Raw genomic sequence first — 57,671 nt, forward strand, 5'->3', positions numbered from 1 at the left:
GTCTGAATCAGTATCGTTCCTAAAGAAATCCCGACAAAATGCGCTTTTTGAATTTTCAAATAATCCATTACTTCCAGCACATCAAGGCTTACTTCTTTAAATGAATATTTTTTCAGTAAAAATTTATCGGATTGCGATTTACCATGACCTCTTAAATCAACAAGTAATATATTAAAGTGTTGTTTAAATTCTCTAAGCTGTTTATACCAAATGGATGAACTGCCCCCTGCTCCATGGACAAAAATCACCCATTGATGATTTTTTTCGTGTGTGTACGTTTTGTAATGAAGCACAAAGTACTCCTCCTAGTGGTTAAAACATTCTGTGAATTTTCCAGCCTTCATTTTATCATACTATACCTTGTTTTGTACCCCTATAAGACGAAAAGAATGTGTACAAACTGGAAACATGACATATTTCTCTTTATACTGTAGTTATATAAACGAATAGAAAGTCAGGAGGTTTCATAAATGGCTAAAGAAAGTTCATTTGACATTGTTTCACAAGTCGATTTATCCGAAGTAGACAACGCGATTAATATTGCAACAAAAGAAATCACAACACGCTATGATTTTAAAGGAAGCAAAAGTGAAATCACACTTGATAAAGCAAGTGAAGAGCTAGTTTTGGTATCTGATGATGAGTATAAGCTTGAACAGCTAAAAGATGTATTGATTACGAAGTTGATTAAACGCGGTGTTCCAACTAAAAACTTGGATTACAGCAAAATTGAACAAGCTTCAGGCGGAACAGTTCGCCAGCGTGCAAAGCTTGTTACAGGAATTGATAAGGACAATGCGAAGAAAATCAACACATTGATCAAAAATTCCGGATTAAAAGTAAAGAGCCAGGTTCAGGATGATCAAGTCCGTGTAACCGGAAAGAATAGAGACGATCTTCAGCAGATTATTGCACTTGTAAGAGAAGCAAACCTGCCGATCGACGTTCAGTTTATTAACTACAGATAAAATACAGATAAAAAAAGCTTGAGGAATTTTCTCCTCAAGCTCTTTGTTTGAAATTTTCTTTTGCTGAAAGCCATTCATAAACATGATGATATTGATAGTACCTCGTACCTTTTAGTTCGATACTCGGTATATCTGGATATTTACGTAAAAGTTCCTCTACTTCATTAAGCTTTAGTCCCACATAATTGTGCAGATCTGTTTCTTTAATCAGCACCGGATAGTCAGCAAAGCTGTTTCCTGGATTTTTAAAATGCTTTAATCCTTCCCCAATAAAATAACCGAGTGCTGCCAGTCCTAACCCAACCCAAAGTAAGCTGATCTCCATCTATACTGATTCCTTTTTGTCACTAGAATCTATCAGTTTCATCTGTTCAAGCTCCAGCCTCATCTTTTGCGTTTCGATCACATAATTGTCGTGCTTTAATCTTTCAAGTTCAAGCTCATCTTTTAGCATTTTGTGTTTAAGTTTTGTTTGCGATTGAAAATGTCCTAATACGATTGCGATAATTGGAATTGAGAATATCATAATGACTGAAATTGTCCCCGTCATAGTGTGTTCCTCCTAGGAATTTTTACCTTATGTTCCAATAATACCAAATATAAACAGAACTCGTACAGACATAGAGATAAACTTTATTTAAGATACTGCCTTTTTCACGCCTTCTTTTATGATGAGTTGAGATAACTTTGCCAAATCTTTCGCTTCTTGCTTCTGCGGATAAATGGGAGGATGAACCTCAATATGAACGTTAGCCGGTTTAATCCAGAATCCCTGCTGCTCCATCATTTTATAGGAACCATTAATTGTTACAGGAATGATTGGTACACCAGACTTCGTCGCCAACTTAAAGCTGCCGGCTTTAAATTCAGCCATCTCATCTCCTTTACTTCTCGTCCCTTCAGGAAAAATAACAAGAGATGTTCCGTTCCGAAGGAATTGTGCCCCTTCACTAATAGCTTTTACCGACTGCCGCACATTTTTCCGGTCCATGAAAAGACAGTTCAGCTGCTCCATCCACGTTCCGATAAAAGGCACTTTTTTCACTTCTATCTTTGAAATAAAAGCCTTTGGTTTTTGAAGATAGCCCAGCAATAGGGGGATATCAAAATTGCCTTGATGATTGCTTACAAAAAGAACTGCTGTGTCCTTCGGGATGTTCTCTTCCCCGCTTACCGTTATTTTTGAGCCGCTCAGTTTCACAAGAGATCGGGACCACTCTTTTACCTTTACAACTACCAGTTCATCACGTTCTTGAATTCTGCCTGACCTCTGTAAATGCTTTACACGATAAAGAGCTGGTATCCATTTGATAAACACTGCCCAAAAATAAATAAACCAAATAATCGTTCTCAAAACCTTCCCCCGCTTTAACTAATTACTAATTCACGAGACTCACCACTAGGTGTATCATCCAAACTGCCTGCTGAAAAAATAAATGTCCAGGGCATACTTGTTTGAGCAGGAACCTCTAACGTGTATGAAGATTCGAACTCACCAATAGTCTGATCCTTTTCTTTATATACGACTTTTTTGCCTAAAAGTGACATCGGAATTCTAGAATAATTGTTTAATAAAACCGTTACCAAAAATTCTTGCTTATGATTAAATGCAGTTTTTAATATTACAGCCTGCTTCTCTTTTTTTTCCTCTGTATTTATTACAGAAAAGACACGCTCAATTTCAGATCGGTCTTTTGGTGCCAAAGTCTTGTCCCACGCTGATTCGAATACCAATTTTTGCAAGGTTTATCACCCTTTCGATTCATCTTACCATATTTATTATTTAATCTTTTTTAAAAGGAGGTTATTCCGACAATCTTCTTAGGTACATCTTCCTTTTACCTCAATAACCAAAATTAAAAAGGGATGTGAATTATTTTAAAAAAACAGCTTTCATTATTATTCATAAATGGAACTCGCAGCTTTCAGAAGATCTGATTTTGCCTTCTTGCTTTCGGTTTCCTCTTTTTTTAAGTATTCTATCTTGTGATATAGACCACTTTCTTTCCAAGCTAATATCGGTAAGTCTGCACTTCCTGAAAAATAGGCTTTTGTTCCATCTTCAAGCTTAACTTTTTCCCCAGTCTCAAGTTTTTCTGAATTTGGTAGAAAATTAGAGATGTGATAAGCAATATAAACGTTTTTTCCCTCTTGCTTAGGATAAAAAACAGAATCTAGAAGGATGTTTCTCTTTTCCCCCCAGTCAGATATTTGAAAGGTAGATAAAGCTACTTTAAAAGGAAAATTATCTGGCAGTTTAATTGTAAATGGAAGAGCTTTTTTAGCTTCTTCTTTTGAAACAGCATCATAATATCTCGGATAAGTACCTTTCGGGTGATCCTGCAGTTTTAAGTTTTTGTCATTTAATGTACCTGTACCTTGTGCGTTACTTGAACAGCCTACAAGAAAGATCATTAAAAGAAAATAAACAAAAAGGTTTTGCTTATTCAACTGCCCCACCCATTTCTTAATTTTTGATTTTTCCTCACTATTACTCTTTACAATTATTTCTACAGGACGACTCAAAGTTCCTTGTGAAATGCATTTATAATCCTGATATAAGTTACTTTCATGATTCGACAATATTTCCACGGGAATAATCATTATTCTACAAAAATTACTTTTAGATAAAAAAGCCTAAGAAACCGAAATGATTTCTTAGGCTTTAATTTTATTTAGTAATCTTAATTTTTGCCGTACTTCGATCAGCTGCTTCTTCTAGTACTTCAATTTTTAATCCGTATGAAGGAAGCTTCAAACCAGAATACGGGCTGGATGGGCTCCAGTAATTTGAGGTATCATCAAACAATGATACTGGTGCTTTTGCAGCCTGGTACATGTGATTTCCTTGACCATAATCCACATCTAGAGCAGCACCTTTCACCTTGCTAAATGGTGCATCATAGATTTGATAGCGTGTACTTGCCAAGTCACCAGTTGCTACGTTTCCACCCCAACGGTGAACGTTTTGGTGAGCATCAACTACACCGACAAAACCTTTACCAAGATGTGAGCCAACCCAGTTGTTGTCATAGGCATTGTTCACATACCAGATCACCATACCAGGGTCATAAGACATGATAGAATTGCCACGCTTTAAGTGAGCAAGACCATTGTCCACGCCATCATGGTTTCGCCATTCTACTAAATAGTAATGAGACTTTAACTCTTTACCTTCGTGCTTTTCAAAATGGTCTAAAGCAAACTTAGGTGTTCCTTCAGCTCCATCTTCAAATGCAGTTGCTCCATCTTTTGTTACTTTTACATTATCAACGAAGAATCCATCTTCATTGCTGCCCCAATCCGTCATGTAGCGGAATTGCAGCTGAATGTTTTGTCCAGCATATTGGCTTAAATCGATCGATTCGTGAATCCATCCATTTGAATGTCCTGTATAACCAGGAAGATTTTCTTTAATAGCAGGGTATCCGTCAGCTACTAAATCACTATTTGTGTTAGGTGTAGAAAGTGATTTCCAAGTTACGCCATTATCTGTAGAAACTTGAACCATCGCATAATCCCAGTTTGATTCAATCTTATACCAAGCGTCATAATCTAACGTTGCAGATGTTGCGCCCGTTAGATCAACGTTTGTTACCATCTTATGGTCGATCTCATCTCCTCTTCCGCCATAATAAGCGTAAGAACCAGATGCTGGAGTTGTAATTTGGTTTACTTGATCAGGCAAGTTGATACGGACAGCATCTTCGTTCGTACCTTTTGTAGATGCTTGGTCAAGCGTTACTGTTACTCCATTTTTGCCAAGAGAATTCACATCAACTGTCTTGCCTTGCAGCCATTTTCCACCAATCGTAGATTGATAGAATTCTTTTGCAAGCGGGCTGAATCCAGTCGGCTCTGTTCCAGGAATCTCCCCAGCCCAGCTTCCGCTAGACATGATTGACCAGTAAGAGACAGGTTCACCATAAGGAGTTGAGTACACAGTATCATACTCATCCGGATAGTTAAGATCGTGACCGAACTCATGCGCGAATACTCCAGTTGCTCCATCTTCTGGCTCAATGGTGTAATCATAAGCACCCATCGCTCCGCCCCAGTATGGAACTGTTGCAGTTGAACCAGGAATCGCGTAGACACCGCCGAGATTCCAACGGTGAGACCAGATTGCGTCAGCACCTAAGCTTCCGCCGCCTGCTTCTTCACCTACACCGGCATGAACAACCATTAAGTGGTCAACAAGTCCGTCTGGCTCGCGCTTGTTTCCATCACCATCAAGGTCGTAAATATCTTCTTTATCGTATTGTGTTAAATCAACACCATTTGCTGCAGCTGCTGCTAAAGCTTCCGCTACTAGATTACGAGGTCTAGAGTCATTGTCAGAAGCGTTGTTTCCACCGTAGTATGCAGCATCGTTCTTTGCTGTATACCACCCGTAGACATCTCCATCAATCGTATAAGATCCGCCTGATTGCTGCAGGTAGAACTGTTTCATAGAAACCATGTTCTTACCGTTTGGACCTGTATAGCCATTATCTCCGAAAATCATATCGCGATAGTGCTGCTGCGTATATTTCGGATAATGGAAATCCGTTTCGGAAGGTGTAATGCTTCCTTCTTTATAGTCATTATAGTCAATTAATAAAACTAAAATTTGGTCTTTGCGTACATCACCACTGTATGTTTCAGCTTGTGCGCTATCTAAGGATGACACAGTAGCAGTACTAGATTTCTTACCGCCTTTTCCAGGAGAAGTTGTTGTAGAACCGCTGTCAGCTGTAGACTTCATTTCTCCTTTTAAGAAGTTAGCTGTTTCTTCAACATCATGCTTCTCGTGAAGGTGAACAGAACTGCCTCCCGCACGTTTTTTCAAATATTTATTAAGCTCTGCTTCTTGTTGTTGTGGATTTAACCCTGCTTTAATGACGCCACGCTCTGTCAATGACTTGATTAAACGGTCCTGATTGACTATCCCTAGGTCAACCGGAGCCACGTCTTCATTGTGTTTTTTAGCAGCAACCGGATCTACTGATGCTGGGCTTGTCCAAAGAAAAGTCCCCGCGAGAACCGAAGCTGCCGCAAAACTAGTAAGAACTCGTTTCATTCTTTACATTCCCCCTAACAGAATATTCGCATTTTTACGACTTTTTAATTTTAACATAAAAATTTTCCAATAAATGTGAGGAATTTTAACTATTTTTGTCATTTTTAATAGGTCTATTTAACTATAAAAATGCTGTTCCTAGGACTATCTAATCCTAAATATCTATCATTAGATAAAAAAAAGAATAATTTTTACAGGAATATACGTCTACATATCGAATACTAATAATCTTGTTCTTTTATAGAAAAAAGGGGGCATTACCATGACCATTGATTCGAAAGTAAAAAAGAAAAAGAATTATTCGAATCGCAAAGCTTATCTTCTTCCTCTTGCAATTGTTCTGCTTTTGGTAGGATTGGTTGTCTGGAACAACATCCGTCAGGAGACTAAACTTCCAAATAAAGACTGGAGCCGCTCAGTCAGCATCTCAGCTGAGTCCATCAGCTCAGAACCGATTGTATATAAGGTAGACAATCAGTATCACATCTACACACGTCTTAAGGATGGTATAAAAGCTACTATTTTGGATGAAAAACTAAATGTTGTTTCCGAAAAGACAGAAAAGCTACCCATTGATGAAAGAGGCAACTTTTGGACAAATGGAAAGCAGATCGCATTTGTTTCAAACGGCGATCTAATCATTTTTGAAGGAGGCAAGCAAACGGTTTTAGATAAAGGTGTTGAATTTTTAGCAGATGCAAAAGACCGGTTTGCCTATACAAAAGGAAATGAAGTCTATGTATATGAACAGGCTAACGGCAAAAGTCAATTAATCTTTTCTGCCAAAGAAAAGGTAGTTGAACTCACAGGAAACCCTGAATCTGCTTCGTTTATTGCAGCTGTCGGGGAAAAAGTTCAAATGGAAGCATTCTTTTTAACTGAAAAAGGCGGTAAATATGAAGCGAACTCATTGCTTCAATACAGCAAAACGCCTACTGATAAAATTTATAACTTTAAATTTGCTGAAGCTGGTGACACGGTTCATATTCTCTATACATTTTATTCATCAAAGCAAGGTACGAAATCATTTAAAACGTTCTATAGTTCAGCTCCCGTTGATCAGTTAAAAGACTTATCTTTTAAAAGTGTAAATTTTAAAGATCCATCACTTGGATACGATATCGAAAACCCTACTTATCTGAACTTAGATATAGAAGACAATAAACCTTTTATTCTTTTTTCAGCAAGAGGCCCGATATCTACTAAAAAGGATGCAGGAAATATTTATAGAGCTTCATTAGAAGATAACGGCTGGGAAGCAACCCGTATCAGTACAACTCAAGATTTTTCAATCTATCCTGTAAAAGCAGATGATCAAACGGTTTTTTGGCTAAAAGCGGAGTCTGTCCAAGATTATCAAGTTCATGCAGCTAGTCAGGATCCTGTTATTATGAAAAGCAGCCAATCTATCGGAAGGCAGGATGTCTACAATGCAACGTTTGATGCTTTTGCGGCTTCGATCGTATCGTTTATTGCGATGACAAATGCTTTTGTGTGGATCGTTCCGCCAATCTTGTTCTTAGGTATTTTGTATGTTGTTAAAATAGATGCTATTGAAGAAGAAAGACCGTGGGTTAAATGGATATCCATTGCACTATTTGTTTTAACACAGCTTTATGTCATTCAATCGCTGTTCAATAATCGTTTCTATACAATTGCACCGGAATACTTAACCTTTAATGGAAGTTCACTTGTCCTTCCAATCATTGTTTCAATCGTTTCATTTTATATCATGCAAGCCGTTAAAAATAAGGATTGGGGCCTGTTTGCACAAGTGTCTTACTTCATCGGAGTCACAGTATTGTTCCAGTTGTTTGTTGTAGGTACTTATGTATACTAAACGTTAAAAAGCGGAGGATCCTTCCCCCGCTTTTTTTCTAGGCTCTTTTCTAAGATATTGTTGCTTCTGGGACGATTTTCGTGATAAGCTCCCAGCGGCATGTTGATTGGAGTGTAAGGTGCGAGACTCCTGCGGGATTAGCGTGCCAACCACCTGAGAATACTTCTCGCAAGGCATGCGACGAGGAAGCCCGCTTCGGTAGGATTTTCTTGCAGACGCAGGAGCACAAATTCTTCCTTGAATACGAGTCTTTACCCATCTTCCTCCAAAAAGCTCACCTTACCCCTCGCGGAAAGCGAGCATCCTGAAACGGAGATCAACTACTTTCAAAAAACAACAATGAATACGAAAACAGCTTTTTTTCTATTAATACGCTCCCAGACTCTCTGCACTTGGATACACGTATGGATCCTTAAGAGGTTCGATTTTCTTCAAAGATTCTACCTTAACAAGAGGCAGGCGAACGTTATTGTATTCTGTTTCATCGATAGTACCCGTTACGGTGAACCAAGTATCCGTCTTAAGCTTTGAAACTTGATCTCCTTCAACAATAGTCCCATAAACAACGGCATCTGCACTGCAGCAGTTCATAGAGAAACGGGCAATAACAGCCTGATCTTCCTCCATACCATCTTCTCTGTATACAAATCCGGTTGTCTCAATCTTTTTACCTTTAAACTGATCGAGATAGATATCTAGAACACTCATCGTATCTAAGTAGTGTTCCGAAGTGACTTTTACTTTATCTTGTTTTAATAGTTTTTTACCGAATTTCTCATAGTACTCTGTTACATCATACGTTTCTACCGGGTTTTCTTTTTTTACGTTCTCTTCCATCTCTTTTAAATAGCCTTCTGGATCTTCCAAGTAAGCATCAACATCAATTTCCTCTGTTGCAACTACTTTTCCATCCTCTGTCTTTTGAGCAGGCTTCGCATATAACCCGCTTCCGTAACGGATTCCTCGCTTTTCAGCCACTGAACTGTCCATTGCTTTTTCAGGCATCATAAATCCCGTCAGCAAGGGAATCACGAATAGCATATAGATTAAAAAGTGTTTAAGCGGCGTACCTTTTGGCGTATGATCCACGCCGCATCCGCATCCATCTTCATGATGATGCTGCTGAGACCTTCTGAAAAACTGCATAACCCCTAAGATACCAAAAATGGCGATCGCAAAATAAACAAAGATATGCATTTTAGGAGCCACATAATAGGTTAGTTTGCCTGATGTGACCAGTCCGATTAACAGCAGCATAAAGCCAATCAAAATAATGCCTCTTAAGTAGATATGAAAGTCATGGTCACTCTTTTTCATGTCAGCTTCTCTCCCTGTCTAAAAGTACTGAAACACCATTGTTGCCGCAAACACCATAAACGTGATTAACCCCATTAATACAAAGACGAATCGTGTCTTGAAATAAGCAAACATCATAAACATGTTTTTCACATCCAACATCGGTCCGTACACTAAGAAAGCGATGATCGAACCAACTGTAAACGTGCTTCCGAATGACGCAGCAATAAATGCATCCGCCTCTGAACAGATCGATAACAGGAAGGCAAGTCCCATCATCAGGCCAGTTGACATCCATTCATCGCTTCCAAGCGCGAGCAAATCTTTTCGATCCAAGAAGACCTGGAACATACTCGCTAAAAAAGCACCCAAGATAAGAAATTTTCCTGTATCAAAGAATTCGTCAGAGGCATGGTACACTGTCTGTTTCCAACGGCTTGCCGGCATTCCATGAGAATGATCGTGGGCACCGTGCTGTATTTCGGATTTTAATTGATTCTGATTACGAAACAGCCTGTAGATGATGATACCGATCACGACCGCAACTGCCAGAGCAAGTCCTACTCGGCCATACACGACTGTCATATTGGTTCGAAAAGCATAATACGTTGATAAAATAACGACCGGATTTACGATCGGAACCGTTAGCAGAAAGACGACACCTAAATGAAGCGGCATTCCCTTTTTAATTAATCGCCTCACCACAGGGATGATCGCACACTCACAAACCGGGAAAATCACTCCTAAAAACATGACAGCACCTATACCTGCGTAAGGGTTCTTAGGTATGAGCTTCCGAATATGTTCCTCTGTAATAAACGTTTGGATAAGAGCAGAAACGAAAACGCCCAATAAAATAAACGGCACTGCTTCTATTAAAATACTTAAAAACACCGTATTTACATGCATGATTGAATTTGGAAGGTTCTCAAATACTGAGTCGTTCTTGATCTCCTCCATAAATAGAAAAGAAATAATAAAAATCGCCAGCAATAAAAGACCAATCATCTCTTTTCTAACAGACTCTCTAGTTGTATTAAACTCAGCCATTTTTTCACCTCTTTTTGTTTCACTTTTTACAATCTATGAAAACGGCAAAATAGTATGCTAGAACATTAAATAGCCCGCAAGATTCTTTCAGTTGCTCTTCTCGCTCCTGCAATATTTCTTGCTACTGGACCTATCTCCAATTCTGCTAGAGGTCCCATAACAAATAATCCTTCTTCCCATTCCAGCGTTTCAGGTGCAACAATGGGATATCCGCATTTGGCACATCTTAAATTTTCGTTTTCAACTGTATTTTTCAGCCACTCCATACCTGGTGGAGAAGAATGAAACCCTGTAGCGAGTATAATAGACTTCGCTTCGTATGGTTCACCCGTTTTGAAGTGGAGTTTTTTTGCAACAGTATCATAGGATACCGCTTCATTTTTTATCAGCTTTATTTTACCGCTTTTTTCAGCAGATTTTAACCCTAAATAAAGTTCTTTTGTAATAGAACCTTTATGTCTCGCCTCAATAATGGTATTTCTCCTTATCGAGTAATCATTTATTTGATTAAACTTATCCATATACATTGGTCCTTGCCAGCCTGGATCTGAATCAAAGGTATGTACCTTTAAATCCTTTCTAAAAATAAGTGAAGTCTGGCCTGGGTATTTTTTAGATAATGAAAGGGCTAAATGTGCGGCAGAAATACCTCCGCCAATTATGGAGACTGGAAGAGTAATACGGTCTAATTCCGGCATACCTTTTTGAAAAATATGATAGATTGATGCTGCATCTTTACAGGATTGTTCTGCCCACTCTGGCCAAAATGGATGTTCACCTAAACCGATCGCAAGAACTACTTTTTCCGTGTTAAACGTTTTGCCTTCAGCTGTTTTAACCATCCAATATCCCTTATGCTTTTCAATTCCAGCTGCGTTTCCTTGATGCCAGCATTTTAAAATATTCAAATCATGAATCAAGGTATCACAATGGTCATTAAACATCTCAAGAGATGGCCTGTCATAATACCCGTAAAAGTGATTGACTTTGTGATAGTCCGACTGTTTAGAGTATTTCTCAAGCGAAAATGGATTAACATCCATATGATGAACAGAGGGTGAGCGTAAGAATGGCATGGATATGATATTCGTACATGCCTTCCAGTTACTTAGTGGCCGATCATTTTTATCTATAATTAGCAAATCACTGTTGTTAATTTTGTTCTTTTTTAATAGATGAACAGCAAGAGTACATCCTTGTATGCCTCCGCCTATGATAATAATCTTTTTCATAAAAAAACTCCTTAAATGAAAGTCTGTTATTATCTCATTAATTAAATCGTAATAATTACGTTTTGTAAAGTATAAAAATAAACCAGAGCTTTTAACCCTGGTTTGCTAAACGCTTATATAATGCTTGTGTTCCGCTATCTTCGTCTCCCATTTCAGCCAATTCCTCATATAACTTTTTAGCAAGGGCTAAGCCTGGTGTCATCAACCCCATCTCTTCAGCTGAATTCAGAGCGATCGTCATATCTTTAATAAAATGTTTTACATAAAATCCAGGAGCAAAATCACCTTTTAGCATCCTTGGTGCAAGATTGCTTAAACTCCAGCTCCCTGCTGCTCCAGATTCAATGCTTTTTAAGACTGTTTCAGGATTCAGCCCTGCTTTTTCAGCATATAAAATCGCTTCACAAACCCCGATCATTCCAGATGCGATTGCAATCTGGTTGCACATCTTTGTATGCTGGCCAGAGCCTGCTTTCCCTTGGTACACGATGTTTTTTCCCATTTTGGAGAATATCGGCTTCAGTTCATTAAAAGCTGATTCATCTCCCCCGACCATGATCGAAAGTTTAGCATCTCTTGCACCAATATCTCCACCTGAGACTGGTGCATCTAAAGCAAAAAGATTTTTTTCAGAGGATGCTTTTTCAACCTTTTGAGCAAGCTGCGGACTTGAAGTCGTCATATCGATTAAGTATGAACCTGCTTTAGCGTGAGCGATCAGACCGTCTGCTCCCAAGTATACTTCCTCAACATCTGTTGGATAGCCGACCATCGTAATGATTACATCACAATTTTGCGCGATATCCTTTGGTGTATCTGTCCATTGAGCGCCTTTTTCGATAAGGTCATTTGCTTTTTCTTTCGTTCTAGTATAAACAAAAACTGGATATCCTGCGTTCATTAAGTGCCCAGCCATGCTTTTACCCATTACACCTGTTCCAATAAAACCGATTGTCTTCAATTCTCCTCACTCCTTTTTTCTACATTATAACGAAATAAGGGGAAATGAAAAAATCATCGCTATTATGCGATGACTTCACCTTGTAAAATACGTTCAATCTTAATCTCTGCTTGATCATAATCCATGTCTAGATACGTTAACATCGTCATGATATCGTCTTTGGAATGCCTCTTTAATAAATAGAACAAGTTAGGCTTTCTCTTTTTTAAGAGTGTCATGATTTCAATTGTAGGCAGAGTTCTGCCCATAGGCTTTATACGTAAAAATGAGCGGATGTAATTTGTGAAAACCGGGATGGAATCAACAGTATCTGGGTGTGTGTCTAATAGCTTCTGAAATTTCATTAATGAATCAATCAGTTCTTTATTTCTTTCCACGAATCGTCCCTCGTCCTTTCACAATCATTTATCTTGTATCCTTAAAAGTTCGCCTTTTTATCTTTCCATTTTACTTATCGGCTTCTTTTGACAAAATTCTACAACTTTTTCAGAAAGGGGGTCTGACCCCCTACAATTTATTTCCCATCGTGGTTTCAGCGGTATGCCCTAGAGATTTTGCTCCAGTTAACCCCTAATTTTATTTCTTTTTTATTTCTTCAAAACAAAATCAACTTTTCAAAGGTTCGTTATTACTATTATTCCTCAGCATCTTTTGTCCTGATTTTACAAATGCAATTACTCTAGTAAACAGCCCTTTAGAAGCATTTTCCATTTATTTGGTAAGTCATCCTTACTGTTTATCTCTTTTTACATTTACTCATTTGTTTATAAATGGTAAATTTAGCTTGTCGACAAAGGGGTCCCGTAATATGGCAGGAGGAAGAATATGAAAAAACAAGTGGTTTCTACTGTTTTAGCATTCTGTCTCACAGCTTTTTCGGTACCAAATGCTTTTGCTCAGAATCATCATTCGTCTTATACAGATAAGATTCTGCAAATGCAGCCTGACTTAACAGAGGAAGAATTATTATCCAGTGTTCAGACCATCGCAATTAACACAGGAGATACGGAGGAAGCTCTCCTTAAACAGATCTATAAAGAACTGAAAAATGATCAAGAAAAAGCCAAAATGGAAAAACAACTTTCAGGTGAACTCGGTACAATGGGCAGCAGCGGAGGAACTGTATCAGTCGGAACCAGTACAAAAGGAAATTTTTATTACACAGCTTCTCAAACTGCCTACTTAAATCACGGACACGTTGGTATGTACTATACAAGCAGCACTATAGTCGAATCTGTACCAGATACGGGAGTACGGACCATTTCCACTACTTTAAGAAAAGTAGATCAGGGCGATGCTCAAGTAAAATCTGTTACAACGACCACTACGAACCGGGAGAATGCTGCAACCTGGGCATACAGCCGCGTCGGTATCGATGATTATTCTTATAACTTTGTCACCAACAGAACCACTTCCCACTATGGGGATAAAAACTGTTCAAAATTAATTTGGTCGGCCTATAAATTAAACGGCAATCTAGACTTGGACGTGGATGGCGGACTCGGTGTCTATCCACGAGATGTCCGTGATGCACCAGGTACAAGTTTGGTCCGAAATATATAAGAACGAGAAGGCAATAAGGACGTTTCATTACGAACTTATTGCCTTCTTTAGATGAAAAGGTGATCTGACTGATGAAAAAGATGATGTTTTTATTCATTCTTTTACTTCTAATAGGCACATTTGGATACAACCTCTTTTTCAATAAAAGTATTGATGCGTCTCACTCCATTGAAAAGGAAGCCATCCAAGACAAAGATTTTCTAAAAAACAAACAAGCAGTCATGTATTTTTCAACAACGGCCGATCAAGATTTAGACGGTAAGGGAATCAGCTTAGCTGTTTTTATTGATGACAAAGGCAAAGCAGAAGCTTATCGGATGAAGGGGCTTGAGTTAGGGAGTCTTTCTTTTTATGAAAATGAACTTATGCTCGTTGATAAAAACACGTTCAAACTTGTAGGTAAAGCTTATAAAGAATTTAAAATGAACAAGCCACAATATACAGGAGAACGAACTGGCTACTTGAAGAAAGAAGATTTTCATATCAGCATTTTTAATACTGGAGTTAACAAGGATGGAGGATATGATTCAAATATTTGGTTTGGCAATATTAGCGGTGTTCAGTCAGGCAATATTCCTTACTATATTCTGGCCTCCGGAATTCCGAATAACGAAGTATTAATTCTGACGCAAGACACAGAAAAAAACCAATATGCTCTAAGAAAAGTACTTTTTACAAAAAATAAGATGAACGTTCAGGACCTGATTACTCTTCATAACCCACAGAACTCAGAGTTCTCTGTTCGATCTCCTATTTTAAGTGATTCGGACTATTACTATTTTATACTTAGCGAATTCATTGATGATACAACCGAAAACACTGTGTTATTTCGTATTCATAGAAAAACATTGTTACAAGAAAAAATACGATTAGCTACTTATGCAAATAAACAGCATCCTACAGCAGCTATTCCGTATAACGTAAAAAACTCTGCTCACATTTATAATCATAAACTTTATTATATAAACGGATTAGGTGAAGTAGTCACATTTGACACTCAATCCAAAAAGACAAACCTCTTATTCACTTTAAAGGATGCTCCAAAAGATGGAGTACGCCATAACGAAGAGACTTTTTTTAAAGATGACTCTTTGTACGCCGTAAGGTATAGTGAAAAATCTCCTGAAAAACATATACTAGAAAAGTATTCCTTAAACAGCGGAAAAAAGATGGATTCATTTAAAATTAAAGGATTACATGGCATCTTAACGTCTGTAAAAGGCAAATCCATCTATTCTTATGATTTTAAATGGTTAAGATAGTCAAAAAAAGTGTAAGCCATTTGGTTAATTACCGACCTGGCTCACACTTTTCTTTATTTTTAAACGATAGATGATGATGGCTATACAGACTAGAATGGTATAGAAAACAAACACATTCCGGTACACGACCGGAAGCTCGAACATCTTCTGTGCTTCTATTAAAAGTCCTGCCACTGCAACGCCCAATGCTCCACCAAAGAATTGAACAAGCTGAAGCATACCCATTCCAGAGCCCACTTCGTCTTTATTTAAAATTCTGGAGTTCTCATTAGCAAGACTCGACGTTAAGCTTGAGAATCCGATGCTTGTAAACATGTAAAAAATGGCTGTCATATAATACGCCTTGGTTCCGAGAAGTGAAAATAGTATTGCTGATACCATCAACGAGATAAGACCCGCTCGCATGACAGGCAAGTTACCAAAGCGGTCGATCCAGCGCCCCACAAATATAGCAGCAAACGCGGAAAGCATGGCACCTGGAAAAATCACCAAGCCAATAACAGCCGGTTCTTTTCCAAACAAATTCGAGAGCATAACAGGCATGACAAACAAGAACGCAAAGTGTGTCATAAATGCAATAAGTCCAACGAGCAGAATAGCTACGTACCTGTTGTTTTTAAACAGATTCACACGGATAAAAGGTTCATCCTTTTTCTTAGAATACAAAACAAGGACCACGAAGAACAAAACACTCAATCCAAGCAGCCAGAAAGAAAATGAGGAAAGGTACAGCAACAAAGAGGTAACTCCTCCACCCGTTAACAGCGCACCAGCGAAATCAAACGAACCTTCTCTTCTCTTCTCCACCGGCAGATAAATTTTAAAAACCGGAAGCAGCAGTAACACGAGCCCCGTTATGATAAATAAGAAATTCCATCCTAAAAGCTGAGTAATGCCCCCTCCAATTACAGGTCCAAGACCAAAACCAAGTGATGCAGCGGATGAAATAAAAGACATCGCCCGTCCACGTCTTGAAATCGGAATATACCGAGCAGCAAGCACCATTCCAAGTCCAGGCACAGCTCCAGCCCCCATAGCCTGAACCATCCGGCTGGCCAGCACGAAAATAAAGCTATTCGCAAAATAACCGATGATTGATGCGATTCCTAATATAATCAGCCCTGTGATCAACAATCTGCCAATCGGTATAAAATCAGACAGCCTGCTGAACGTAATCGTCGATAAGGCAAACACAATGGAATAACCTGAGACAATCCAGGATCCGGCTGTCGGAGATAAATCAAACTGGGCAATGACACTAGGAAGAGCAACATTAAACATTGTTGTATTCATGACAACCAGCCATACCGTTAAACTCCATAACGGAATAATCCGATTTTCCTGAATTGTACCAAATGGTTCTTCACTGACCGCCATTCTGTTCACCTCTTTCTTCTAAAACAATATTCCTATCTTAGCATGGGTCTAAATGAGCAATCCTTAAATTTGCTTACAGGGATTTACGGTACATTAGTAATAACAGTTTTTCCACTATAAGGACTTGATAACTGTTTTTTCCATTAATTCAAGGTGTTTCAAAATACATAGCAGAATATGTACTTTACTATAAAAATAAGGGGTGTACGATTTCAATGAAACGTTTCCTGCGCAAGACTTCTAGTTTCACATTAGCTTGTACATTTATGTTTTCTGCATTTTCTGGAGCTTCAGCAGCACCATCATCAAATGATCAAACTCCAGAACTTGCACCGCTTTACGGAAAGTATGATTTAAACTCTTCTAATGTTACAAAAGTAATCATCGAATTAAAAGAACCGTCTGTCCTAGAAGCTAAAAAGAAGGGTCAGAAACAGACTAAATCCAATCTGAAATCAAAACGTGAAGCAATCGTAAAGGACATTGCTACTCGTACAAATAAATACAAAGTCAATCAAGAATATGATCATGTTTTTTCTGGTTTTTCTTTAGAAATTCCAGCAAATGAAATTCCTGATCTATTAACGGTTCCAGGAGTAAAAGCCGTATATCCGGACGTTGAATATCATACTACAGGAGAAGATACAGGTGACCAATCATTTGACGAGGTCAATCCTCAAATGATGAACTCGGCACCTTTTATAGGAGCGAATGAAGCTTGGGAATCTGGCTACACAGGTGAAGGTGTTACTGTTGCCGTAATCGATACAGGAGTTGATTACACACACCCTGATCTTGACCAGGCATTCGGAGAATATAAAGGATATGATTTTGTAGATAATGACAGCGATCCGCAAGAAACGCCTAAAGGTGACCCAAGGGGCGCTGAAACAACACACGGCACGCACGTTGCAGGGACAGTTGCAGCTGACGGCGGGATTAAAGGCGTAGCACCAGAAGCTAGTCTATTAGCGTACCGCGTACTTGGACCTGGCGGAAGCGGATCAACAGAAAACGTAATTGCAGGAGTTGAAAAAGCGGTTGAAGACGGTGCTGACGTTATGAACCTATCATTAGGAAACTCGCTGAACAACCCGGATTGGGCAACTAGCATCGCCCTAGACCAAGCGATGTCTGATGGAGTAGTTGCAGTAACTTCAAATGGTAACAGCGGACCTAACAACTGGACAGTAGGTTCACCGGGAACATCAAGAGAAGCGATCTCTGTAGGGGCAACTCAGCTTCCTTTCAATGTGTACTCTTCTACTTTAAAAGCTGGAGATACAAGTTTCTCAACGGCAAAAGTAATGGGCTTCCCTTCTGATGAAGCCGTTCTAGCATTGAATGGCCAAACATTGCCGATTGTATATGTCGGACTTGCTGGTGCAGCTGATTTTGTTGGAAAAGATGTAGCAGGTAAGGTTGTATTAGTAGAGCGCGGCACACATGCATTCGTTGATAAAGCGACTAATGCGAAAAACGCTGGTGCAGTAGGTATGGTAATCTACAATAACACACCTGGAGAAATCCCTGTTGATGTACCTGGTATGGATGTGCCAACTATTAAACTATCTCGTGAACAAGGACTAGAACTTAAAGCTATCCTTGATCAAAACCCTGATACAACTGTAACGTTTGGAACAGCATTTGATAAAACAGTCGGTGAGACAATGGCTGCCTTCTCATCTCGCGGTCCCGTAATGGATACGTGGATGATCAAGCCAGATGTTTCAGCTCCTGGCGTAAATATCGTTAGTACAGTTCCAACACATGATCCTTCTAACCCGCATGGATATGGTGCTAAGCAAGGAACGAGTATGGCATCTCCTCATGTTGCTGGAGCGGCAGCATTAATCCTGCAAGCACATCCTGCTTGGGGTGTTGATGATGTGAAGGCTGCTTTAATGAATACAGCGGAAAACATGATAGATGCTGATGGAAACCTGTATCCGTATAACACACAAGGTGCAGGCAGCATCCGTGTCGTGGACGCGATTGAAGCAAACACACTTGTATCACCTGGAAGCCATTCATTCGGCGTGTTCTCTAAAACAAAAGGCAAAGAAGTAAAGGGTGAGCATTTCACAATTAAAAACTTAAGTGATACAGCAAAACAATACACATTTGATGTGGACCTTGAAGGCGTTAAAGTAACGACAAGCAAGAACTTAAAAGTTAACGCAAACAGCTCCAAGGACGTTAAATTCAACGTACAGGTTGATGCTTCTAAACTAGCACCTGGCTATCACGAGGGTACGATCCGCATAAGCGACGGAAGCAAATTGATAGAGGTGCCGACGATCCTGTTCGTCCAAGAACCAGACTTTCCTTCTATCACGCATTTTAGTGCAACAGCACTCGGAAACAACGAGTTTACACTATCTGCTTACTTGCCAGCTGAAGCGGAAAAAGTAGAGTTAGTTTTATATAATAGTACTCTTACTCAAGCAGTAGGTACAATTAGCAGCTACGAAGATGTTCCAAAAGAATTTAACGACTTCCACTGGGATGGAAAGATCTCAGGTGAAGCTGTTGCTCCAGGAAACTATCGAGTAGTCGCTTTTGCGATTAGAGGAGACAAACAAGATTACAGATATACGGATGTAATCACGCTTCAATAAAGAATAAAAATCCCTTGCCGGGCCAATCGCCGGTGAGGGATTTTTTACATTTATACATAAGTGATATGATAAACGCAGATAAACGCAGGAGGTATTTTCAAATGAAACTATTCATGTTAGGAGCTTCTGGAAGAGTCGGGCAAAAGATCACAGAGCTAGCTATCCAAGACGGCATCGATGTTCACGCACTCATTCGAAACCCAGAAAGGCTCCCTTCAATTTTAGAAAAAATGACATATACAACTGGAAATGTACTTGACAAGGAGCAGATAGAGGAAGGGATAAAAGGCTGTGATATGGTTGTCAGTGCTTTATCTACTGAGGGAGGAAACGTACTTTCGGAAAGCATCCCGCTGATTATCGCGGCGATGAAAAAGGAAGGAATCACACGCATTATAACAATCGGAACAGCAGGAATACTGCAGAGCCGAACGGAACCTCATCTGCTGCGCTACCAGTCCTCTGAATCGAAGAGAAAACTAACGAGAGCAGCTGAAGATCATCACAAAGCGTATAACTTTTTAAAAGAGTGTGGTTTGGATTGGACGATCGTTTGTCCGACATATCTGCCAGATGGTGACACTACAGGCAGCTATCGTGTAGAACAAGATTTTTTACCAGATGGCGGCAACAAGATCAGTACAGGGGACACAGCTCACTTTACTTTTTCTCTTATCAAAGAGCCGCGTTTTACTAAGTCCCGCGTAGGCATCGCTTACTAAGAAGTGCGCGGCATATCACTAAAAATATACACCCCAAGCGCAATGAAGCCTATTCCGAATAAGAACAAGAATGCTTTAATAAGCCATCTCGGAAAAAAACGTACAAGCCTATCGATAAAAACAATGAAAATGAATTGTACGATCGCACCAATAAAAGTATCTGTAACCACGCTGCCGCTATAATTTGTACCGTAGCATCTCGTGTTTTCATAATCTTCTTCATTGAAACGAATGCCGTAAACAATGATAGCCATACCAAAGCCACATAAAATTACCGGTATGATCCAAAACCAGCTCATCTCATTTATTCCTCTCTATCCTGAAAAGGCTTTTGCTGAAGCTGTCAGCAAAAGCCCTCTGTTTTTTATGCATAATAAGGTGAAATCAATAAGTAAACCAATACCCCTGTTAAACTTACATACAGCCATATCGGCATCGTCCAGCGTGCAATTTTCCGGTGCTTCTCGACTTGCATATTAAGTCCACGTGTAACAGTAATCAAAGCAAGAGGTACAATCACGATCGCAAGCAGAATGTGCGTAATCAAGATAAAGAAATAAACGTACTTAAGCGGGCCACCCCCGCCATAAGAAGTGGATTCTGTCAGATAGTGATACGTCACATATGAGAGCAAAAAGAAAGCCGTACTCGTAAACGCTGCAAAAATAAATCGTTTATGAAGCGTAATATTTTTTTGCTTAATGAAATATAAAGCCGCCAGTAAAAAGACAAATGTAAAGCTGTTAAAGATTGCATTCAAGCGCGGAAGCAGGGTAACATCAAACGTGATTTCCCCTTTGTATTCCGGCAAGAAGAACAAGATCGCAACCAGCACGTTGATAGCAATCGATAAACCGATAATGAGAGGTGTATAGTTACGCTGTTTGGTTTCAGCCATAGGTTATTTCTCCTTTTCCACACAAATTGTCATACAATTCCTACACGATTCCCACTTCATTTTACCATTCTGCACTCTAATTCCAAACTTAATAACAGCCGAAAACCGCTTTCCCGGCCTAAGTGTCAATAATTCTTCAAAAAATAAAGGTCTTTTACCAGGTCGGTTCAAAACGGTACAGTTTCGGTCATAGAAATAGGCCTCTCCAGGATACTCCCTTAGGTATACAGAACGGTAATTACAGTTGATTCCAAAACTTTTAGTGTCCAATCCAAAAATTTTTCGGATCAATCCACAAGTTTTGAGCATTAATCCAAAAACTTTTACAGTTTATCGACGAGATGTCATTTCTCGACAATTTTTACACTCACTATACCCCGCACCCTGAACCTCTATGCAAAAAAGAAATGAAAAAACCGGCACCCGGCCGGTTTCTTCCTCATCCTTTTATTAAGCTTTTGCAAACTGGTCCTCATCAATTGTTGCAAGGAATTTCTCCACTTCCCCTACAACAGATGCTACACAGCCCTTTTCAAATGGAGAAATCAATCCCGCTTCCTCTACAAGCTTCGTAAATGGAAGGCTTCCTCCTTTTTGGCAAAGAGCGAAATAGTCTTCCCACGCACTTTCTCGATTCTCAACAGAGCGCTTCCAGAACTGCAACGCGCAAATTTGAGCAAGTGTGTAATCGATATAATAGAATGGCGAACGGAAAATGTGGCCTTGTCTATGCCAGAAACCGCCGTTCTCCAAGTACTCTAAACCGTCATAATCGCGGTGAGGCAAGTACGTTTTCTCAAGTTCTCTCCATTTTGCACGGCGTTCTGCCGGCGTCGCATCTGGATGGTCATACACAAAGTGCTGGAACTCATCTACTGCAACTCCATAAGGGATAAATTCAACTGCTCCCGTTAAGTGAGAATATAGATATTTTTCCGTGTCCTTGCCGAACAGCTCTTCCATCCATGGATACGTTAAAAATTCCATACTCATCGAGTGGATCTCACAAGCTTCTAGTGTCGGGAATTGATATTCCGGCACTTCATAACCGCGGCTCGTATACATCTGGAAAGCATGACCGATTTCATGCAGCAGAACACGTACATCATTATCAGAGCCGTTGAAATTTGTGAAGATGAACGGAGCTTGATAATCCTGAAGATATGTACAATACCCGCCAGGCGCTTTTCCTTTTTTACTTTCCAGATCCATCAGCTCGTCTTCAGCCATATAATTGAAGAATGCGCCTGTTTCCTGAGACAACCCTGAAAAAACCAGCTTTGCTTTATCAACGATCCAGCCAGCATCACCTTGTGGTTTAGGGTTGCCCGTTGTAAAGCTGAACGGTTCATCATAAAACTTAAGTTTATCAAGTTCAATGCGTCTTCGCTGCTTCTCTCGTAATTTCGTACAGAGCGGCACAATAATGTCTTTTACCTGTTCACGGAACACCTTCACATCAGCCGCACTGTAATCAGTTCTCCCCATTCGGTCATATGCAAGCTCAGTGAAATTTTTATAGCCTAGCTTTTTAGCGATACCCGTGCGCAACTTAACTAGCTCGTCATAAATGGAATCGAATTTTTCCTCATTCGATTTTAAAAATGCATTTCCTGCAAAACTAGCAGCTTTTCTTGTTTCACGATCCGAAGACTGGCTATATGGTGCTAATTGAGCAAGAGTCAGTTCTTTTCCATCAAACTCAATTTTAGCCGAAGCCATAACCTTCACATATTCAGAGCTTAGCTTATTCTCTTTTTTCAGCTCTTCAAGTACATCCTCGGAGTACGTTTTTACCTTTAACTCTGCTAAACGAAACAGCTGACTGCCCCACTTCTTTTCAAGTTCGTCTTTGTATGGAGACTGCACGAGTGCTTCATGAAAGTCGGTTACCATGCCCTGATAGACCGGCAGATTTTCATCCATAAATGCTTGTTCTTCTTTATAATAAGTGTCTTCCGTGTTAATCGTATGACGAATCTTTACCATTCTCGCCTTGGATTCGAAACTATTACGCAATGATACAACCTTCTTCATTGCTGCGTTTTGTTCATCTGCTGATGACGCGTCACGAAAAATCTGTACCGCATCTTCAAAAGCAGATTTCAGCTCAGCAACATCTGGTCTTTCATATGTAAATTCATTAAATTTCATTTTAATTCCTCCTATAAGTTTGCTTAATACCAATTTCTACAAACTTACTCCTTTCTCCTGTAATCTGCTCTTCTTTTTCGATAGAATAGAGACAGAAGAGTTTAAGGCGGGGAAACATATGAAAGATTATCAAACAGATCCTTTTAAAGGCACATTCGGAAGCCTTGAAAATTTAGCGGACAAAATCAGTGATGTCTTATCTTGCCCTGTAACCATTGAAGATCAGAACCATAGACTTCTTGCTTACAGTACACATGAAGACGGCACAGACCCCGCGCGTATCGCAACAATAATAGGAAGGCGCGTCCCCGAAAAAGTGGTGAACAGCCTTTGGAAGGATGGCGTCATTCCGAGACTCCAGGAAAGTGATGATCCTGTCCGGGTTAGTTCCATTCAAAAAGTTGGCCTCGGAGACCGTGTTGCTGTTTCCATCCGGAAAAGCAGCGAGGTGCTCGGATATATTTGGGTTCTTGAAGTAGAGAAAAAATTAAGCGCCGATGATATGCAGCTTTTAAAGCTTGCTGCTGTTTCAGCAAAAAGTCAGCTGCTTCAAATGCAGATCGGCACAAAAAAGAAGGAAGAAAACCGCCAGGAGCTTTTCTGGAAAATGCTGACCGGAAACCTGCCGCAAGAAGAGCGCATTCTCGAAAAATTGCATGAACTCAATATACTGCCTGTACTACCTGCAGCTGTTTTTATTCTGCAGCTGCAAGAGGAGATCACCCCGGCCCTTGAAAAGGATATCTTATATCTTGCTGCAGTTAACCAAAAAATAAATGTTCTGTTATCTGCAGCAGACTCGAACCAAATGCTGCTGCTCGCTTCTCCGGTTGGGAAAGAGCAGCCGTTAGATTTAGCAAAATCCTTTGTTGAGTCCTTTTTTACCCATATGAAAGAACGGTTCTCTGTATCTGAAATCAAAGCAGCCTATGGAAGTCTTGTAACCTCTTTTTCTCAAGTAGAAAAAAGCTATAGGGAAGCTTCTAGTGTTTTAGCCGTGCAAGAAAAGCTCGGCGGCGAAACACTATCGTTAAACGGCTATCACGAGCTCGGCATTTACCAATTTTTAGATGCGATTTATGAAAAACAACAAAGGCAGGGCTATCAAAACGAAATGCTAAGAGCTCTACAGGAATATGACCGCCTTCATAAGACTGAGCTTTATCATACATTAGAGACCTACCTGACCTTGGACGAGAACTTAAATAAATCCTCGGATGTCCTGCATATCCATATGAATACACTTCTTTATCGCCTTAAACGAATTAGCGAGATCACGAATATTGACTTAAAAAGTCCTCATCAAAAAATCATGATTTACCTTGATTTTAAAATAAATAGATTGTTCTAGAAGGATATTTTCCTCAATCTTTGTTGTTTTTGAAAGGCTGTTTTCGTAAACTGTGTTGCTTTTGTAAGAAATTAATCTCCGCTGCAGGACTCGCTTTCCGCAGGGTGTGCGGTGAGCCCCCTCGTCGCCTTGCGACATTGAGTGGTCTCACCTGTTCCACTCATCCTGCAGGAGTCTCGCCCTTCCGCTCCAATTAACTTTTCAATGAAGAATTTCTTAAAATCTATGTAGCATCAATCTTTTAGAAAGCTTTTTAGTAAATGCGTTTGTGAATTATCACAAATGCTTTTTTTCATTTTCTAGATTCCTAACAATGTAAAGCCATCCACCTCCTTTTATACTGAAAGCACAATTGAAAACGCACTCAAAAGTTTACTTATATAGGAGGATTCACAAATGATTATTGGAGTTCCAGCAGAAATTAAAAACAATGAAAACCGCGTCGCAATTACGCCATCTGGAGTTATGACGCTAACAGCAGCTGGCCACACTGTACGGGTTGAAAACAATGCAGGTGTAGGAAGCGGATTTACAAACGAAGACTATGCAGCCGCAGGTGCGCAAATTTTAGACGATGTAAAAGATGTTTGGGCAGCAGAAATGGTAATGAAGGTTAAAGAACCTCTTGAGTCTGAGTACAAATATTTCCGTTCAGACCTAATTCTTTTCACTTACCTTCACTTAGCAGCTGAGCCAGCATTGGCAAAAGCTCTAACAGAAAGCGGCGTTACAGCGATCGCTTATGAAACAGTTGAATTCAACCGTACACTTCCACTTTTAACACCAATGAGTGAAGTGGCAGGACGTATGTCTGCACAAATCGGTGCACAGTTCCTTGAGAAGCCAAAAGGCGGAAAAGGTATCCTTCTTGCTGGCGTTCCTGGTGTACGCCGCGGAAAAGTAACAATCATCGGCGGTGGAGTTGTTGGTACAAACGCTGCTAAAGTTGCAATCGGACTTGGAGCAGATGTTACAATTATCGACCTAAGCCCAGACCGTCTTCGCCAATTAGATGATATTTTTGGAAACAGCATCCAAACATTAATGTCTAACCCATTAAACATTGCACAAGCTGTTGCTGAATCAGATTTAGTTATCGGAGCAGTTCTTATTCCTGGTGCAAAAGCACCTAAGCTTGTAACAGAAGAAATGATTAAAGCAATGACGCCAGGATCTGTTGTAGTTGACGTTGCGATCGACCAAGGCGGTATCTTTGAAACGGTTGACCGCATTACAACACACGATAATCCAACTTACGACAAGCATGGAGTTGTTCACTATGCAGTAGCAAACATGCCTGGTGCAGTGCCTCGTACTTCTACGATTGCACTTACAAACGTAACAGTGCCTTACGCGCTTCAAATCGCAAATAAAGGTGCACAAAAAGCAATCGCTGAAAACCCATCTCTAAAAGCTGGTCTAAACACAGCTGGAGGATATGTAACATACGAAGCTGTTGCAACAGACCTTGGCTACGATTATGTAGCACCTGAAGCAGCTCTAGAAAAAGCCGTTCAAACGGTATAATCAAATAACCTCAGACCTCCCTATAATTTGGGAGGTTTTCTTTATGTTATTTTCCGGGAAATTTTGTCGTATTTTCGGGACTAATGTCGTTTCATTAAACTTCTGCGGAAACATTCTAGTTATTGCGAAACTGTTGTATTTCATGTATTTCGCGGTTCGAAAACTCCCGCGTTAACAAAACTAGGAGGAATTTTATGTTTAATTTTTATTTTGGTGTAGGATTTACCCTCGTGAATTTTATTCTTTTTTTATTGTGCTATAAGTGGTTTGGGAAAGCAGGTCTATTCGCTTGGATCGCTGCAGCAACGATTTTGGCAAACTTGCAGGTTGTGAAAACGATTGAGATGTTTGGTCTTGTTATGACACTCGGAAACGTTATTTACGGTACAATCTATTTGGCAACAGATCTACTCAATGAAAAATACGGAGAAAAAGAAGCAAAGAAAGCCGTCTGGTTTGGATTTTTCACGCTAGTCATGACAACAATCATCATGCAGCTAGTTCTTGTATTTGAACCGCATGAAAGTGATTTTGCCCAAACGCATCTTGAAGCGCTTTTCGGCCTTATGCCGCGTTTAGCACTTGGAAGTTTAACAGCTTATCTTGTCAGTCAATATTTAGATGTTAAGCTTTTTGCTAAATTAAGAGAGAAGTTTTCTCGTCCTGACCAACTATGGATTCGGAACAACGGCAGTACGATGGTGAGTCAGCTGATCGATACATTCATCTTTTGTATGATTGCATTTGCCGGAGTCTTTTCATGGGATGTATGGGTGCAAATCTTCTTTACAACGTATGTAATTAAATTTGTTGTATCTGCAGCTTCTACACCATTTATTTATATAGCAAGAGGCTTCAAACACACAGAAGAAACCCAAAAACCAGGCTTTTAATGCCTGGTTTTTTCTATATCACTTTTATGAAGCTTCCCATTAAGGCTCTTTCTCTCGCTCTCTCATTCATGTCTTTTACCGCAAGAGAGATTTCAGATGCTGCTGCAAGACATCCCCTTTCCATTACAGTTGGGTCAATTAAACGAGGCTTCCCTTTTAAATGAATATCATATTCATTGTCATTTTCTGCAAGTTTTACATGCATAACGATTTCTTCATAACGTTTCAATAATTCGTTTCGGTCAGACTGCCTGATCTTTTCTAACACTTCTTCATCTTGCAGCCGAAAATCTTCTTTAGTAATCACTTCAGCTTGCAAAGCTTCCAGCAATAACTTAATCAATTTATCATACCCGTAAACGTTGAGAGGGTTCATAAAGAAATCCTGTACTTCCTTGTAATATGCCTGAACAAACCATTCCGCATGCTGAATACCTCTAATACAGATTACGTTGTCTTTTACATAAAGACTCGGCAAAAAATCTTCTACTTCATTCTTTGTTATGTAGTCGTATCGAAATAAATCTCTAAGTGTATAGTCAATCCGATCTGCACACAGAAGAGGAAGGGGCTGCTCCAGAAGCGGAAATTCTTCTTGTAATATCGTATCCATTGAATAGCCATATTTTTTCAAGATTTCAGGAATCTCGGATTGCAACAGCATTTCTTCAAAGATTTCTTCATGGAAGTCCTCGTGCTCATTCTCTAAAACAAAGTCGATCACATGAGAAAATGCTGTGTGTGAGGCATCATGCAGCAGTCCGGCGATTTGTTCCTCCAATGAACCTCCAAGTCTCCGGATTAACAACCTCACACCTATTGAATGTTCGTATCGCGTAACGTTCCACTTTCTATTAACTAAATAGGACGCTCCACCTTGATGGATCCCTTTTAGCCGTTGGAGAGGGTTGGATTGGATAAGATCTTCCAGTATTGACTCTACTTCATACGTACCATAAATTTCATCATCAATCAGCATATGTAAAAGCTCCTTTCCGTCTTTGCAATCTTAACATATTTGAAACGTCATTCACGCTCCCTTTACACCATAGTGCTTTTATTAAGATTTCTGCTCTATACGACCTTTTTTTCTTTAAAATTGTCAGGAAGATCTGACCATTCTTTTCACTGATCCCTTTGTTAGCATAAATCTTGTGAGTCCTGCCTGTTTGCATGAGGCAGGCAGGATAAACACAAAAACAATACCAGTGCAAAGGGGATAGAAAGAATGAACGTAAAGAAAATGGCAACAGCTTCACTTCTTTCGATGGGACTAATTGGTTCATTATTCACGACCACAACATTCGCTTATGAACCTTCAGATCAAGTAGAGACGGTTGCTCATCGAGGTGCCTCCGGATACGCACCTGAAAATACGATGGCCGCTTTTCAAAAGGGTGTTGACATGAAAGCTGATTACATCGAAATAGATGTGCAGCAAACAAAAGATGGGGAACTTGTAGTGATCCATGATGTTACGCTTGATCGTACAACAGATGGCACTGGTTATGTAAAGGATCATACACTTGAAGAGATTCGTCAGCTGGATGCCGGAAGCTATTTCGGACCAGAGTTCGCTGGAGAAAAAGTTCCTACATTTGAGGAAGTTCTTGATGAATTCCGCGGCAAAACAGGCATTCTCATTGAATTAAAAGCAACTTATTATTATCCAGGCATCGAACAAAAAGTTGCAGAAGCTTTACTAGAACGCAACATGCATCTGCCAAGTAACGAAAAGATCATCGTGCAATCATTCGAATTCGAATCTATGAAAAAAATGGACGAGCTATTGCCATCCGTTCCTGTTGGTCTACTAACTTCCCGTGCGACAGATTTAAGTGAGGAAAAGCTGAATGAATTCGCATCATACGCAGAGTATGTGAATCCAAGCAAATCACTCGTTAATTCATCCCTTGTAAATGAAGTTCATGAACGTAACATGGGTATCATGGCGTGGACTGTACGTAAACAAGAAGAAGTCCAGCCTCTTCTTGATGCTGGTGTAGATGGAATTATTACAGATTATCCAGATTACCCGCCATTGCATAAAGCCAATTAAAGAAAAGTGTTGAGGCGGTAAATGCGCTTCAACACTTTTTTATTTTAGTTATATTGTTTGATGATCTCATCAAGTTTTTGAGATTTTTCAATCAGCTTACTATTAATTTTCTCATTGATGCTCAACCATCGAGTCATTTTCTCTTTCGCTAGTTTCTCATCATCAGCTCTCATCGCTTCATGCATGGATTTCTTCGTTTCTTGGGCTTCTTTTCTTAATGCTTTTAAATCTTGATGAATCTTTTTCATGTCCTGCCTGATCGCTTTTTTCCCGCTTCTTTTTTCTTTGCTGCCACTTTCTGCAGCCTTTACATGAAGATCAAATAGCTTATCTTTTTGCTGAACAATCTCTTTTTGAATTTCGAGACGTTCCATCTTAAGCGCATTTGCCTTGTGGACCTCATCTTCAAAGTTTTTCATTTGTCTGAAATGATGTTCTCTTTTCTCTGTTGCAGCCTGCACATTATCTGCCTTTTGTGCGGAAACCGTAACAACCCCACTGGATATTAATGTAAAGGCCAGTGCTGCAGGTATCAATTTTTTCATCTATATCACTCCTTAACTTTTATACTTGTATCATTTGTTAAAGGAGCAAATTTCTTGCGTTCATATGTATGTAAATTCTTTGACAATTCATTTCAGCTTTTTTAAAACACGGTTTACGGTCTCTCTTCTAAGTCCCACAAACTGCCCGATTTCCTCTTGGGTAAGGACTTTCTCAACAGGCACTTCGGGAAAGTAACTCGAAAACCACTTTTTCAGTTTTAAAATCTTTCCTTCCGGAGTTAATGTCGACATCTGATTAATCCTTTGCTGCATCATTCTTAATTTTGTCTCTAAAAGGTGCGCCACCTCTTTATAGACTTTAGGATCTTCCTCTAACGACCGGTACCATTGATCTGGGTCAATTCTTGTTACTTCAGATGGCAAAAGCGCAATGGCTGAACCATTATACTCCTTTTGGGACATGAGGGAATGATGCGGAATCATCTCACCTGTAACAATTAAATTTAATAACACTTGGCTTCCATCTTCATGGACTCTAATGATTTTCAAAAGACCTTTTTCCAGCTTAAATAATGGTCCTTCTTCCCCTTGTCTAAATAAGGTTTCTCCTTTTGCTATGTACACGAAGAACTCCCTCCTTTGTAATCGTGTTCACCCATTTTGAGCCCTCTCCATATTCTTTTAATAATGAGGAGGAAATAACATGAACCAATTCGCTTCTTTTATTCAGGAATTAACACTATTGTACAGCATTGCCGTGTTAGGTTACATGCTGCGAAAAAAAGAAATCCTTCCACAGGGCAGTGAAAAAGTTCTAACAGCTGTAATCTTAAACGTAACCCTTCCTGCTCTCATTCTTTTCGGAATGGATGTTTCGTTTTCAGTTGAAAATTTAATTCAATTCAGCTGGCTTTGCTTACTTTCAACTTTTGTACTCATCGCTTCATCCGTAATTTCCTCTGTTACTGTAAAAAAATTAAAACCAGAAGAGCAGCAGAAAAATGCCTTAGAAGGCATCATGATATTTGGGAATCAAGGCTTTCTAGGCATTGCCGTTTGTTTTTTACTGTTCGGTAAGGAGGGAGTATTCTATGCAACTCTCTTTAATTTCGTTTATCTATTATATATCTGGACCTATGCCATCTACCTATTTGCGAGAAATTCAGAAAGTGTTCAATGGCGAAAAGTTTTTTTAAACTCTGGAGTTATTGCTACCTTATTCGGATTATTATTAATGATCTTGCCAGGTACACTTCCTGATGTGTTATCAAATACCCTCGAACTAACAGGAAGACCAACCGTACCGCTTTCCATGCTGTTAATTGGTTCTTTATTAGGAGGCATACCGGCTTCCGAACTTAAACTCTTTTTACAAAACAAGCATATTTGGCTAGCATCATTCTACAAACTCATTCTGTTCCCGCTCTTATTACTTCCATTTACACTGCTTTCATTGCCGTTTCAACTTTTTGCCGTAGCCTTTTTAGTAGCTGGCATGCCTTCCGCTCCCACGATCTCGATGTATGCTCAAACATATGGAGAGGACTCTTCCTATGCTGCAGCCGGTGTTGCAATATCCACCGTGCTATCATGTTTTACTATTCCAGCTTTATATGGCCTTCTTTTAATAGTCTCGTCCCTTACCTGAATCAGAAATTTCAAGCAGGATCTCAGGATATGGAGCAAAGAATGTTTGCTGCAGGACCTCATTATCATCAAAACGGATCGCATGGGATTTCAATAATGTGGTAATGCTTGAAAACGGCTCTTTCTTGTTTGCGTATTTTTGCAGGAGTTCTTCAAAGAAAGCAACTTCTCTTTCTGATAACCTAGCTTCAAACTTGCTAAAAATCTCTCTTGCCACACTCCGGTTTGAATCATTTCTAGCAGCCCGGTTAAACAGTTTGTGCAGCGTTTCCCCATACAACTCCACTGTTGTGGCCTCACCATTTTTATGTGCATTTTTCAAGATCCGGTTCATCGCCTTCAATGTCGGTCTGCTATAGGCCATGAGCAAGTAGTAATTCTTCTTATGAAATTCGGCGACCGCATTTAATCCTTTTGGCAGCAATCGCCGAAACGAGGCTAATGTAAATAGTTTCGTGTAAAAACGGTCACGGATGGTAAAATTATTTAGCCTTCCTTCCTCTTCAACTGCCAAGTGAGAAAAAAATTCCGCTACCTTTCCCCCGAACAAACCACTTGCATGGCCGATTGCAGGTCCTTTTTCAGTTGAAGCATATACTTTTACTTCTTTTATTCCGCATGATGGGGAGCGGGTTTTCAAAATAAAACCATCTGTATCTTTTACACCTGCTATGTAGTTTTCTGAGAACAACGTCATTGCTTTTGTTACGTCTCTTTTTGTGGAAGGCTGAAGAAGCAAATGATCTTCCCCTTGTTTTACAATGCGGATCGTCTCTCTTGGTGTCCCGAGTCCAATCTCTACTTCAGGACAGACTGGTACAAAATCTACATATTCCATTAATTTTTTTATCACATCATTATAGATCACATCACCGTTATAGCGGCATGCATCAAATTCCAGGCACTTACTGACAACCACTCTTGGCCTTGCATAAGCTTCCATTTAACCTGCTCCTCATTCATTGTTTTCTATCATTCTCTCCATTATTAGGTGAAATTTTATCATTCTTTCTGTAAAATGTTGGGTAACGAGAGGAGAGGTTCGATGGCTTATTATGAGGATCTTCGAAAGCATGTAGGAAGTGCACCGCTCATTTTACCTGGTTCTGTTGTAATCATTGTAAACGAACAGGAAGAAATTTTGCTGCAGCATCGCAGGGATGGCGGCTGGGGACTTCCTGGGGGCTTAATGGAACTAGGGGAGAGTTTTGAAGAGACAGCAATTCGTGAAGTAAAAGAAGAAACGGGTCTTGATATTGGCGGCTTATCACAGCTTCACGTATATTCAGGAGCTGATCATTATTTACAAGTCCCAAACGGTGATGAACTTTATTGTGTAACTGCGGTCTATACGGCAACTGAGGTAAAAGGTGATATTTTGATAGATGAAGATGAATCTTATGACTTTCGATACTTTCCAGCCGAAAAACTCCCAGACGGGTTATTAAAGAGCGCTCAAAGATACATAAACGATTATCTCCAACAAAAAGAAAAGAACAGAGCGTACCGGTAATTAAGCCGGTGTCTCTGCTCTTTTTTTGTTAAATTTAATTTCAATATAATCACATACAGGTGCATACCCAATATTTTGATAGATTTTATTGGATGTCGGGTTTGCTAGATCCGTGTATAATGTACAAAATTCATATCCTTCTTTTAGCAGGTAATCACTTAATGACGCTACACACGCACTGGCGTAGCCTTTACCCCTCAATTCTTTCGGAGTATAGACAAGATTCACAGATACGCCTTTAATATTCGGTCTCGTTTTAGATGCCATGGATACCGCTTTCCCCTCATCTTCCCAGATAAAAAGAAACCCATTTTCTACTCTTGTCTTCGCATACTCTTCTGCTTCATCACGCGTCATCAGCTGATTAATTTCTCCCGTCATCTCTACAATCCATTGAGGCAAAAAAACTAAATCCTCAGACGTTGCTTGACGTAATTTCCCGGGACGTACCGCCGGCGGTACAACAGATTTCAAAGTATATAAACGAAGATCCATCAATACTTTCTCTTCCATTTGGTGTGCTTTCGTCCAATGCTCGGCAAAAACTTTTCCAACTGCCTTTGGTGAATTCACCTTATGAATCGCATAGTCTTCTTTTACTAAATATTCTACTAAATGAGGGACAGCGGCAACACCATCAGCTTCAACTTTTTCTAAAAGCAGCAGTGCATACGGCGGTATAAGCATAGCTGCAAGCATAATTTCTCCATCTTTTATTACTGTCGCAAGTAACGGTTTTTCCTGTTCCCATACTTTGTCTCTAAACCTTATACTATTCCCAAGCATAAGACCCGCTCTGTCTTCTTGATTCAATAAGAACGTTTCTACTTCATCATAGAAAGCAGGAATAGATTCATATCGTGTTACTTCCATACCCATGACCCTCTCTTTATATAAGTCTGTAATCCTATATATTTCAATTTTTACATTTCGATTCCCTCTTTTTCATAAAACCTTAAAGTCCTTATTTGGTTAAAGGGAGTGGAATTCTGATATACTTACCATAACGTAAAGGAAGGTGAACGGAAATGAGTACACATGTATTTACAAAACGTGAAGAAATAGCGAACGCCATTACACATGGCATCGGCGTCCTTCTTAGTGTTGCCGTTACCTCCATCCTGCTTGTGTTTGCAGTATGGAAAGGAACAGCTGTTCATATTGTCAGCTTTGCTGTATTTGGAGGAACAATGCTGGCGCTTTATACAGCATCCACTCTCGTACACGCTTTTCCTAAAGGACGGGTAAAAGATATTTTTGAAATCATGGACCATGCCGCGATCTACTTGTTTATCGCGGGGACGTATACACCGATCGTACTGATTGTTGTAGGCGGTGCTCTTGGCTGGACATTGTTTGGAGTCGTTTGGGGACTTGCCGCATTTGGAGTCGTTTTTAAAGTCTTTTTCACGAAAAAGTTTGTTGTATTATCGACACTGGGATATGTAGCAATGGGCTGGCTGATTACATTTGCCCTTCAAGATATTTCGGCTAATATGCCTCCTGAAGGAATTCAGCTGCTTGTCGCTGGCGGTATCATCTACACGCTCGGCAGTATCTTTTATGTGTGGCGCAGCTTTCCCTTTCACCACGCGGTTTGGCACCTGTTCGTTCTAGCGGGCAGTGTTTTACATTTTCTTATGATGTTTTATGTGCTGCCTCTGTCATAGAATAGATAAGGGGTGACAAAAATGAAAATCCTATTGAGGATCGTTTTTGGTATTGCATTCTTATTAGTAGCTTTTTTCGGACTTGGTCCAGTACTCATGGCAGACGGAATGCCTGGTGAACGGACGCTGACGTTGATTTTGGTTTTATTGATTTTTGCTGCATTGTTTGTAGTTTATAAATGGCTAATGAAGAGAATTTCGTAAGAGCAGAGATGGCCTCTGCTCTTTTTTATGCCGTAGACTTTTCGATTCTTTGTTGTTTTTGTTCCGTTTTAAATAATACATAGTAGATCATCAAGCTAACAGAACCCATTAGAATAAACAAGCCAGTAATTATCGCTGTTGAGAGAATAGGAAGGCAACAATAGAAATGCCTAAAAACATTTCATATTTATATGTTTTAAAAAGACAACTTTAACTTTTTAAGGAGTATTTTTATAATGATAGTTGATCACCGTCTTTATACGATGTGCATGATTCAAAATGAAGATAAAGTGTTATTAATTAAGCGTCCAGACAATCGAGGCTTTCCAGGATATTTAGCTCCTGGAGGCAAAATCGATTTTCCTGAAAGTTTAGTAGGTGGCGCTGTTAGGGAGGTAAAAGAAGAAACGGGTCTTAATGTATCTAATCTTGTTTTTAAAGGAATTGACGAGTATGTAAACCCGAAAAAGAACGTACGATACATGGTGTTTAACTATTGGACTGATACGTTTTCTGGCGGATTGATGGAAGATCCACCTGAAGGAGAGCTTGTCTGGGTGCCGATCTCTGAAGCTCTTAACCTGCCTATGCAAAACTGGTTTAAAGAGAGGTTCCCTTTGTTCTTTGAAGCAGGCACTTTTGAGATACAGAGAGTATGGGATGCTGATATAGATGAGCAGATCGAAGTAAAAATTTTAAAGACTTGATTTAGCATATATGACTAATGTCGAACTATGTCTAGAAATGTAAACTCGTGGATAAGCGGGTAAAACTTTTGGATTCAGGACCAAAATTCGTGGATTCAACACCCTTTTTTGTGGATTCACGCCCAAAACTTTAGGATTGGGTCTCACAGCACTGCCGAAAACGGCTATCACACAGCCAAATGCCCCTCTCAAGACCCACTAAAAAGGAAAGGATGACTCTATCACGTGTCATCCTTCTTTATTTCATTTATTTTATTTAATTATCTGCAGTTCTTTCGGGTATTTCGTCAATGTTTCATACCCAACAGCGGTTACAACAACATCATCTTCAATTCGTACACCGCCGATGTCATCTATATAGATTCCTGGTTCGATCGTATACGTCATGCCTTCACGCAGCACGCCGTCATTGTTATCACTCATGGACGGGAACTCATGTACATCGATTCCAAGACCATGCCCGATGCGATGAGGGAAGTTGTCTCCATAACCCGCTTCTGTAATGTGGTTACGTGCGATTACATCAAGGTCTCCGATACGCGTACCCGGCTTTGATGCTTCCAACGCCTTCAACTGTGCCTGCAGTACTGTGTCATAGATCTCACGACGTTTTTCATCTAGATCACCGAAAGCTACTGTACGTGTGATATCTGAACAATATCCATTCAACACTACGCCTAAATCAAACAATACAAAATCACCGTGCTGAAGCTTTCTTAAACCTGGCTTTCCGTGAGGCTGTCCTGCTTTCTCTCCAAACAGCACCATCGTCGAGAACGACATTTGGCTGATGCCTTTTTTCTTCAGTTCGTACTCGATTTTTGCGAGTACTTCCATCTCAGTTACGCCTTCTTTAAGCGCAGCAACACCGACTTCAACTCCGTAGTCTGCAAGTCGTGCGGCTTCACGCAGCGTCTTAAGCTCACTATCTTCTTTTATTAAACGAAGCTCATTTAAAAGCTCTTCAGCCCCCACTAACTTTGCATCGTTAAACATACCAAGCAGCTTTTCGCCACGCGCATATGGAAGTGTTTCTTTTTCAACTGCAATAGAAGATGCTGCAGTCACGCCGCGGCCAGCTAGTGCCTCCTGCACCTTAGCCCATGGATCTTCGGAGTCACTGTATCCCACTATCTCATACGTCCAGCCCGCACCTTTTGCTTGTGAACGCTCCATTCCCGGGCAAACCATGAACGGTTCACCTTCTGGCAGTACAACTACACCAAGCACACGCTCATGTGGATCTGTGTATAGTCCAGACAAATAGAATACGTTCGCTGTCGTATGAATGAAGGCGAACGTTTGACCTTCTTCTTTTAACCAATCTTTAACCTTTTGAATACGTCCTTCGTTCATATGTATACCTCCATTAGAAGCCCCTTCAGGCATAAAAATTTTCTCTCACTGTCTATTGTAAGATAAACGGCCGTGAAAAAACAGAAGCACACATCGCAAGCTGCAAATGTGTGCTCTATTTTTCTGTTAGGCTTTTGAACATGTTAGTGAGTACGCTTCATTGAAAGTTGATTGGAGCGCAAGGTGCGAGACTCCTGCGGGATCAGCGTGCCAGCTACCTGAGTGTTCTTCTCGCAAGGCATGCGACGAGGAAGCTCGCTTCGGTAGGATTTGCTTGCAGACGCAGGAGCACATGCTTCCTGAATATGAGCCCTTATCCATCTTCCCGCGGAAAGCGAGCATCCTGGAGTGGAAATCAACCACAACTAATAACAACAATGTTTATGAAAAAAGCCTTTTGTTAAAACTGTACTTTTTCCTCGATAAAGCTCTTAAGGTCAGAAATTTTCACACGCGCCTGTTCCATCGTGTCACGGTCACGTACTGTTACCATGCCATCTTCCTTGGAATCAAAGTCGTATGTGATACAGAAAGGTGTGCCGATCTCGTCTTGACGGCGGTAACGTTTACCGATCGATCCTGTTTCGTCGTAATCTACATTGAAGTCTTTAGCTAGTGAACTGAACACTTCCGTTGCTTCTTCAGATAATTTCTTAGACAATGGCAAGATCGCCGCTTTATAAGGTGCTAATGCGGGGTGCAAGTGCATGACCGTTCTGCTTGTACCGTCTTCCAATTCCTCATCTTCATATGCATCTATCAAGAATGCAAGTGTTACGCGGTCAGCACCAAGAGAAGGCTCGATGCAATACGGAATGTAGCGCTCATTTGTTTCTTGGTCGATATAGTTAAAGTCTTCACCTGAGAATTCCATATGACGCTTCAAGTCAAAATCAGTACGTGATGCTACACCCCATAGTTCGCCCCATCCGAACGGGAACTTGTATTCAAAATCAGTTGTTGCGTTTGAATAATGAGAAAGCTCATCTTCATTATGGTCGCGAAGACGAAGGTTTTCTTCTGTCATACCTAAAGACTTCAACCAGTTTTCAGCAGTGTCTTTCCAGTAATTGAACCACTCGATCTCGCTTCCTGGCTTACAGAAGAACTCAAGCTCCATTTGTTCAAACTCACGCGTACGGAAGGTAAAGTTACCTGGCGTGATCTCGTTACGGAAGCTCTTACCGATCTGCGCGATACCGAACGGCAGCTTTTTACGCATTGTACGCTGAACATTTTTAAAGTTAACGAAAATACCTTGTGCCGTTTCAGGGCGCATGTAGATTTCGTTTGAGCTGGATTCTGTTACACCTTGGTGTGTTTTGAACATTAAGTTAAACTGACGGATGCTTGTAAAGTCATGGCTACCACACTCAGGACATGCAATGTTGTATTCTTTGACCAACTCTTCCATCTTTTCAAAAGGAAGACCGTCAACGATTATTTCTTTTCCTGCTTGATCTGCTGCTTCTTCAATCAGCTTATCCGCACGGTGACGCGCTTTACAGTTTTTACAGTCCATCATCGGATCGTTGAAGTTGCCGATGTGACCAGATGCTTCCCACGTGCGAGGGTTCATCAGGATTGCTGCATCAAGTCCAACGTTATAAGGTGACTCTTGAACAAACTTTTTCCACCATGCTTTTTTCACATTGTTCTTCAGTTCAACACCGAGGGGACCGTAATCCCACGTGTTTGCAAGACCTCCATAAATTTCAGATCCCGGAAATACAAAACCGCGATGTTTCGCATGATTTGTAATGGTTTCCATGTTTTTTGACATTGTAATTCCTCCCATTCGGATTTTGCCTTATGGATCCGTTCGTCTTTTATAAAAAATAAAAAACTCCCGTCCCAAGGCGCTATGCCCAGGGACGAGAGTTGTATCTCCCGCGGTTCCACCCTAGTTGATCCGTCCGTATGTAAAACGAATCCTCTTTTCAAAAAAACAGCTCCGGACTGCCGTTTCACTAATGTCTCTTACCGGGCTTTCACCGCCCCCGGCTCGCTTAAAAGAGTGTCAGATTAGCTACTATTCATCCTTCACGGCTGCATATCATGTTTTATAATAAAGTAATATTACCAAAAAACAAAAACATTAGTCAAAATATTTTCCTATTATATGCTTTTGTTACTTCAATTGTGCAAGTTCCTCTTTAACTTGTTCCAAAGTTGGAAGAGATGTCATTGCACCTTTACTCGATACCGTAAGCGCTCCTGAAATACTGCCGAAAACCGCCATATCCGCTGCTTCATCGAGAGTAAGTTCCTCAAGTGTCCCCTTGTATTCATTTAACAGATGCAATACCGCTGAAACGTAGGCATCTCCAGCTCCTGTCGTATCAATAGCTGCAACACCTTTTGCTGGAATATACTCACCGCCATCTTTCGTTACTACATAGCTGCCGTCATCTCCAAGGGTGATAAAAAGTAATGGTATATCGTATTGATGAAGGACTTTAATTCCTTCCTCTACCTTTTTTAATCCTGTAATAAATTCTAGTTCCTCTTCCGAAAGCTTAACGATATCTGCATGAGGGAGCATGGAAAGAATGGTTTCACGTGCCAAAGCAGGTGCCTTCCATAGCGAAAGCCTTAAGTTGGGGTCAAAGGAAACCCACATGCCGTTCTCTTTTGCTAGTTTTACTGCTTTTTCGGTCGCACTTTTGGATGGTTCAGCAATCAAGGAAATAGAGCCGAAATGAAGGATTTTTTTATCTTTGAAAAGACTAGGCTGAATATTCTTTTCTTCTAAGAAACGATCAGCACTCGGGTCAATGTAAAAGTCAAAAGACCTTTCTCCTTTTTCAGATAAGGTTACAAAAACTGCTCCCGTCCGAACTGTATCGGTTTTATAGACATGAAACGTATTTACACCGTAGCTTTGCAGTGTATCGATTATAAAATCACCGAGTACATCGTCACCAACTTTTCCTAAAAAAGTAGCTTTTGAACCAAGCCGTGCTGCCCCCACCGCTACATTAGCAGGAGCACCACTGGGACGCTTATAATACATCGAATTTGTTTCATCAGTAGGGATAAAATCAACAAGTGCTTCACCTAAAGAAATAATTCCTTTTTTCATCATTGCCTCCCCCTCCCATTTTGAATGGAAAAAAATCAGGCAAAAAGAAGCCTGATCCTTTCCCTTTATTTCATTTTGATCTGAAGCAAAGAGGTTTCCCCTTTTGTCGCTTCCGATGCAGCACGCTTATCCAAAGATTCAACCGCATCGCCATTCGTGATGACAATTGGAGTCACTGTACTCGCTGCTTTTTCTTTAATTAATCCTAAGTCAAAGCTTAAAAGTTTGTCCCCTGCTTTTACTTTATCTCCTACGTTTACATGACCTTCGAAACCCTCACCGTTCATGTTCACTGTCTCAAGCCCGACGTGGATTAAGATTTCAGCGCCTGATTCAGATTTAATCCCGATCGCGTGTTTTGTATGAAAGAACTGAACAATTTCTCCATCAACTGGTGAAACAACAACACCTTCAGTTGGCTCTATCGCAATACCGTCTCCCATCATTTTTTGGGCAAATGTAGGGTCTGGCACTTCTTCTATTGATACAATATTACCCGTTAAAGGAGCTACAATCGTCTCTTCTTTTTTCACTTCTTTTTTACCAAACAATTTATTAAACATATTCAATCACTCACCTTTCCATGCTTACCTATTTAATTTACACCTGTCGGAATGCTTTAAAACATTTTAACCTCAAAAAATGATGATACAAAAGAAGACCAAAGAACAGGATAAGCAAACTCTCGATGTTCTTCAGGTCTTTTTTGTGAATTTAATCCGCAAACTTTCCTTATAAAAGTAATGCAGCTATTGCTAGATTGTCAAACAGAAAGGTTCGAATTATTGATAAAGAGCATTTGATAATAAACGGAATAAATAATCGGTATGATCACGGAATCCTGCTTCAAGTCCGATCAATGTGACATCTTCGTCCGTTTCTTCAATAATTACCGCTTTGCCAGAAGCCAGTTCGTTGTTTTTCCAATGTCCAGCTACAAAAAAGTCTCCGGTATCAAATGAAGCGACTGTTTTCACATCTCCAAGCTCAGTAAACCAAACAGGCTTGTACACAAAGCCCAAGTCGTTTTGTTTATAACCCTTGCTTAATTCGTCTTCACTGTAAGTAACTTCCACTATTCCATTGCTGTCAGATGCGCCGGTGTTCACTTTTACATTCGTCAGTCCAAGCATGCTGGATGCCTTTGCACCGCCGGCACCAACTGCAATGAACTTTCCGCCTTTAACTACAAATTCGTTAACATGCTGTGCGAACTGGTCATACGCTTCTTTCGTTCCTAAAACAAATGGCTTGTTTGCTTCTCTGATGTTTTGATATTGAAGCATCATTTCTGTACCGCTGTAAATAAATGCATCGAAGTTGGCGAGACCCTTCTCAGCCACCTCTTTTGGTGTCACTTCTGTTACAGAAAATCCTAAGCGTTCGAGCGCAAGTTTAGTACCCGCATGTGTTTGTGCTTTATTAATTCCGCCATCTTTTAAAATGGCTACTTCTATGGAGGCTAATTTTTCTTTTTCTGCAGGAAGAGCTGCTGTTTCAACAGTAATTCCTGATTCTTTTATAAGAGATTTGTTTTTTGCCGGAACATTTTCCATATAAAAGTTACCGTCTTGACCCTTGTAAACCGTCACACCTGCTTGCAGCAATTCATTAACCAGCTCTACTGCCTCAACAGATGTGTTTTCGATTAAATAAGGGCCTTTACCGGTTAATGAACCATGAAAATCAACGTTATTTACTGGTGAAGTTTTAGCGTTTAATTCCGATTTTATTTCGACTGCATCAAAGCCCCAAAGTTCTGGCAAGCTCCATGCTGAAATGTCATACATCGCAGGTGTGTCATTCGTGATGTCTTCGCCGTTCCATAACATCGTGTTCGCGAGTCCTGCTTTTGCCTGATCCATAGGTACAATATAAGTTCCTGCCAGGTATGTTACCCCTTCTGCCGTGAAAGTCTTATTCGCTTTTTCAACAGAGATGTCGTTATTAAGAAGGTGGTTTACCGCTTTCTCTGTAACCGTTGGATCTTTCTTATCTACAGGAAGCACATAGGCATTCGGGAAGAACCCTTCTTCGTGATAAGGGTGATCAAAATTAATTCCGCGTTTAAAAATTTCAATTTGATCTGTCAGCATCTCTTGTTTATTTTCTGTTGAAAATTTGAGAGCTCCCATAACAGCATCATTTGCCCACTTCACACCATCCCACGTGTTAGTCGGTGCTTCCAATGTGTATCCATAAGCACCATGATACATTGCATACATCGGAGTAAAGATTGGCGGGTAATCATCCCATCCAGCGCTGTCATCACGCTGAGGAATGTACGTCCCTGTCATATTTTGATACGTTTCACTTTTATAGGCGGCTTTATTGCCTACGATCTCAGCTTCCATTGCCTCCGCTTGATCTAAAGCCCACTTTGAAAAAAGATCATATTCGTAGTTAGGGTTATGCGGAGGGGTACAAGGTTCGATTAAACCTGGCTTGTCTTCCAGCCAATTCACGTATCCGTGAAGATCCAAGAACACCATCGGATTCCATTCTGTAATAAGATCTACCGTCTGCTTTGTTTCTGGTTGAGATTGTGTAATAAAATCACGGTTTAAGTCGATTCCTTCGCCGTTAAAGCGTGTCCCATCCACACGTCCATCTGGATTTGCTACAACGTTAAAGATTAAGATATTGTTCGCTAAAATCTCTTTTGTCGTTTCATCGTTCTCAAAAGCAAAACGTTCGATTAGCTGCAGAACAGCATCAGAACCTATGTATTCAGTGCCATGAATAGAACCATTAATCATTACCGGTACTTTAAAGTCTGAGTTCTCGGCTACCCATCTCTGTGCTTTCTCTGGATTTTTAATCATTTGCTTTCGCAGCTTTTTATAATGTCCGTACTTTCCTTTATCTTCAGGGTTTGAGATGGTCAGTGCATATAATGGATATCCATCTGCAGATTTCCCTGTAACCTCTAGTGAAACGCGATCGCTAGCTTTATCAACCTGCTTAAGCTTTTCACCAATCTTCGAATACTTAACAAAATCATAATGCTCCGAGTTAAAAGGACTGCCATCAGCTTCTTCACTAACATTTACATTCTCCCAATGTTTCTGTGGTGCTTCTGCTGTAACTGCATAAGGTGTTGAAGTTAGTAAACTTACACTTAAAACCCCTGCAAACCATTGTTTTTTCATCTTTTGTTTCTCCCCTTCTTTCATTCTCAAAATCAATTACTTCGTTATGCATATTTATTCATATTGGTATTTTTCTTATTTGCACATTCACTTTTATTCCATACTAACTTATGAAATGCCTTTGCTTTCTTCTAATTTGAATAAAAATAAGGAAATCCTCATGGTTCTTTCATCATAGAAACGATTCAATTCGTTTTTAACATAAATGTTATAATATGGATAAAGACCGATATGGAAGGGTGAAAATATGAAGAGCGGCTTACCTTGGTTTGATGTGTCCCAAATAGCTATTGGCACTCACTTAGGGGATATGACCACGGATGATTCATCGTTATATCAAAAATCTATCGAATTCGCTTTAAAAAACGGCATTAACTTCATAGATACTGCACTTAACTATCGTGGAATGAGATCGGAAAGAGATATTGGCATTGTTTTATCTAAACTAATTCATGCCGAAAAGAGGATAAAAAGAGAAGAAGTCATAATCTCAACAAAAGCAGGTATCATCCCAGGAGATATTGACCTGCAAATACGTCCCGAAAGCTACTTAAAAGAAAAACTGCTGAATAAAGGAATTCTCCAGGAAGAAGATCTCCAAATTATTAATCAGCATAAACATGTACTAACACCCTCCTATTATGAATTTGCCATTAAGCAAAGCTTGAAGCACATGAATCTCGACACTATCGACATCCACTATATACATAACCCTGAAATCTCAAGAAAGGTGTTAGGAGAAGAAAAATTTTATAAAGATCTAGAGAAACTATTTAGGTTTTACGAAGATCAAGTCGAGCGTGGCACGATTCAATTCTATGGATTGAGTCTGCTCCTTCAATTTTTACGGTACGTGTTCTTTTATTTGTTACACGTTCGCTCAAAAAAGTGCATCTACGCTCAATCTGCTTCCCGTTTCGCTCAAAATAACTCAGCTACGCTCAAACTATGCCGATCTTCGCTCAGAATCCTTTATTTTCGCTCAAAATCGTATCTCAAAACTATTTCTCCCTTCCCAAATACACCTATAATCCTCGCTGGAAAAACTTTTATCCCTCTTTTGAAATTTATCGCTTGTAAATGAAACCGTTTTATTTTACAATCCTTTTATGCAAACGATTGCACCATCTTTCATATTCAAATTTGTAAGCGATTTATAAATAATTTTTGCAATCTAATGAATGCGATTTCAAAAATACAGCAAAAGATATATACTTAAAGGAGGAAATCGTTTTGAAACAACGTGGAAAACTTATTTCGTTTGATTTCTGGCAAAAGCTTGGTAAAGCGCTTCTCGTAGTAGTAGCGGTTATGCCAGCTGCTGGTTTGATGATATCACTAGGTAAGGTTATTGCTATGTCAGGTGGCGACATCGCTTTGGTGCAAACGATTGCCCGAGTAATGGAAGATATCGGATGGGCAATCATCACAAACTTACACATCTTATTCGCAGTAGCTATTGGTGGTTCGTGGGCTAAAGAACGTGCTGGCGGTGCATTTGCAGCTGTCATCGCTTTTATCCTCATTAACCGTATTACTGGTGCTATCTTTGGTGTAAACAGTGCAATGATGCTGGAAGAAGGGGCAAAAGTAAAATCCCTATTCGGCAGTGAATTGATTGTTGGAGATTACTTCACATCAGTACTTGGAGCACCTGCTCTTAACATGGGTGTTTTTATCGGTATTATATCCGGTTTCCTAGGTGCCGTTCTATTCAATAAGTATTACAACTATAACAAGCTTCCAAATGCATTAGCATTTTTTAACGGAAAACGCTTTGTACCTTTTGCGGTTATTCTATGGTCAGTAATCACAGCTTTAATTCTTGCGTTAGTATGGCCATTCATCCAGGGTCTATTAAATGATTTTGGTAAGTGGATCGCAACCTCACGCAATACGGCTCCAGTTATTGCACCATTTGTTTTCGGTACGTTAGAGCGTCTGCTGTTGCCTTTTGGACTTCATCACATGTTAACAGTGCCGATCAACTACACTGAGCTTGGCGGTACGTACCAAATTATGACTGGCTCTGGTGCAGGTTCATCCGTAGCTGGACAAGATCCATTATGGCTTGCTTGGATCAACGATTTGAACAACTTCTTGCAAGCTGGAGATACAAAAGCATATCAGGCACTTCTAAACGATGTGGTGCCTGCCCGCTTTAAAATGGGACAAGTTGTTCTGTCTACAGCTTCATTAGTAGCAATTGCACTCGCGATGTACATGAACGTTGATAAAGACAAGCGTAAAAAGTACAAGTCTATGTTCCTATCTGCAGCACTAGCTGTATTTTTAACGGGGGTTACAGAGCCAATCGAATTCATGTTCATGTTCGCTGCACCACTTCTTTACATTGTGTATGCAATCACTACTGGTCTCGCGTTCGCTGTAGCTGACTTGATTCATGTTCGTGTTCACGCATTCGGTTTTATTGAACTGTTGACACGTACGCCGTTACTTGTAAAAGCAGGTCTTACACGCGACTTAATTAACTTTGCACTAACTTGTATCGTGTTCTTTGGATTAAACTTCTCAATCTTCTATGTATTGATTAAAAAGTTCAACCTGCCGACTCCAGGCCGAGCAGGTAACTATATTGAAACAACTGAAGGTGATTCTGCTGCACCTGCTAAAAATCAAGCAGCAACTGGTGCTGATAATTCTCAAGCATCTGCAATAATCGGCCTTTTAGGCGGAGCTGACAATATTGAAGATGTGGACGCATGCATGACTCGTCTTCGTGTAACGGTAAAAGATATCTCAGATGTTGCAACGGAAAAAGAGTGGAAAGATAACGGCGCACTTGGTCTGATCCTTAAGGATAAAGGTGTTCAAGCGATTTACGGACCAAAAGCGGACGTATTAAAATCCGATATTCAGGATCGTTTGGGGATGTAATCAATGAAACTTCTAACGTTAAATGTACATGGCTGGCAAGAAGAGAACCAAATGGAAAAGTTAAAGATGCTTGCTCGCGATATTTCGAGCGAGCGTTATGATGTAATTGCCCTTCAGGAAGTCATGCAATCTATCGATTCAGCTGTTATGAAAGGCAACATTAAACAAAATAATTATGCTTATGTGTTAATCCAGCTGTTACAGGAACTTGGCGTTAACGATTATGATTTTGTTTGGGACATGGCTCACTATGGTTTTGAAACATATGAAGAAGGTCTGGCCATTTTAAGCCGTCATCCGATTAAGTCTAACGATAGCTTTTTTGTTACAGAACTTCAGGACATGAATAATTGGAAAACAAGAAAAATCGTTTCAGCTGTGATCACTTATCAAGGAAAAGAACTAAACTTTTTCTCTGGTCACTTTGGCTGGTGGAACGATGAAACAGCACCGTTTAAAGAACAAATTGACGCTTTCTTTAAGCATGTACCGGAAAATGGATTATCCTTTTTAATGGGCGATTTAAACAATGATGCTAACGTAAGAGACGAAGGATTTGATTATGTAAAATCGAACGGTTTTTACGATACGTATGAATTGGCTGATGAAAAAGACGATGGGATAACCATCAAAGGCGCAATCGCCGGTTGGAACCAAAACGGTAAAGAAGACGGACGCAGAATCGATTATATTTTATGCAGCAAATCGCTTAACGTAAAAAGTTCTCACGTTCGTTTTAACGGAAAAGAAACTCCTGTGGTCTCAGATCACGCTGGTGTAGCAGTAACTTTAGAATTAGAAAACTAACAGACTATGGGGAGCCGTTTTTTACGGTATCCCCTGCCCTGTTGTTAAGAGATGATGGAGGTAATATTATGGAAAAGGTTTGGTGGAAAGAAGCCGTTGGCTATCAAATTTACCCTCGCAGCTTCCAAGATTCAAATGGAGATGGAATTGGTGATTTAAAAGGGATCATCCAGCGCCTGGATTACATCAAAGAACTGGGTATCGATGTAATTTGGATCTGTCCGATGTACAAGTCTCCAAATGATGATAACGGGTATGACATTTCTGACTATCAGGACATTATGGAAGACTTCGGAACAATGGAAGACTTTGATGCGCTTTTAAATGAAGTACACAAGCGTGATATGAAGCTGATCATTGACCTTGTTCTTAACCATACCAGTGATGAGCATCAATGGTTCATCGAGTCCCGCTCATCAAAAGATAATCCAAAGCGTGACTGGTACATTTGGAGAGACGGTAAAGACGGTAAAGAGCCAAACAACTGGGAAAGTATCTTCTCTGGTTCAGCTTGGGAATATGAGGAAAAAACAGACCAATATTACCTTCATGTTTTCTCAACAAAACAACCTGACGTGAACTGGGAAAACCCAGAAGTGCGTGAAGCTCTTTACGATACAGTCAACTGGTGGCTGGATAAGGGAATTGACGGTTTCCGAATCGACGCGATCAGCCACATTAAAAAACGTGAAGGCTTCCCGGATATGCCTAATCCAAAGAACGAAAAGTATGTATCTTCTTTCGACATGCACATGAACCAAAAAGGCATCCATATGTTCCTTCAAGAGTTCAAAGACCGCACATATGCTAACTATGATGTAATGACGGTTGGTGAAGCGAACGGAGTTAAAATCGATGAAGCTGACCTTTGGGTAGGAAAAGAAAACGGAAAGATGGACATGATCTTCCAATTCGAACACCTTGGTCTTTGGGACGCTGAAACAAATCCTGAACTTGATATCGTTGAATTGAAGAAAGTGCTGACGCGCTGGCAGAAAGGACTTGAAAATGAAGGCTGGAACGCTCTATTCATCGAGAACCATGACAAAGCCCGCGTGGTTTCCACTTGGGGCAACGACGAAGAATTCTGGTATCAAAGTGCAACAAGTATGGGAGCGATGTACTTCCTTATGCAAGGAACACCATTTATCTATCAAGGCCAAGAAATCGGTATGACGAACGTACAATTTGATTCTATTGACGATTATGATGATGTAGCTGTTAAAAACATGTACCGCATTAAGCGCGAACAAGGTGTTCCACACGAGGACATCATGGCAGTGATTTGGGCATCTTCCCGTGATAACAGCCGTACACCTATGCAATGGAACAGCGATGATAATGCGGGTTTCACAACGGGTACACCTTGGATGAAAGTGAATCCTAACTATACAGAAATTAACGTCGAAAAACAGGAGCAGGACGAGAAATCAATCCTGAACTTTTATAAGAAGATGATCTCTCTAAAAAAAGAGAACGAAATCTTCACATATGGAACATATGATTTATTGCTTGAAGAAGACAAGCAAATCTACGCTTACACTCGCACTTTTGGTGAAGAAATAGTTGTTGTGATTACGAATCTTTCTAAAAAGAAAGCTTTGTTTGAAACCAAACTTTCTCTGAACTCCGAAAACCTGCTGCTCGCAAACGAAGAAGTTGCAGCACATGAAGACGTAACAAGCGTTTCACTAAAACCTTATGAAACTCGTGTTTATCGCGTAAATTCTTAAAACATAAAAAGCGTGCTTTCCAAATTGGAGAGCACGCCTTTTTTATATGGGCAACTGTTTTTCAAAACGGATAAACGAATATAAACGCATGAGCACGATCAGTACACACACAACCGTTAAGCCAGGAGTAACATCTGTAAACAACGGAACCCACGCTAATATAAAGGCAACGAATGCGGTAAAATTTCCGGAAAATCCGTTAATAGGCTGGTTCCCTACGAAAAGTACAGCACCTTTTAATGAATTTTCATAACACGATTTATGATACGGCCGTACTTTAAAGAACGCCCATACTGTAATCAAATCATCTCTAGTCTTTATCTCCATCAAACAGCTTTCACAATGCATCTCTTTTTTCAAAATAATCCCCTCTATTACACTCTTTTGTACTTATTATATCGAATTTTGAAGTTCATAGGTTTCATTGAAATATGAAATGGTAAACGCTACAAATCGTCTCATGTCCTGTTTCCGGATTTCTTTTGAATGGTAGTAAGAATCCGATCGCGGATTTGTTCTCAATCTCAGCCCCTCAAGAAGAATCGGATGATATTGTGCTGGCAATAACGCCCGTGCTCTCGCAACTGCTTCTTTTTTACTGAAAATGTTGCGGTATTCCAGTGACAACAGAATTCTGCATAACGTAATAACCCCAAACTCGATCCAATCATCATAAAAGAAACACATATCGCGTTCCAGTTTTTCTTTCCAATATGTATTTAAATTGTAGGTAAGTGTCTTTTGAACATCTTCCCACTTCATATTCAAATTCAAAACAGAAATTGGTTCACCATAAGCGGTTATTCCCTTTGTCTGCAGCGTCCACCAAGTAATGTAGTTTAGATCATAATGTCCTTTGTGCAGTTTTCCATCAGCAAAGAACGGGTATTCTTCCAGTTCTTCATAGACCATCCCTACTTGGTCTAACGTTACATAACATCCATCCATTCTCAACCCATAAGGATGTGAATTGCATCTTAAATGCACCAATTTCAATAAATCCTCTGTCTTTTTCCCAATTCGTCCTTTGATTATCGTTATAAAATCAATATCACTTGTATCCGGATCAAAAGAATGAAGTGCTAAAGAACCGTACAAATAAATACCATGAACACGGTTAGCAGGCAGTACTTCTAATAAAAGCTGCTTATACATTTCTAAAAACTCCTGAATTTCTTCAGGTATAGGCTTGTTCGTTTGCCGCAAATTTTCTTACCCCCGTAAAAGATTTGATTATCTATTCATTCTATAAAGGTATAGTGAACTCCTATTTTTTTACAAATTTAAAGGGCAAGTGATCTAATAGAGAAATGTATAAGTAAGAGGAGTGATGCTATGATTAAAAAAGCCAGAAGAATAGTTGCCTCAAAACTGCTTATATCGATGAATCTGCCCTATTCTGGAACCACTAAGGACAGAAAATACTATTTGGATGGTTTAATCAAGAACTAAAAAACAATAATCTGTCCAATTGCCTTTCCAGTCTACTTAAAAAGAAAAAGCACCCAAATTAATGGATGCTTTTAGGAGTTCCCTTCGGAGAACCTAATTCCCGCTCTTCTGTTTCTCCTTTTTGATAAGAGATACGGTCAGGATCAAGACCATGTCCAAGTGATTGATACAAATTGCCTGGTGCAGGATCAACAAACTGATGCTGGTTAAAGTAAACACGCGGCGTTTTCCATAACGTCACTAATGCCTTCCAGTGCGGCATTTCGTGATAGCGTTCTGGCCACATTTCTTTAATATGCTTCTTTACAAGCGGATAATATTTTGGATTCATACCTGGGAACAAATGATGTTCCGTATGGTATGAAAAGTTAAAGTGAAGCACGTCCACCCATTTTGGAACGGTAACCGTTAAGCTGTTTGCTAATGGATCGTTCACATCAGTCATTGGGTTTAAACGATGGTTCGTTGAAATATAGCTCATTACGATCGCGTTGGCGATTAATAGCGGAAGCAATACCGCAAAGAACCATTTAACAGGACCCAGCCATACTAACAACCCAATCCACGTTGCCCAAGGCAATAATAGCTGAAGCCATACAGATGGACGATTGCTAGGCTTAAATTCTTTTATAAAGCGCTTGAACATGAAAAGTCCATGCGTTGTAAACGAAATCGATAGAAAAGCAAAGCTGACAATGGAACGCATCCACATCGGGAGCTTGTACACTTTTTGTAAGAACGGCTTGTGTGACAAGTTCTCTAAAGTCGGCCATGCATCGGGATCTTCCCCGTCCTCTTGTGTATGCACATGGTGAGTCGTATTGTGCCACTTGCGCCATAACTTCGGACCGACACTTAGCGGCCAAAATGCCACGGCTCCTAAAAAGTCACGCAGCCAAGGCTTGCGAATTACTGTTCCGTGCAAAATTTCATGGCCTAAAAAGCCCATCCCAGCGAAACTTGTCCCCAGAATAATGGCGATACCTATTCCTAACCAAGGATGCAGATTATTTAATAAACCGATAACTAAAATACCGGCGATTGCGATCAATAAGTATACTAGTCCTCCCCATAACCGTGATGGCACCGGTTTGAAAGCCTCTTTCGGCATCTTGGGAGCGATTTTTGCTGCATACCAGCCAAACGATTGTAAATCTTTCATTTGCTCAACTCCTTTAAATCTGACTCTTGCGAATTCTCGTACTTCATTATCGTAACAAGGTTTGTTTTATGAAGCAACTATTTTTATTACCAGGTAATAATAGTTGGTATTATATACCCATTAAAAAAAACGGGTCCCCTGAAGGATTACCCGTTTTTGTAAAAATTATTACTTTTTATACCACATTTTTCTTTAAAAGTTGTGAATGATAATTCTATAAATATTCGAGTTTCAGAGCTTTTAATTTCTGATTCGTTTCTCGTTCTATCAATTGAAGCAATCTGCGATCCTTTGGTGCTACAAACGTAACAGCTAATCCTTTGCCGCCAGCGCGGCCTGTTCTTCCAATTCTATGAATGTAGCTCTCGGTATCCAGAGCGATATCATAGTTAAAAACATGCGTTACTCCTTCAACATCTAAACCGCGTGCCGCAACATCTGTCGCCACCAGAAATTGGATATCTCCTTCACGGAAACGTTTCATAACGTCTTCTCTTTTTGCCTGTGAAAGGTCGCCATGCAGTTCATCCGCGTTATAACCCATGCCTTGCAGTGCCTCATTTAATTTGCTTACCCTGCGTTTTGTACGGCAAAAAATAATAGCTAAATAAGGATGCAGCAATCGGATCGTTTGAACGAGGTCATTCTGCTTGCCTCTATCCGTTGTTTCTACCACACGCTGCCGGATTTCCTTTAATGTAATTTGCTTTGTCTTGATATGAATCTCCCTTGGCTTCTGCGTATACGTGCGTGCAAGCTTCTTCACTTCATCCGGCATCGTAGCAGAAAAAAGCAAGGTTTGGCGGGAATCAGGGACTCTTTCCATGATGTCTTCAATATCCGTTAAAAAACCTATGTGCAGCATCTGATCCGCTTCATCCAGAACAAACGTTGAGACATCAGATAAATCAATTGTTTCGCGGCGGATATGATCCAGAAGCCGTCCCGGTGTTCCTACAACGAGATGCACTTTTCCTTGCAGCTTATGCATTTGTGCAACAACATCCTGACCCCCGTATACGGCAAGGACGTTAACCTTGCCAAGGGGCTCAGTCAGCTTTCTCACTTCAGCTGTGATCTGAATAGCCAGCTCTCTTGTAGGTGCTACGATCAGACCTTGGATCGCCTCTTTCTCACTATCTATTCTTTGAAGGATAGGCAGGACAAATGCGAGCGTTTTTCCCGTTCCGGTCTGCGCCTGTCCGACCACATCTTGTCCTTCTAAAATAATGGGAATCGTTTCTTTTTGTATCGGTGTCGGTTCGCCTATCCCGTTCTGCAGCAAAACATCTGTCAAAGCATCTGATAGGCCTAATTCTTTAAAGCTCATTATTTTCTCCCCAATTCTTTAACTTTCTCTGTGCAGCTGTCCATCGCAGCTAATACCGCTCCGCGAAAACGCTCCTGCTCTAACGTTGAAACGGCAGCGATCGTTGCTCCGCCTGGTGATGTCACTTGATCTTTTAACTCACCTGGATGTTTTCCGGTTTCAAGTACCATCTGTGCAGCTCCTAAGACGGCTTGAGCAGCTAAGCGGTAGGACTGATCGCGAGCTAACCCCTGTCTTACCCCGCCATCTGCCATCGCTTCAATCATCATGTAAACATAAGCAGGTGAAGACCCGCTGATCGCTGGAATCGCATCCATCTGGGACTCTGCGATCACTTCCACTTTTCCAAAGCTGCCTAACAATTTTTCAACTGAATGGAGCTCTTCATCCGTTATTTCACTGTTAGCGGAAACAGCTGTCATACCTGAGCCGACAAGTGAAGGCGTATTCGGCATCGTACGTACCACCTTTACCTTTTGACCGAACGCGTTTTCAACATCAGCAGTCGTTATCCCCGCTGCAATCGTAATAATGATAACATCTTGTTTAATGTCCTCTTTGATCTCTTCGATCACTTCAAAATATGTATAAGGAGCAACAGCTAAGAACAGCACATCAGCAAAACCCGCCACTTGCCTGTTAGATGGTGACACACCTATTCCAAACTGTTCACTGGCAAAAGCCCTTGTTTCCTCTGTACGCATACTCGCCTCGATTTCCTTCGGATTAACTAACCCAGAGTGGATCATCCCGCCTGCCATCGCCTGCGCCATTTTTCCAAAACCAATAAACCCTATTTTTTTATTCAATGTGCCTACACTTCTTTCTATCTGAACTTTTTAAAAGGGAAATGTTCCTCTATACAGAATACCTATACCGATAGCTTTACCTTTAGTAAACCACAAATACATAAGGTGTGTGAAATGGATGGACAAGTTTACAAAAGAAGAATGGCACAGAAAACAAGCAATAGAAAATTTTAATAAAACGTGGGATCTCATCGATAAAAAAGAACGCACGAAAGAGGAAGACCTCGAGATGATCCACACAGCACACACATCCCGATTTCATTGGGGATTCGCTGGCACTCCGCTGAATTTTGCTCGTGGAGAATGGCAGATCTCAAGAGTTTATTCCTTATTAAAAATGAGTGATTCAGCTTTGCTTCATGGAGAACATTCTCTATACCATTGTCTTCAAAACGATTTCGGAGATTTTGAACTGGCATTTGCTTATGAAGCCGTTGCCCGGGCGTATATGGTTAAATGTGACGAAGCAAAGATGGAAGAATACTTTGCACTTGCCTCTAAAGCCGGTGAAAACATCGCTAAAAATGATGATAAAGAATATTTCATTTCCGAGCTAAACTCTATTAAACTAAGAAGTAAAGCGTAACCATACATAAGGGAGGACTTTAAATGACAGACAAGATTACGAGCTACTTAAAAGAAAACCGTGATGCGCATTTAAAAGAGTTAACCGACTGGCTTGCGGTACCGAGTGTCAGTGCACTTCCAGAACATAAAGAAGACGTTCGAAAAGGTGCTGAATGGATCGCAGACGAGCTTTCCAAAATCGGCATGGATAACGTAAAGATTCACGAAACAGATGGACACCCTGTTGTTTATGCCGATTGGCTGAAAGCCGAGGGAAAGCCGACTGTGCTCGTATATGGCCACTATGATGTACAGCCTGTTGATCCGGTAGAACTTTGGGAAACTCCGCCATTTGAAGCGACGGTTCGTGATAACAAGCTGTACGCGCGCGGTGCTTCAGACGACAAAGGCCAAACGTTCATGCATTTAAAAGTTTTGCAGGCGATTTTGGAAACAGAAGGAACATTGCCTCTCAATTTCAAGTTCTGTATCGAAGGTGAAGAAGAGATCGGCAGCCCGAGCCTTCCGAAGTTTATTGAGAACAACAAAGATCTTCTGGCAGCGGATGTTATCGTAATCTCTGATACGGGCATGCTTGATCGTGGAAAGCCTGCGATCTGCTATGGTCTGCGCGGTATGTGTGCGATGCAAGTTGATGTAACAGGACCGAACAGTGACCTTCATTCTGGTCTTTATGGCGGAGCTGTTCAAAATCCATTACATGCTATTACTGAACTTTTACAATCATTCCGTGATGATAACGGACGTATTTTAGTAGATGGATTCTATGATAACGTTCAAGAATTAACAGAGGAAGAAAGAGAAGCATTCCGTGCCCTTCCGCTTACAGAAGAAGCACTAAAACAGCAGCTTGGTGTCTCTGAGTTAACAGGTGAAGAAGGCTATTCACACATCGAGCGTACATGGGCTCGTCCTACTCTTGAATTGAATGGAATTTGGGGAGGTTTCCAAGGCGAAGGAATCAAGACGGTTATCCCTGCCGAAGCGCATGCAAAGATCAGCTGCCGCCTTGTACCAAACCAGGAGCCGGATGAGATCATCGAAAAAGTAAAAGCACATATTGAAAAACATAAGCCTGTTGGTATTGACGTTAAGGTTACTCTTTTTGATAAAGGAGCACCCTATGTTACACCGTTTGATCACCCTGCGATTCAAGCCGCTGCACGCTCTTATGAAAAAGTGTACGGCATTCCGACAGCGTTTACCCGCGGCGGAGGTTCGATTCCAATCGTTGCAACGTTCGATCAAATGTTAAACATCCCTGTTGTGCTAATGGGCTTCGGTCTCTCAACGGAGAACTTCCATGCGCCGAACGAACACTTCCATCTGGAAAACTTCGATAAAGGGATGGAAACCCTCGCTGACTATTGGTTTGAGCTGGAAAAGTCCATTAAGAAAGAACCATCTGCTTTATAAAGGGTTACAAAGAAGGAGCTGACTCATAGGATGTCGGCTTCTTTTTAACTGATTAAAATTACTGAGCGAAAATGTGGAATTCTGAGCGAAAATCTGTCCAGTCTGAGCGAAACTATTATTTCTTGAGCGAAACAAGCTTTAGTTTGAGCGAAAGTCGGAATTTTTGAGCGAACGTGTAATAATTAAAAGAACACGTACCGTAAAATCACCGTTAGTAGCGTAAATAGGAGGATGTTCTCCTAAGTTCAACCGGTATTTTCGTTTTCTTTATTCGGTATGATATAATCAACCAATCACAATAAAAGAAACGGAGAGTATAAAAAATGCTTTCATTTGAAGATAAAATTGCTTTGATTCAAGAGAACTTCCCAGAGCTTGAAATGCACGAGGTGTCACTTGGCCGTCTAAACTTTCACTATGAGGAAAGCGTGCAGGACAAGAAAATTGTCGTGTACCACCTGCACCCGAACGGCAACGGATTTGTATATGGCGGACACCTTCCACAAAGCGTGAAGAACGAAAAAGGCTACGTAAACATTCGCGACTACGAAGCGGACGAACTGATCGCTTTAATCAAAGAATCTATGGAGTTCCTTTCAAAAAAACACGGCTGGCAACAGCAGAAAAAAGATCGAACAGATGATGGTGAACGCAAAGAAGAACACTGGTACAGCCATAGTCATGAAAAAATTAGACTTGTTGGTGAAGATGGCATGTGGTTTATCTTTGATGAAGATGATGCACTTGAAGCAGCATTTGAAACGTACGCTGAAGCAGAAGGCTATTTAAAAGAAGCAGACTTTAAAAGAAGAAAATAATAAATTGAGGTGTAAAAAATGGCAGAGGAGAAAAAGAAGTTAAGCTTTCAAGAAATTGCGAAGCAGCGTCTTGCTGAAAAGAAAGCACAGCAATCTGGCGGATCATTTAATAAAGGCCCTGTTAAAGTGGCAAACCAGCTTAAAAATCAGCAAACGAAAAAAGCAAACAATCAGGCAAGGAGAACAGGTGTATAATGCACCGTAAGCGCTCTAATATTACTCCTGGACTTCCCGTCAATATTATTTTAAAAGCCGATCAGCGTTCAGGGAAGAAAACAAAAGGCATTGTGAAAGATATCCTTACGAACTCACCAAATCATCCGCACGGGATTAAAGTAAGACTCCAGGATGGTCAGGTTGGCCGTGTTATAGACATACTCAGTGAATAATTACAAAAACGGTCTCCTAAAATTGGGACCGTTTTTCTTTTTGTTTCTATACTAAATAAGAAATAACGAATTTTCGTATACTAGATGTTATATTTTGCTTTAAAGGAGATCAAATCATGGATCAGGATTCTCTAAAACGACGAATTGATGTGAGCACGAAAAAAGTTCCCGCAGACATAGTCATTAAGAATGGCAAAATCATTGATGTGTTTAATCTTGAAATCATCAGTGGCGATGTTGCTATTGTAGATGGCTATTTTGCAGGTATTGGAGAATATGAAGGACATGAAACGATCGATGCCGATGGCCGTTTTATTTGTCCCGCTTTTATAGACGGGCACGTTCATATTGAATCTTCGATGATAACCCCAGCTGAGTTCAGCAAGGTATTACTTGCTCATGGTGTAACAACTGTTATTACAGATCCTCATGAGATCGGGAATGTTTCAGGAAACGAAGGGATCACATTTATGCTGAACCAGTCAGAAGGATTGCCGCTTGATGTTCGCGTAATGCTCCCTTCTTCTGTTCCAGCCACACCATTCGAGAACGCAGGAGCTGTTCTTTCCGCTCAAGACCTTGAGCCTTTTTATAAACACCCCCGTGTAAAAGGTTTGGCTGAAGTTATGGATTATCCAGCTGTTTTTAATGGTGATAACGATATGATTAAGAAAATAGCTACTGCCGCCAAACACCATGCTATTATTGACGGTCACGCAGCAGGACTTGATGCAAACGGCATTAATATCTACCGTTCTGCTCTCATCACAACTGATCATGAATGTACGACGGCTGAGGAAGCACTTGATCGTATTCGCCGGGGTATGTATGTATTAATTCGTGAAGGATCTGTAGCAAAAGACTTAAAATCACTGATTAAAGCTGTAACACCAGTAAACGCCCGCCGCTTTTTATTCTGCACGGATGATAAGCATCTCGATGACCTTGTTGATGAAGGAAGTGTCGATCATAATATAAGACTGGCCATTGCTGAAGGTCTATCTCCGCTGCAAGCCATTCAAATGGCAACATTAAACGCAGCTGAATGTTATGGATTTCATGAAAAAGGCGCGATCTCACCAGGATTTAAAGCTGATTTTCTTTTGCTGGATGATTTAGAAACCATTGCGATTTCTGAAGTTTTTACAGCAGGTGTTTCAGTCGCCGCCAATGGAAAGTTTACAGGACATACGGAAGTTCCATCTTCTCCTCCAGAACACTTGATGCAATCAGTAAATATTCACGATATAAAAGGCGATGAACTCTCTATTAAACTAGAGAAAGGCAATCAAGTTCATGTAATCGAACTTATCCCAAACCAGCTGGTTACAAAAAAGAAAATTCTCCCTGTAAAAGTGGAGAACGGAGAATTTGTACCTTCACCTGAAGAAGATTTATTAAAAATGGCAGTAATTGAACGGCACAGGCAAACAGGAAATATTGGACTTGGGGTTGTTAAAGGACTTCTAATAAAAAAAGGAGCAATTGCTTCTACCGTGGCACATGACTCTCATAACCTTGTTGTGGCAGGAACAAATAATGATGATATCCTTACCGCAATAGAAGCTATTAAAAAATTGCAAGGCGGATATG

Annotated in this window: 56 protein-coding genes and 1 riboswitch (2 of these 57 running past the window's edge); of the genes, 25 read left to right on the forward strand and 31 right to left on the reverse strand. The window is 40.3% G+C overall.

Translation table 11 applies throughout. From position 1 onward, the window contains the following. A protein-coding gene (locus tag M3196_RS09440) for an alpha/beta fold hydrolase (RefSeq protein WP_251322027.1) crosses the window boundary here: on the reverse strand, positions 1-293 show its beginning. The gene continues 505 nt to the left of window position 1, outside the view; the window shows 293 of its 798 coding nt (coding positions 1-293); it begins with the start codon at positions 291-293; its stop codon lies off the left edge, out of view. A 177-nt stretch (positions 294-470) separates the two neighbouring features. Here M3196_RS09440 and M3196_RS09445 point away from each other — a divergent pair, with 177 nt between their 5' ends. Next, positions 471-968: a YajQ family cyclic di-GMP-binding protein gene (locus M3196_RS09445; protein ID WP_251322028.1), complete on the forward strand. Its 498-nt coding sequence runs from the start codon at positions 471-473 to the stop codon at positions 966-968. 34 nt (positions 969-1,002) lie between these two features. Here the strand turns inward: M3196_RS09445 and M3196_RS09450 are convergent, their stop codons facing one another. The 6 genes from M3196_RS09450 to M3196_RS09475 form a co-directional block, all read right to left on the reverse strand. Next, complete coding sequence (locus M3196_RS09450) at positions 1,003-1,293, reverse strand: DNA-binding protein (protein WP_251322029.1); 291 nt, start codon at positions 1,291-1,293, stop codon at positions 1,003-1,005. After that, a complete protein-coding gene (locus tag M3196_RS09455) occupies positions 1,294-1,518 on the reverse strand; it encodes a hypothetical protein (protein WP_251322030.1) in 225 nt (74 codons plus the stop codon). 87 nt (positions 1,519-1,605) lie between these two features. Next, a complete protein-coding gene (locus M3196_RS09460; protein WP_251322031.1) occupies positions 1,606-2,322 on the reverse strand; it encodes a lysophospholipid acyltransferase family protein in 717 nt (238 codons plus the stop codon). A gap of 14 nt (positions 2,323-2,336) precedes the next feature. Beyond that, complete coding sequence (locus M3196_RS09465; protein WP_251322033.1) at positions 2,337-2,711, reverse strand: SLAP domain-containing protein; 375 nt, start codon at positions 2,709-2,711, stop codon at positions 2,337-2,339. 156 nt (positions 2,712-2,867) lie between these two features. Next, on the reverse strand, positions 2,868-3,419 hold the full coding sequence (locus M3196_RS09470) for a hypothetical protein (protein ID WP_251322034.1): 552 nt from the start codon (positions 3,417-3,419) through the stop codon (positions 2,868-2,870). 220 nt (positions 3,420-3,639) lie between these two features. After that, a complete protein-coding gene (locus M3196_RS09475; RefSeq protein ID WP_251322035.1) occupies positions 3,640-6,030 on the reverse strand; it encodes an immune inhibitor A domain-containing protein in 2,391 nt (796 codons plus the stop codon). 262 nt (positions 6,031-6,292) lie between these two features. On the opposite strand from M3196_RS09475, the gene M3196_RS09480 reads away from it, so the two are divergent. Then, positions 6,293-7,870 carry a hypothetical protein gene (locus M3196_RS09480; RefSeq protein ID WP_251322037.1) on the forward strand — a complete coding sequence of 526 codons (1,578 nt, stop codon included), beginning with the start codon at positions 6,293-6,295 and terminating at the stop codon, positions 7,868-7,870. Between the two features lie 366 nt (positions 7,871-8,236). Here the strand turns inward: M3196_RS09480 and M3196_RS09485 are convergent, their stop codons facing one another. The 5 genes from M3196_RS09485 to M3196_RS09505 all read right to left on the reverse strand — a co-directional run bounded on the left by M3196_RS09485 (position 8,237) and on the right by M3196_RS09505 (position 12,786). After that, positions 8,237-9,187 (reverse strand): TIGR03943 family putative permease subunit, encoded by a 951-nt coding sequence (locus tag M3196_RS09485; protein WP_251322038.1) that lies wholly within the window; start codon positions 9,185-9,187, stop codon positions 8,237-8,239. Positions 9,188-9,205: 18 nt separating this feature from the next. Beyond that, complete coding sequence (locus M3196_RS09490) at positions 9,206-10,216, reverse strand: permease (RefSeq protein WP_251322040.1); 1,011 nt, start codon at positions 10,214-10,216, stop codon at positions 9,206-9,208. 65 nt (positions 10,217-10,281) lie between these two features. Beyond that, positions 10,282-11,448, reverse strand: a complete 1,167-nt coding sequence (locus tag M3196_RS09495) for an NAD(P)-binding domain-containing protein (RefSeq protein ID WP_251322041.1) — start codon at positions 11,446-11,448, stop codon at positions 10,282-10,284. 91 nt (positions 11,449-11,539) lie between these two features. Beyond that, a complete protein-coding gene (locus M3196_RS09500) occupies positions 11,540-12,409 on the reverse strand; it encodes an NAD(P)-dependent oxidoreductase (protein ID WP_276531313.1) in 870 nt (289 codons plus the stop codon). A 62-nt stretch (positions 12,410-12,471) separates the two neighbouring features. Next, a complete protein-coding gene (locus M3196_RS09505) occupies positions 12,472-12,786 on the reverse strand; it encodes a hypothetical protein (RefSeq protein WP_251322043.1) in 315 nt (104 codons plus the stop codon). Positions 12,787-13,234: 448 nt separating this feature from the next. On the opposite strand from M3196_RS09505, the gene M3196_RS09510 reads away from it, so the two are divergent. After that, positions 13,235-13,972 (forward strand): hypothetical protein, encoded by a 738-nt coding sequence (locus M3196_RS09510; protein ID WP_251322044.1) that lies wholly within the window; start codon positions 13,235-13,237, stop codon positions 13,970-13,972. Between the two features lie 71 nt (positions 13,973-14,043). Beyond that, on the forward strand, positions 14,044-15,234 hold the full coding sequence (locus M3196_RS09515) for a hypothetical protein (protein WP_251322045.1): 1,191 nt from the start codon (positions 14,044-14,046) through the stop codon (positions 15,232-15,234). A gap of 24 nt (positions 15,235-15,258) precedes the next feature. Here M3196_RS09515 and M3196_RS09520 read toward each other — a convergent pair whose 3' ends face one another. Continuing rightward, the gene (locus tag M3196_RS09520; RefSeq protein WP_251322046.1) at positions 15,259-16,611 is read right to left on the reverse strand and encodes an MFS transporter; all 1,353 of its coding nucleotides are present in this window, start codon (positions 16,609-16,611) and stop codon (positions 15,259-15,261) included. A 215-nt stretch (positions 16,612-16,826) separates the two neighbouring features. Between M3196_RS09520 and M3196_RS09530 the strand changes: the two genes are divergently transcribed. Then, complete coding sequence (locus M3196_RS09530; protein WP_276531314.1) at positions 16,827-19,232, forward strand: S8 family peptidase; 2,406 nt, start codon at positions 16,827-16,829, stop codon at positions 19,230-19,232. A 101-nt stretch (positions 19,233-19,333) separates the two neighbouring features. Next, a complete protein-coding gene (locus M3196_RS09535) occupies positions 19,334-19,954 on the forward strand; it encodes an NAD(P)-dependent oxidoreductase (protein WP_251322048.1) in 621 nt (206 codons plus the stop codon). Here M3196_RS09535 and M3196_RS09540 read toward each other — a convergent pair. From M3196_RS09540 to M3196_RS09550, 3 genes are all read right to left on the reverse strand, one after another. Next, positions 19,951-20,253 (reverse strand): hypothetical protein, encoded by a 303-nt coding sequence (locus tag M3196_RS09540; RefSeq protein ID WP_251322049.1) that lies wholly within the window; start codon positions 20,251-20,253, stop codon positions 19,951-19,953. The two genes, M3196_RS09535 and M3196_RS09540, sit on opposite strands and share 4 nt — an antisense overlap. 65 nt (positions 20,254-20,318) lie before the next feature. Beyond that, on the reverse strand, positions 20,319-20,852 hold the full coding sequence (locus tag M3196_RS09545; protein ID WP_251322051.1) for a DUF420 domain-containing protein: 534 nt from the start codon (positions 20,850-20,852) through the stop codon (positions 20,319-20,321). Between the two features lie 450 nt (positions 20,853-21,302). Then, the gene (locus M3196_RS09550) at positions 21,303-23,006 is read right to left on the reverse strand and encodes a M3 family oligoendopeptidase (RefSeq protein WP_251322053.1); all 1,704 of its coding nucleotides are present in this window, start codon (positions 23,004-23,006) and stop codon (positions 21,303-21,305) included. Positions 23,007-23,124: 118 nt separating this feature from the next. Here M3196_RS09550 and M3196_RS09555 point away from each other — a divergent pair, with 118 nt between their 5' ends. The 3 genes from M3196_RS09555 to M3196_RS09565 all read left to right on the forward strand — a co-directional run bounded on the left by M3196_RS09555 (position 23,125) and on the right by M3196_RS09565 (position 26,777). After that, positions 23,125-24,357 carry a PucR family transcriptional regulator gene (locus M3196_RS09555; protein WP_251322054.1) on the forward strand — a complete coding sequence of 411 codons (1,233 nt, stop codon included), beginning with the start codon at positions 23,125-23,127 and terminating at the stop codon, positions 24,355-24,357. A 396-nt stretch (positions 24,358-24,753) separates the two neighbouring features. Beyond that, on the forward strand, positions 24,754-25,884 hold the full coding sequence (gene ald, locus M3196_RS09560; protein ID WP_251322056.1) for an alanine dehydrogenase: 1,131 nt from the start codon (positions 24,754-24,756) through the stop codon (positions 25,882-25,884). Between the two features lie 145 nt (positions 25,885-26,029). Next, positions 26,030-26,074: riboswitch (PreQ1 riboswitch) on the forward strand. Positions 26,075-26,078: 4 nt separating this feature from the next. Further along, entirely contained in the window at positions 26,079-26,777 is a 699-nt protein-coding gene (locus M3196_RS09565) for a queuosine precursor transporter (RefSeq protein WP_251322058.1), read from the forward strand. Between the two features lie 13 nt (positions 26,778-26,790). On the opposite strand, the gene M3196_RS09570 is transcribed toward M3196_RS09565, so the two are convergent. Beyond that, positions 26,791-27,756 carry an HD domain-containing protein gene (locus tag M3196_RS09570; protein WP_251322059.1) on the reverse strand — a complete coding sequence of 322 codons (966 nt, stop codon included), beginning with the start codon at positions 27,754-27,756 and terminating at the stop codon, positions 26,791-26,793. Positions 27,757-28,005: 249 nt separating this feature from the next. Between M3196_RS09570 and M3196_RS09575 the strand changes: the two genes are divergently transcribed. Beyond that, on the forward strand, positions 28,006-28,836 hold the full coding sequence (locus M3196_RS09575) for a glycerophosphodiester phosphodiesterase (protein ID WP_251322060.1): 831 nt from the start codon (positions 28,006-28,008) through the stop codon (positions 28,834-28,836). A 44-nt stretch (positions 28,837-28,880) separates the two neighbouring features. Here the strand turns inward: M3196_RS09575 and M3196_RS09580 are convergent, their stop codons facing one another. Then, on the reverse strand, positions 28,881-29,381 hold the full coding sequence (locus tag M3196_RS09580) for a hypothetical protein (RefSeq protein WP_251322061.1): 501 nt from the start codon (positions 29,379-29,381) through the stop codon (positions 28,881-28,883). A gap of 87 nt (positions 29,382-29,468) precedes the next feature. Then, positions 29,469-29,966, reverse strand: coding sequence for a Crp/Fnr family transcriptional regulator (locus tag M3196_RS09585; RefSeq protein ID WP_251322062.1), 498 nt, complete (start codon positions 29,964-29,966; stop codon positions 29,469-29,471). 79 nt (positions 29,967-30,045) lie between these two features. Here M3196_RS09585 and M3196_RS09590 point away from each other — a divergent pair, with 79 nt between their 5' ends. Continuing rightward, positions 30,046-30,990 carry an AEC family transporter gene (locus M3196_RS09590; RefSeq protein ID WP_251322063.1) on the forward strand — a complete coding sequence of 315 codons (945 nt, stop codon included), beginning with the start codon at positions 30,046-30,048 and terminating at the stop codon, positions 30,988-30,990. Here the strand turns inward: M3196_RS09590 and M3196_RS09595 are convergent. Then, the gene (locus tag M3196_RS09595) at positions 30,967-31,932 is read right to left on the reverse strand and encodes a YbgA family protein (protein WP_251322064.1); all 966 of its coding nucleotides are present in this window, start codon (positions 31,930-31,932) and stop codon (positions 30,967-30,969) included. The two genes, M3196_RS09590 and M3196_RS09595, sit on opposite strands and share 24 nt — an antisense overlap. Before the next feature lie 102 nt (positions 31,933-32,034). Between M3196_RS09595 and M3196_RS09600 the strand changes: the two genes are divergently transcribed. After that, positions 32,035-32,502 carry an NUDIX hydrolase gene (locus M3196_RS09600; RefSeq protein ID WP_251322065.1) on the forward strand — a complete coding sequence of 156 codons (468 nt, stop codon included), beginning with the start codon at positions 32,035-32,037 and terminating at the stop codon, positions 32,500-32,502. Here M3196_RS09600 and M3196_RS09605 read toward each other — a convergent pair whose 3' ends face one another. Further along, positions 32,503-33,375, reverse strand: a complete 873-nt coding sequence (locus M3196_RS09605; RefSeq protein WP_251322066.1) for a GNAT family N-acetyltransferase — start codon at positions 33,373-33,375, stop codon at positions 32,503-32,505. A gap of 155 nt (positions 33,376-33,530) precedes the next feature. Between M3196_RS09605 and trhA the strand changes: the two genes are divergently transcribed. The 3 genes from trhA (at position 33,531) to M3196_RS09620 (ending at position 35,083) form a co-directional block, all read left to right on the forward strand. Further along, a complete protein-coding gene (trhA, locus tag M3196_RS09610) occupies positions 33,531-34,172 on the forward strand; it encodes a PAQR family membrane homeostasis protein TrhA (protein ID WP_077360852.1) in 642 nt (213 codons plus the stop codon). 21 nt (positions 34,173-34,193) lie between these two features. Beyond that, positions 34,194-34,376, forward strand: a complete 183-nt coding sequence (locus tag M3196_RS09615) for a DUF6954 family protein (protein WP_251322067.1) — start codon at positions 34,194-34,196, stop codon at positions 34,374-34,376. A 236-nt stretch (positions 34,377-34,612) separates the two neighbouring features. After that, positions 34,613-35,083, forward strand: a complete 471-nt coding sequence (locus M3196_RS09620; RefSeq protein ID WP_251322068.1) for an 8-oxo-dGTP diphosphatase — start codon at positions 34,613-34,615, stop codon at positions 35,081-35,083. A gap of 252 nt (positions 35,084-35,335) precedes the next feature. Here the strand turns inward: M3196_RS09620 and M3196_RS09625 are convergent, their stop codons facing one another. The 5 genes from M3196_RS09625 to M3196_RS09645 form a co-directional block, all read right to left on the reverse strand. Further along, the gene (locus M3196_RS09625) at positions 35,336-36,439 is read right to left on the reverse strand and encodes a M24 family metallopeptidase (RefSeq protein WP_251322069.1); all 1,104 of its coding nucleotides are present in this window, start codon (positions 36,437-36,439) and stop codon (positions 35,336-35,338) included. Between the two features lie 400 nt (positions 36,440-36,839). Next, positions 36,840-38,222 (reverse strand): glycine--tRNA ligase, encoded by a 1,383-nt coding sequence (locus M3196_RS09630; RefSeq protein ID WP_251322070.1) that lies wholly within the window; start codon positions 38,220-38,222, stop codon positions 36,840-36,842. Between the two features lie 348 nt (positions 38,223-38,570). Continuing rightward, positions 38,571-39,524, reverse strand: coding sequence for an aminoimidazole riboside kinase (locus M3196_RS09635; RefSeq protein WP_251322163.1), 954 nt, complete (start codon positions 39,522-39,524; stop codon positions 38,571-38,573). 65 nt (positions 39,525-39,589) lie between these two features. Beyond that, entirely contained in the window at positions 39,590-40,087 is a 498-nt protein-coding gene (locus M3196_RS09640) for a PTS sugar transporter subunit IIA (protein WP_251322071.1), read from the reverse strand. Between the two features lie 219 nt (positions 40,088-40,306). After that, positions 40,307-42,676, reverse strand: coding sequence for a M14 family zinc carboxypeptidase (locus tag M3196_RS09645; protein WP_251322072.1), 2,370 nt, complete (start codon positions 42,674-42,676; stop codon positions 40,307-40,309). Positions 42,677-42,923: 247 nt separating this feature from the next. Here M3196_RS09645 and M3196_RS09650 point away from each other — a divergent pair, with 247 nt between their 5' ends. From M3196_RS09650 to M3196_RS09665, 4 genes are all read left to right on the forward strand, one after another. Then, positions 42,924-43,760, forward strand: a complete 837-nt coding sequence (locus M3196_RS09650; RefSeq protein ID WP_251322073.1) for an aldo/keto reductase — start codon at positions 42,924-42,926, stop codon at positions 43,758-43,760. 149 nt (positions 43,761-43,909) lie between these two features. Then, positions 43,910-45,574: a PTS transporter subunit IIBC gene (locus M3196_RS09655; RefSeq protein WP_251322074.1), complete on the forward strand. Its 1,665-nt coding sequence runs from the start codon at positions 43,910-43,912 to the stop codon at positions 45,572-45,574. A gap of 3 nt (positions 45,575-45,577) precedes the next feature. Further along, positions 45,578-46,381 carry an endonuclease/exonuclease/phosphatase family protein gene (locus M3196_RS09660; RefSeq protein ID WP_251322075.1) on the forward strand — a complete coding sequence of 268 codons (804 nt, stop codon included), beginning with the start codon at positions 45,578-45,580 and terminating at the stop codon, positions 46,379-46,381. Between the two features lie 68 nt (positions 46,382-46,449). Beyond that, a complete protein-coding gene (locus M3196_RS09665) occupies positions 46,450-48,114 on the forward strand; it encodes a glycoside hydrolase family 13 protein (RefSeq protein WP_251322076.1) in 1,665 nt (554 codons plus the stop codon). Between the two features lie 42 nt (positions 48,115-48,156). On the opposite strand, the gene M3196_RS09670 is transcribed toward M3196_RS09665, so the two are convergent. From M3196_RS09670 to proC, 5 genes are all read right to left on the reverse strand, one after another. Next, the gene (locus M3196_RS09670) at positions 48,157-48,474 is read right to left on the reverse strand and encodes a hypothetical protein (protein ID WP_251322077.1); all 318 of its coding nucleotides are present in this window, start codon (positions 48,472-48,474) and stop codon (positions 48,157-48,159) included. Between the two features lie 33 nt (positions 48,475-48,507). Beyond that, positions 48,508-49,320: a nucleotidyltransferase domain-containing protein gene (locus M3196_RS09675; RefSeq protein WP_251322078.1), complete on the reverse strand. Its 813-nt coding sequence runs from the start codon at positions 49,318-49,320 to the stop codon at positions 48,508-48,510. Positions 49,321-49,624: 304 nt separating this feature from the next. Further along, positions 49,625-50,728, reverse strand: a complete 1,104-nt coding sequence (locus M3196_RS09680) for a fatty acid desaturase family protein (protein WP_251322079.1) — start codon at positions 50,726-50,728, stop codon at positions 49,625-49,627. Positions 50,729-50,942: 214 nt separating this feature from the next. Continuing rightward, complete coding sequence (locus tag M3196_RS09685) at positions 50,943-52,061, reverse strand: DEAD/DEAH box helicase (protein WP_251322164.1); 1,119 nt, start codon at positions 52,059-52,061, stop codon at positions 50,943-50,945. Further along, complete coding sequence (gene proC, locus M3196_RS09690) at positions 52,058-52,867, reverse strand: pyrroline-5-carboxylate reductase (protein WP_251322080.1); 810 nt, start codon at positions 52,865-52,867, stop codon at positions 52,058-52,060. Before proC ends, M3196_RS09685 begins: the two co-directional genes overlap by 4 nt. 118 nt (positions 52,868-52,985) lie before the next feature. On the opposite strand from proC, the gene M3196_RS09695 reads away from it, so the two are divergent. From M3196_RS09695 to ade, 6 genes are all read left to right on the forward strand, one after another. Further along, positions 52,986-53,453 (forward strand): hypothetical protein, encoded by a 468-nt coding sequence (locus M3196_RS09695; RefSeq protein ID WP_251322081.1) that lies wholly within the window; start codon positions 52,986-52,988, stop codon positions 53,451-53,453. Between the two features lie 23 nt (positions 53,454-53,476). Beyond that, complete coding sequence (locus tag M3196_RS09700) at positions 53,477-54,871, forward strand: dipeptidase (protein WP_251322082.1); 1,395 nt, start codon at positions 53,477-53,479, stop codon at positions 54,869-54,871. A gap of 323 nt (positions 54,872-55,194) precedes the next feature. Further along, positions 55,195-55,689, forward strand: coding sequence for a hypothetical protein (locus M3196_RS09705; RefSeq protein WP_251322083.1), 495 nt, complete (start codon positions 55,195-55,197; stop codon positions 55,687-55,689). 18 nt (positions 55,690-55,707) lie between these two features. Continuing rightward, positions 55,708-55,884 (forward strand): hypothetical protein, encoded by a 177-nt coding sequence (locus M3196_RS09710; RefSeq protein WP_251322084.1) that lies wholly within the window; start codon positions 55,708-55,710, stop codon positions 55,882-55,884. Next, positions 55,881-56,078, forward strand: coding sequence for a YwbE family protein (locus M3196_RS09715; protein WP_251322165.1), 198 nt, complete (start codon positions 55,881-55,883; stop codon positions 56,076-56,078). Before M3196_RS09710 ends, M3196_RS09715 begins: the two co-directional genes overlap by 4 nt. Positions 56,079-56,194: 116 nt before the next feature. Then, on the forward strand, positions 56,195-57,671 hold the 5' portion of the coding sequence (gene ade, locus M3196_RS09720; protein WP_251322085.1) for an adenine deaminase. It continues 269 nt past the right edge of the window; only the first 1,477 of its 1,746 coding nucleotides appear in the window; the start codon lies at positions 56,195-56,197; its stop codon lies beyond the right edge, outside the window.

The organism is Fictibacillus nanhaiensis (assembly GCF_023715445.1).
GTDB lineage: Bacteria > Bacillota > Bacilli > Bacillales > Fictibacillaceae > Fictibacillus > Fictibacillus nanhaiensis_D.

Coding starts and splice junctions, on each gene's coding strand:
- M3196_RS09490 (WP_251322040.1), bottom strand. CDS start 10,216: ATGGCTGAGTTTAATACAACTAGAGAGTCTGTTAGAAAAGAGATGATT.
- M3196_RS09600 (WP_251322065.1), top strand. CDS start 32,035: ATGGCTTATTATGAGGATCTTCGAAAGCATGTAGGAAGTGCACCGCTC.
- M3196_RS09580 (WP_251322061.1), bottom strand. CDS start 29,381: ATGAAAAAATTGATACCTGCAGCACTGGCCTTTACATTAATATCCAGT.
- M3196_RS09545 (WP_251322051.1), bottom strand. CDS start 20,852: ATGGCTGAAACCAAACAGCGTAACTATACACCTCTCATTATCGGTTTA.
- M3196_RS09535 (WP_251322048.1), top strand. CDS start 19,334: ATGAAACTATTCATGTTAGGAGCTTCTGGAAGAGTCGGGCAAAAGATC.
- M3196_RS09660 (WP_251322075.1), top strand. CDS start 45,578: ATGAAACTTCTAACGTTAAATGTACATGGCTGGCAAGAAGAGAACCAA.
- M3196_RS09705 (WP_251322083.1), top strand. CDS start 55,195: ATGCTTTCATTTGAAGATAAAATTGCTTTGATTCAAGAGAACTTCCCA.
- M3196_RS09605 (WP_251322066.1), bottom strand. CDS start 33,375: ATGGAAGTAACACGATATGAATCTATTCCTGCTTTCTATGATGAAGTA.
- M3196_RS09595 (WP_251322064.1), bottom strand. CDS start 31,932: ATGGAAGCTTATGCAAGGCCAAGAGTGGTTGTCAGTAAGTGCCTGGAA.
- M3196_RS09575 (WP_251322060.1), top strand. CDS start 28,006: ATGAACGTAAAGAAAATGGCAACAGCTTCACTTCTTTCGATGGGACTA.
- M3196_RS09455 (WP_251322030.1), bottom strand. CDS start 1,518: ATGACGGGGACAATTTCAGTCATTATGATATTCTCAATTCCAATTATC.
- M3196_RS09445 (WP_251322028.1), top strand. CDS start 471: ATGGCTAAAGAAAGTTCATTTGACATTGTTTCACAAGTCGATTTATCC.
- ald (WP_251322056.1), top strand. CDS start 24,754: ATGATTATTGGAGTTCCAGCAGAAATTAAAAACAATGAAAACCGCGTC.
- M3196_RS09570 (WP_251322059.1), bottom strand. CDS start 27,756: ATGCTGATTGATGATGAAATTTATGGTACGTATGAAGTAGAGTCAATA.
- trhA (WP_077360852.1), top strand. CDS start 33,531: ATGAGTACACATGTATTTACAAAACGTGAAGAAATAGCGAACGCCATT.
- M3196_RS09650 (WP_251322073.1), top strand. CDS start 42,924: ATGAAGAGCGGCTTACCTTGGTTTGATGTGTCCCAAATAGCTATTGGC.
- M3196_RS09530 (WP_276531314.1), top strand. CDS start 16,827: ATGAAACGTTTCCTGCGCAAGACTTCTAGTTTCACATTAGCTTGTACA.
- M3196_RS09510 (WP_251322044.1), top strand. CDS start 13,235: ATGAAAAAACAAGTGGTTTCTACTGTTTTAGCATTCTGTCTCACAGCT.
- M3196_RS09495 (WP_251322041.1), bottom strand. CDS start 11,448: ATGAAAAAGATTATTATCATAGGCGGAGGCATACAAGGATGTACTCTT.
- M3196_RS09680 (WP_251322079.1), bottom strand. CDS start 50,728: ATGAAAGATTTACAATCGTTTGGCTGGTATGCAGCAAAAATCGCTCCC.
- M3196_RS09645 (WP_251322072.1), bottom strand. CDS start 42,676: ATGAAAAAACAATGGTTTGCAGGGGTTTTAAGTGTAAGTTTACTAACT.
- M3196_RS09565 (WP_251322058.1), top strand. CDS start 26,079: ATGTTTAATTTTTATTTTGGTGTAGGATTTACCCTCGTGAATTTTATT.
- M3196_RS09480 (WP_251322037.1), top strand. CDS start 6,293: ATGACCATTGATTCGAAAGTAAAAAAGAAAAAGAATTATTCGAATCGC.
- M3196_RS09590 (WP_251322063.1), top strand. CDS start 30,046: ATGAACCAATTCGCTTCTTTTATTCAGGAATTAACACTATTGTACAGC.
- M3196_RS09555 (WP_251322054.1), top strand. CDS start 23,125: ATGAAAGATTATCAAACAGATCCTTTTAAAGGCACATTCGGAAGCCTT.
- M3196_RS09665 (WP_251322076.1), top strand. CDS start 46,450: ATGGAAAAGGTTTGGTGGAAAGAAGCCGTTGGCTATCAAATTTACCCT.
- M3196_RS09550 (WP_251322053.1), bottom strand. CDS start 23,006: ATGAAATTTAATGAATTTACATATGAAAGACCAGATGTTGCTGAGCTG.
- M3196_RS09515 (WP_251322045.1), top strand. CDS start 14,044: ATGAAAAAGATGATGTTTTTATTCATTCTTTTACTTCTAATAGGCACA.
- M3196_RS09485 (WP_251322038.1), bottom strand. CDS start 9,187: ATGAAAAAGAGTGACCATGACTTTCATATCTACTTAAGAGGCATTATT.
- M3196_RS09640 (WP_251322071.1), bottom strand. CDS start 40,087: ATGTTTAATAAATTGTTTGGTAAAAAAGAAGTGAAAAAAGAAGAGACG.
- M3196_RS09540 (WP_251322049.1), bottom strand. CDS start 20,253: ATGAGCTGGTTTTGGATCATACCGGTAATTTTATGTGGCTTTGGTATG.
- M3196_RS09475 (WP_251322035.1), bottom strand. CDS start 6,030: ATGAAACGAGTTCTTACTAGTTTTGCGGCAGCTTCGGTTCTCGCGGGG.
- M3196_RS09450 (WP_251322029.1), bottom strand. CDS start 1,293: ATGGAGATCAGCTTACTTTGGGTTGGGTTAGGACTGGCAGCACTCGGT.
- M3196_RS09630 (WP_251322070.1), bottom strand. CDS start 38,222: ATGTCAAAAAACATGGAAACCATTACAAATCATGCGAAACATCGCGGT.
- M3196_RS09700 (WP_251322082.1), top strand. CDS start 53,477: ATGACAGACAAGATTACGAGCTACTTAAAAGAAAACCGTGATGCGCAT.
- M3196_RS09625 (WP_251322069.1), bottom strand. CDS start 36,439: ATGAACGAAGGACGTATTCAAAAGGTTAAAGATTGGTTAAAAGAAGAA.
- M3196_RS09620 (WP_251322068.1), top strand. CDS start 34,613: ATGATAGTTGATCACCGTCTTTATACGATGTGCATGATTCAAAATGAA.
- M3196_RS09635 (WP_251322163.1), bottom strand. CDS start 39,524: ATGAAAAAAGGAATTATTTCTTTAGGTGAAGCACTTGTTGATTTTATC.
- M3196_RS09710 (WP_251322084.1), top strand. CDS start 55,708: ATGGCAGAGGAGAAAAAGAAGTTAAGCTTTCAAGAAATTGCGAAGCAG.
- M3196_RS09695 (WP_251322081.1), top strand. CDS start 52,986: ATGGACAAGTTTACAAAAGAAGAATGGCACAGAAAACAAGCAATAGAA.
- M3196_RS09615 (WP_251322067.1), top strand. CDS start 34,194: ATGAAAATCCTATTGAGGATCGTTTTTGGTATTGCATTCTTATTAGTA.
- M3196_RS09520 (WP_251322046.1), bottom strand. CDS start 16,611: ATGGCGGTCAGTGAAGAACCATTTGGTACAATTCAGGAAAATCGGATT.